Genomic DNA, 56,771 nt, shown 5'->3' on the forward strand with positions numbered 1-56,771 from the left:
TTGAGACAGCCTCTTTTTTTATTCTATAATTGTTATTTCTTCAACTCCAAGAAAGCATCAAAACCTTTTTCAAATTCTTCTAATGTCACTAAATGTGTCATATCAGCATCAAAAATTTGCTCGATATTTCCGTTTTGTTTTTGAAGATTTTCTACAAATTCAATCTGAAATTTTGGTTCGATCACATCATCTTTTAAACCTGTGAAAATTAAATTTGATTTTGTTGGAACTCCCTTTAATAATTGTTCTGGCAAAAATGGTTTTAAACGTTCTACTGCAATTACAGCAGGATTAAACATCAAAACTGGAACATTTAATAGTAATCCCAAATAATAACTTATCATTCCGCCTAAACTTGTTCCTGCAATAAATTCGATTGGTTCTTTTGTAAAATATTCTACCAAATCTTGAATCAAAGTTGGTGCATTATCGTAATCAATTGTTGGTGCGTAACATTCTCCCAAAGAATCTAAATATTCTCTCTTTTCATCTGTTACAAAACCTTGGTAGCCGTGTAAGTATGCAAATTTCATTTGTTTAAAATTTTAATAATTTGATACTGAAAACTTTCAGTAGTTAATGTAAAAATACTAAAAAACCCTTTCCGAAAATTTCAGAAAGGGTTAAAGTTATATAAAAAATCTTTTTAGTTTACTGATTCAGTTTCCTCTACAGATTCTTCTTTTTGAGTATTTGGTAATTCTCCTTTGAACAAGAACGAAATAATTTCTTTGTTCACTGTGTCTAACATTCTTTGGAAGATATGGAAAGATTCTTGTTTGTAAACAACCAACGGATCTTTTTGTTCATAAACCGCATTTTGAGACGTTTTACGTAAATCATCAACATCACGTAAGTGCTCTTTCCAGTTATCATCAATCAAGCTTAATACAACTGATTTTTCGAAATCTTTGATTAAAGTTTTTCCTTGAGATTCGTATGCTTCTTTCAAATCACAAACAACTGTCATTTGACGAATTCCGTCTGTAAATGGCACTTGAATACGAGAGAACATATGTCCTTGATTTTCGAAAACATTCGAAATTACAGGGAAAGCTGTTTCTGCAACATATTTCATACGTGCTTTGTAATCTTCAATTGCTGCGTCGTACGTAATATTTGTTAAATCTTTGATTGATTTAGATCTAAATTCGTCTTCTGTAACAGGAGTTCCCATTGTAAAGAATTTAATTAAATCTAATTCATATTGACCAAAATCTTCGAAATCTTTGTTAGATTTTACAACAGAAGCTGCAACATCATAAATCATGTTTGCAATATCAACTTCCAAACGATCTCCGAACAATGCATTGTGACGACGTTTATAAATTACTTCACGTTGTTTGTTCATTACATCATCATACTCTAACAAACGTTTACGAATACCGAAGTTGTTTTCCTCCACTTTTTTCTGTGCACGCTCGATAGATTTTGTAATCATAGAATGTTCAATCACATCACCATCTTTATGTCCCATACGGTCCATTAATTTTGCAATCCTTTCTGAACCGAATAAACGCATTAATGAATCTTCTAATGAAACGAAGAATTGAGATGATCCTGGATCTCCTTGACGACCAGCACGACCACGTAACTGACGGTCTACACGACGAGAATCGTGACGTTCTGTACCAATAATTGCTAAACCTCCAGATTCTTTTACTTCTTTCGTCAATTTAATATCGGTACCACGACCAGCCATATTGGTTGCAATAGTTACAGCTCCTGGTTTACCAGCTTCTGTTACAATATCAGCCTCGCTTTTATGTAATTTCGCATTTAATACGTTGTGATTAATTCCACGTAATTTTAAAGCTTTTGATAATAATTCAGAAATCTCGACATTGGTTGTACCAACTAAAACTGGACGTTTGTCGTCTTGAGATAAACGAACAATTTCCTCGATTACTGCTTTATATTTTTCACGATTTGTTTTGAAAACAATATCGTTTTTATCGTTACGTAAAATTGGGCGGTTTGTTGGAATAGAAACAACATCTAATTTATAAATTTCCCAGAACTCACCTGCCTCAGTTTCCGCTGTACCAGTCATACCTCCTAACTTGTTGTACATACGGAAATAGTTTTGTAATGTAATCGTCGCAAACGTTTGTGTCGCTGCTTCAATTTTTACATTCTCTTTCGCTTCAATTGCTTGGTGCAATCCATCAGAATAACGACGACCATCCATAATACGACCTGTCGATTCGTCAACGATTTTTACTTCACCTTCCACCACAACATACTCGATATCTTTTTCGAATAATGTATATGCTTTTAACAATTGGCTTAATGTATGAATACGCTCAGATTTGATTGAGAAGTCTCGGAAAAATTCTTCTTTCATTTGAAGAATTTCTTCTTTCGTTTTTCCTGAATTTTCAATCGCTCCAATATTTGTCGAAACATCTGGTAAAATGAAGAAATTTTCATCTTCCATACCTTTAGACAAATACTCAATTCCTTTATCTGTTAAATCTGATTGATTTTGTTTTTCATCAATAACAAAGTATAAATGCTCATCAACTTTTGGCATTTCACGGTTATTATCCTGAATAAAATGCGCTTCTGTTTTTTGTAATTGAGCACGAATACCATCTTGAGATAAGAATTTGATTAATGGTTTGTATTTTGGTAAACCACGGTAAACTTGGTATAATTTGAAACCACCTTCTTTTAAATCTCCTTGTTTGAATAATGTTTTTGCTTCGTTCAATGTTTTTCCTAACATCTCACGTTGCATTTGATATAAACGATCAATTTTTGGTCTTAATACATCAAATTCGTGACGATCTCCTTGTGGAACTGGACCAGAAATAATCAATGGTGTACGAGCATCATCAATTAAAACTGAATCGACCTCATCGACAATCGCAAAATTTAATTCACGTTGTACCAAAGCATCTGGAGTGTTTGCCATATTGTCACGTAAATAATCGAAACCAAATTCATTATTTGTTCCATAAACAATATCAGATGCATACGCATTGCGACGACCTGGAGAGTTTGGTTGGTGATTATCGATACAATCTACTGATAAACCATGGAAAGAGAAAATTGGACGCATCCACGCCATATCACGTTTTGCCAAGTAATCATTCACCGTTACTAAGTGAACTCCACGACCAGTTAATGCATTTAAGTAAATTGGTAAAGTTGCAACCAACGTTTTACCTTCTCCTGTTTGCATCTCCGCAATACGACCTAAGTGTAAAGCCGTACCACCAATAAACTGAACATCGTAATGAGACATATCCCATGTTACTTGACGACCAGCTGCATCCCAAGAGTTTTTCCAGATTGCAGTGTTATCATCTTTAAGAGAAACGAAATCGTGTCCACGATTTACCAAAACTTTATCAAACTCAGAAGCTGTCACTTCTAACGTTTCGTTTTCAGTAAAACGTTTTCCTGTTTCGCGCATTACAGCAAAAGCATCTGGCAAGATTTCTAATAAAATCTTCTCTTCGACTTCGTATGCTTCTTTATTGATTTTATCTATTTTAGCGTATAAATCTTCTTTTACACCAAAATCTTCTGTTTCCTCAACTTGTTTTTTTAACTCTTCAATTTGAGTTTTAAGATCTTTTGTAGCTTCAACTAATTGAGCTTTAAATCCATCTGTTTTTTCTCTTAATTCATCAATTGTTAATGAACTAAGCTTTTGACCAGCTTCATTCGCTAAGTCAACATATTTTCGTAATTCTTTTACATCTTTAGCATTCTTATCACCTAAGAAACCTTGTAAAATTTTGTTTAAAATATTCATATTTTTCTGCGTTCTTCGTCAAAATTAGCCACAATATATTTGAGACTAATTAAGATGCAAATATACGTTAACTATGTTAGTTATAGATTATAGAATCGAAAAAAGCCCCAATTTGGGCTTTTTTATTTTTAATATTCGTCCTCGTTCCAAAGGAAATCGTCGTCCGTTGGATAGTCAGCCCAAATTTCCTCAATGCTTTCGTAAGAATCTCCTTCATCCTCAATAGATTGTAAGTTTTCTACAACTTCCAAAGGTGCACCAGTACGAATTGCGTAATCAATTAATTCATCTTTTGTTGCTGGCCAAGGTGCATCACTTAAATAAGATGCTAATTCTAAAGTCCAATACATAGCTTATATTTTTTATTATTAGTAGAGACAATTAAACTCTAATTTATTTTCTAAAATTTGATTTTTTGCAAATCAAATAATCTGCCAAAGTCAAACTGTCAGTATTTATGTTAAAATTAAATTTTTTCGTTCTCTATATTTATTTAATTTTATGCCTAAATATAACGAAAATGGACACGAATATAACAAAATTATTTGCAATAAAATATCCAATTATTCAAGGTGGTATGATTTGGAATAGTGGTTGGCGATTAGCGTCAGCTGTAAGTAATGCTGGAGGACTAGGTTTAATAGGTGCTGGAAGCATGTATCCTGATGTTTTACGCGAGCATATAAAGAAGTGTAAAGCTGCTACAAATCATCCTTTTGGCGTTAATGTTCCAATGCTTTATCCGAATATTGAAGAAATTATGCAGATTATTGTGGAGGAAGATGTAAAAGTTGTTTTTACTTCTGCTGGAAATCCAAAAACGTGGACAGAAACTTTAAAAAAAGAAGGAATAACTGTTGCGCATGTTGTCAGTAGTGCCAAATTTGCACAAAAATCACAAGATGCAGGTGTCGATGCTGTCGTGGCAGAAGGTTTTGAAGCTGGTGGACATAATGGCAGAGAAGAAACGACTACACTTTGTCTTATTCCGAATGTGAAACGTCAAATCAATATTCCGTTAATTGCTGCTGGAGGAATTGGAACAGGTTCTCAAATTTTAGCTGCATTTGCGTTAGGTGCAGATGGAGTACAAATTGGTTCTCGTTTTGCCGCAACGCAAGAATCGTCTGCGAATCAAGCTTTCAAAGATGTGATTGTAAATGCACAAGAAGGCGATACGCAACTTACATTGAAAGAATTAGCGCCTGTTCGATTGATTAAAAATGATTTTTATAATCAAGTTCAAGAAAAATATCAACAAGGTACAACCGCAGAAGAATTGAAAGAGCTTTTAGGTAGAGGTCGTTCTAAGAAAGGAATGTTTGAAGGTGATTTGGTGAATGGAGAATTAGAAATTGGTCAAGTTTCATCATTAATCGATTCTATTCCGACAGTTGCAGAAGTTTTTGACGATTTATTAGTAGATTATCAAACTGCAAAAGATAAATTAATTCGATTATAATCATCACAATTTTATATTTTTACAAGGATGCAAAAGCATCCTTTTTTAATTAGCATAAATGATGAAACAACTTTTAAATATTGTATTTTTCTCTTTTTCGATTATTAGTTTTGGTCAACAATCTGATCAAGAAAAGTCAGAAAATGGAGCAACCATAAAATGGCAGAAATATGAAATTAACAACAATAAATGGGGCGAACACAAAATAAAAAAAGGTGTATATTCACAAAGAATTTTCACAACCGACACAGCGGCTGGTTGGAAATGGCAAACACCTGGCAAGAAATATGGCGTGGTGGGTTATCCTGAAATTTGGTTTGGGGAAAGTGCTTGGTTTAATTTAGCTGACATCAAAACTGATAATTATTTCAAGAATATAAATGAGGTAAAAACTTTTGAAGTTGAGTATAAAACGAAGTTAAAAGTTAATGACAAAAAATATAATTTAGCTTTTGATTTTTGGTTACACAATTCGCCAAAAGTCGCTCTACAAACCATCGGAATTGAAGTGATGGTTTGGGAAGATTATAATAAATTCAAGCCATTTGGTAAAAAAGTTGGAAATATTTTTACAACATTTGGACAATATGATATTTACAGAGATCATATCATCAAAAAAGATTTGAATACAAGCTGGGATTATATTGCTTTTGTTCGAAAAGAAAAACGAACTTCGGGAAAAGTAAATGTGATGGAGTTGATAAATGAGATGAATAAACGAAATTATATTGGGCAAAACGTCTATTTATCTTCGTTTGAATTCGGAACTGAAATTCTAAATTCTACGGGAAATATTTTGGTTGAACAATATGAATTAAAAATAGAATAAAAAAAGCTGTCAAAATTTGACAGCATTTCATTTATAATCTTCCTTGTTCTTTTAATTTCCAATAACGCATTAGTCCATTAACAGACATCCAGCATGGATTGGCATATTCATACACCTGAATTTGATCTTCTGTCAAACCTAAATCTTTATAGTTTTTTGTGACATAATCGATAAAAACAGGCACAATTTCTTCTGTCGGAATTTGATCATCATACATCGGTTTGATATAATTAGACCAATCATCCAACGATTTTTCTAATTGATCAAAATGATTTTCTAAATCTTCGTGATAGCCATAATGCGTCGGATAAATTCCTTTTGCATTAATTTTTCTCAATTTAGCAATCGATTCTTTCCACAATTCGATATTAATATCTGGTGGCGGACAAGGCGGTACAACAGGTCCGTTTTCGATCTTCACTCCTGCTACATCTCCTGTAAAAATAACATCATCCAACACATAAGCATTGTGATGAACAGCGTGTCCAGGCGTATAAACAGTCTGAAAAAACGCATCACCAAACTCCACACTTTGTCCATCTGCCAAACCAACCAAATATTCTTCGTCAATTGGTTTCATTTCTCCCCACAAACGATCCATATCATCGCCATAAATCATTTTTGCAGATTCCCACAATTTTTCAGGATTTTTCAGATGTGGCAAACCAATCGGATTTAAGAAAATTGTTGCGCCATGTTCTGTAAATTTCCATGCAGCACCAGCGTGATCAAAATGAATATGTGTAATTAAGATATTTTCGATATCGATTACTCGCCAACCTAACGCTTCAATACCAGCTTTCAAATTCTCAAAAGTTGAATATGGTCCTGGATCAACCAAAATTGGTCCTTGATCTGTTTCGATTAAATAAGTTGCGATTGCTTCGTTTTCATTCTGAAAATTAAGATCGATTGTATGTATTTTTGGCATGTTATAATATTTCTTCTATGGTATAATTGATTCCGTTAAATTCTAATTTATCTCCAGCTCGTTTTCCAACTAAAGCATCAAAAATAGGCGCTTGTGTACTAATTCCCACAAACTTTTTATTTTCCCATTCAAAATCTTTGAAAGATAAACCAATTACAAAATTCACTTTATCTGTAAACACAACATTTCCTTCTGTAATTTCGTCAATCAATTCAGGTTTTAATGCTTTAAAATTTTCTAAATCTTCAGTTGCTTGATTGATACGAACTCGTAAACTTCTCGCCGCATCTGTCGATTGACTTTGTTGTGCAAAATCATCTAACTCTAAACTTGATTCTTCGTCTAAATCTGCACCTTCTGCATAAATTTGTTCCGATTCTTTTAACGCATCAATTTCATTTTGTTTCAATTGAATTAAATGTTGAATAACATCTTTTCTAATATGTTTTTTATTCATTTTTGTAGTTTTATGTTAGTATAAACTTACAAAAAATAAAAAACTCCTAAAAGTATTTTTAGGAGTTTTATCGTTTAATTAAGATATTCGGTAATGTAATCTTCTAATTCAAATTTTGTCATAGCTTGATCATGGAAAACCTTTTTCTCGCCTTTATTATAAATGATTGTTACAGGAATATTTCCTGCCCATTTCGGATCAAATGACGGAATCCATTCATTCATTCGTTTGGTATCATCCAACAAAACAACTTCTGCATTTATCTTATATTCAAACATAAACTTCTTCACTTTATCGATAATTTTTGGTCGATCCAACGAAACCAACAACATCTTAAAATTTGGATTGTCTTTGTATTTTTCATTAATTTCCATAAACGCTGGAATCTCCTCCACACAAGGCGCACACCACGTTGCCCAAAAATTAACCACCACAACTTGATCTTTATAATTTGCTATTTTATCGTGCAAAGCTTCATATTTTACCGTTTCTACAGATTGTGCATTTACAGTAGAAAAAGCCAAAATTCCCATTAAACCTAGGAAAGAAAATAGTTTCATATTTATTTTTTAAAAATATTTATTCAAATGTAATAGAACAAGAATCAATCCAAGCTATTTTTCTCTAAATTTTGTTGAATAGAATATTAAACCGATTTTTGTAAAAAAATAATCAATTTGTTTTCAAAAGAAGATGCTTATCGCATAAAAAAGGATTTTTGGATTTCGTATGGAACGTATATGAAATTGCAGATGAATGCCGAAGGAACGCGTATTAATTGGATAAATTACAAAACGGATGTAAAAGGTGTTTATTTCAGAACGGATGTCGAACGCAAGTTTGCAGAGGTTTCTATTGAAATTTCGCATCCAGATCCGTCCGTTCAACTGATGATTTATGAACAGTTTGAGGAATATGAAAATGTTTTGGAAAGTTATCTTGGCGAAAAATGGATTTGGACAAAAGAAGATTATGATGAAGATGGAAAAATGATTTCAACGATAAAAATGCGTCTAGAAAACATTAGTATTTTTAGAGAAACCGATTGGCCGCAGATTATTCCGTTCCTAAAAGATCGAATGATTAATTTGGACGAATTTTGGTGCGATCACAAAGATAGTTTTGAAATTTTCAAAGAATTATAAAGCAAAAGAAGCTCAATATTGAGCTTCTTTTTTATTTCAATTTAAGCAATCTCGCAGGTGAAATTCTCGATTTCTAATAATTCATTCGTTTCTTCCAAAACTTCGTTTCGTTGTTCATTGGATAAGTTTAATGAATCTAAAAACTTATTATTTTGTTGTAAATCTTTCACCAAAATACATTCTTTCGACAAAAGAACTTTTTCTTGCTCTGGTGTCAAAGTCGTTAAACATGTAATTGGATACAAAGCCGCATTATCAACCAAATATTTGATACTATTTGTTTCAGGATAATCCCAAGAAATCAATCCAATTCCATAATAATTTGCAAAATCTATACTATCCGTCGTTAAATACGCATTCGTTACCAAGAAACCTTTTGTTGGTTTCATATCTCGTCCAAAAAAATGATACGTATGGCTTTCTACATCTTTCATTCGTGATAAAAAATACATAGGCGTTGTCACCGAAATTTTGGCATCTTCGTCATTTCTAAATTTACATTCACAGAAAAGCAATTGATCTCCTTTAGAAGCCACCACATCAATTTCGTGCGTCACCGCATTTCCTTGTACAATTTCCGAATGCAACGATTGATATCCTGCTGCTTGCATCACTCTTCCAATCCATTTTTCGAAATAATATCCTTCTGGTCCCAAATCTCTCAAAGCTCGTTTTAGGCTATAACGCGCCGCATACGAATTTCTATAATTTTTAAGATGAGCAAAAGCTATACGATACAATTCTCTGGTCGGAATTCCGTCGTAAAGATCTTTCGAAACTAATTCGAAAACTTCTTCAACTTCCTCTTTTTTTGCACCAGATTTCGTTAACGAACGTTTTAAAGCTTTTGGATCATATGGGATTAACTCGCCCGAGTTTTTCTTTACTAACATATTTTAAGGTTGAATTTTATTCTTAACGAATTTAAATAATTCTGATTAAAATACCTTAAAAGTTTAAATTCTAAATAAAGGTTATCTTTGCAAAAGTTTTAAAATCAATACATGAAATTAGATACATTTTTACAAGAAAGAAGTGGTAACCAATGCGAATTGACGGGAGTTACAGAAAATTTGGCTATTTATGAAGTGAATCCTGATGCGAGTAGTAATCCTGATCGAAATGTCTACATTACACAAAAATGTATTAACCAAATTGAAAAGAAAGAGGAATTAGATGTTTCATTTTGGGAATCATTTTTACTTTCTTCTATGTGGAGCGAAGTTCCTGCCGTACAAGTGCTTTCTTGGCGAATGCTAAATCGTTTTAGAAACGAATCTTGGGCTGCTGATGCTTTGGATATGATGTATTTGGATGACGAAAACATGGAGTGGGCAAAAGCTTCTGGAGATCATGAAGGTGACGGAAGTGTGGATTTGCACAAGGATAGCAACGGAAATATTTTGGTGAATGGAGATACCGTAACATTGATTAAAGATTTGGATGTAAAAGGTTCTTCTATCAATGCAAAAATTGGAACTGCTGTACGAAATATTCGTTTGGTTCATGATAATACCGAACAAATTGAAGGAAAAGTAGACGGACAATTAATCGTTATTTTAACGAAGTTCGTGAAAAAACAAGCATAAAAAATCCACTCAGTTGAGTGGATTTTTTTGTTTTATTAAAATTCAATTTACTTTTCTATTTCTTTCAAGTTTTCCATTTTCTTTGTTACTAAGAAACCTTTGATATCTTCAAAATGTTCTTTGACACGTTTATTTCCAAACTCAAAAACTTTTTCTGCCAATCCATCTAAGAAATCACGATCGTGGGAAACTAAAATTACTGTTCCTTCAAATTCTTTCAACGCATCTTTGATAATATCCTTTGTTTTCATGTCCAAGTGATTTGTTGGCTCATCTAAAATCAAGACATTATAAGGTTCTAACAATAACTTCACCATTGCCAAACGTGTTTTTTCTCCACCAGAAAGCACTTTTACTTTCTTGTCGACATCATCACCTTTGAACATAAACGCACCCAAAATACTTTTGATTTGTGTTCTGATATCACCTTCTGCAATGCGGTCTACAGTTTCGAAAATGGTTAAATCTTCATCTAACAAAGCAGCTTGATTTTGAGCAAAATATCCGATTTGCGCATTATGTCCGATTTCTAATTTTCCATCGAAATCAATTTCATTCATGATAGCTTTAATCATTGTCGATTTACCTTCACCATTTTTTCCTACCAAAGCCACTTTTTGACCACGTTCAATCACCATATTTGCATCTTTAAACACAATATGATCACCATACGTTTTATCTAAATTTTCGACTACAACAGGATATTGTCCCGAACGAGCTGCTGCTGGAAATTTCAATTTCAAAGCTGAAGTATCAACCTCATCAACTTCGATAATATCTAGCTTTTCTAACATACGAACGCGCGATTGCACTTGTTCTGTTTTAGAGAAAGTTCCACGAAAACGTTCAATAAATAATTTATTTTCAGCAATGAATTTTTGTTGTTCATCATAAGCTTTTTGCTGATGAATTCTACGATCTTGACGCAACACTAAATAGTCAGAATATTTGGCTTTGTAATCATAAATTCGTCCCATTGTCACTTCGATTGTACGATTCGTAATATTATCGACAAATGTGCGATCGTGCGAAATCACCATAACAGCTTTGGCTTGATTTTTCAAGAAATCCTCTAACCATTGAATAGATTCGATATCCAAGTGGTTTGTAGGCTCATCTAATAAAATCAAATCTGGTTTACACAAAAGAATTTTAGCCAATTCGATTCGCATACGCCAACCTCCCGAAAACTCAGAAGTTGATCGATCCAAATCTTCTTGCGCAAATCCCATTCCTTTCAAAACCTTTTCCACTTCGGCTTCGTAATTTACTTCTTCTATCGAATAAAATTTTTCACTGACTTCCGAAACGCGTTCGATTAACTTCATATAATCATCACTTTCATAATCAGTTCGTACAGTTAACTGCTCATTTAATTCATCAATTTCATTTTTCATTGATAAATATTCAGCAAAAGCTTTCGACGTTTCTTCGCGAACAGTACATTTATCTTCGGTCAACAAATGTTGTGGTAAATAAGCAATTACCGCATCTTTTGGCGCTGAAATATTTCCCAAAGAAGGTTTATTGATTCCTGCAACAATCTTAAGTAAAGTAGATTTTCCTGCTCCATTTTTACCCATTAAGGCAATTTTGTCATTTTCGTTTATCACAAAACTAACTCCACTAAACAACGTTGAAGAACCGAATTGAACGGCAATATCATTAACTGTAATCATAAATTTTATCGAATAATTGCGACAAAGATAATTGAATGAGAAAGATTTTACTAAACTTTCATATTTTTACAATAATTTCGACTCTAAACATTTAAAAAATGATAAAATCTATATTTTTTTCAATTATTCTACTAATAAGTTGTTCTGTAAAAGAAGAGTCAATTGACAAAGGTACTTTTAGAATAAAAAATGATACAATAAATTCCTTTACGAGTGTTACTATTGATGATTCAACTTTTCTTGAAAGAGGTTATAATAAAAATGGATTTGTAATGACTATAGACACCGTTAGATTAAGAGGAAAAGATAGAAATATAGGAAGTTTAATAGGCTGGAGTAATGATATGTATTATGAAAAAAATATTCTTAAGAATGTAATGCTTACTGAAAATTTACGAGTGAATAATAAAATAATTAAGAATCAATTAATACTCTTGAAAAAAACACCTAATTCAAAAAAAGGTACTATAAATAATGTATTTAGTTTTTATTACAAACCTACCAAAGATTCTATCATTGTAAATATTCCAAAAGATATGTTAGCAAGCTTTGAAAAATTAGAAACATATGTTTGTATTTTATGTTCTGATGAATTAACTAATAACTTTTCAAATAAAGAGACTATTAAAAAATATGATACAATATTTATTGACAAAAGAGTAAATTCCAGCTCCACAAGCAAATATTTATTCTTTGATTCTAAAAATATAAAACAAAATCAAAATTGTTATTTCCAAGTAATACAGAAAGAAAAGGATAATTCAATTACAGAAACTAATATGTATTTAAAAAAATAAAAAAAGCTCGAGATAATCTCGAGCTTTTATATGTTGTAAAGAATTTCTTAAACTGTTAAATCTTCACCAATTTCTAATAAAATCAATTGAATATGACGCGAAAAGAAAATAGATTTTGCTTCTGCTTTATCAATTTTAATTGGTGGAAATGTATCGTAATGATAACCCAAAACCTTAGTTGCTTGCACATATTCAGCAGCAATAGAAGCACTTTTTGCACCCATCGTAAAGTTGTCTCCGATTGGTAAAATTGCTAAATCAAGTTGTCCAATTGTGTCTGGAATCAACTTCATTTCGTACGTCAAAGCTGTATCACCAGCGATGTAAACACGCTTTCCTTCACTTTCGATAATGTAACCATTCGGATCCCCTCCATACGTTCCATCAGCAAATGAACTCGAATGAAATGCAATCGTCGATTGAATCGAACCAAAATCAAAACTAAATTTACCACCCGTATTCATTCCGTGTGCTTTCAAACCTCTTTCCGAATAATAAGAAGCAATTTCTGCATTCGAAATAATCAAAGCTCCTGTACGTTTTGCCAATTCTTCCACATCATACACATGATCTTGATGCGCATGTGTAATAACAATATAATCTGCTTTTAAACTTTCGAAATCGATGTTTTTTGCTAATTCATTTGGTGTAATAAATGGATCAACAACAATGTGTTTACCGTTTGCTTCAATCGCAAGCGAGGCATGTCCTAAGTATTGAATTTTCATTATATATTTTTTTGTAATTAACGAATTAAAGTATCAATAAAATCAAAACCGATTAAGCTATATCCCAACAATACAGCGAAAAATAAAGCTAACATTGCTACTTGTTTCAAAAATGGATCGAAATCTTTTGGATCTTTTACTGCAAAAATTTGACGACGAATAGCATTTGCAAAAAAGATTAAAATTAAAAATACAAAACCAGATAATTTACCTGCTTTTAGAGGTGACATCGTTACATATAATGCACTTAATGCGAACGGAATCGTCATTAAAGCCATTTGGTAATATTTACTTTTTTGAAAACCTAATTTTGATGCAACGGTAATTTTACTGTTTTTGACATCATTTTTCACATCACGCATATTGTTCAAATTTAGCACTGCTACACTCCAACATCCCATCGAAGCTGCAGGTAATAAAATTTGCCATTGAAAAACTTTAGAATATAAAAATTCTCCACCTGCAACAGCTAAAATCCCAAAGAATAAGAACACAAAAACATCACCTAAACCAATATATCCGTATGGTTTTTTACCCATTGTATAAGCCATTGCTGCAAAAATAGACGCAACTCCCAGTCCAAGAAAAATGTAAATATATTTCATATCATTTGGATAAAAAGATACATACAACAATGCTGCAACGCAAGCTAAAGAAATTACAACCATAATTCCAATAGCTATTTTAATTTGGTTTTGAGTTATCAATCCAGATGCTACAGCACGCTGCTCTCCTACTCTATTTGCGTCCGTTCCTTTTACCGCATCGCCATAATCATTCGCGAAATTTGATAAAATTTGGAAAGCCAAAGTTGTTAAAAGTGATAAGAAAAATATATCATTTCGAAAGATTCCTTCTGATTTTGCAATAAATCCAGCCAATAATAATCCACTCAAAGAAAGTGGTAATGTGCGAAGCCTTGCGGCTAATATCCATTTTTTCATACTGAACAAAGATAATGAAGATTTTACTTTTTTTATCATCTAAAATTGAAGTAATATTGCATAGAATTTATCTATTTCAACTACTAAAATGCCTCGTAAAAAGAAAACACAACAATCTATTTTTAATACATTAAAAAAAATCAAACTTTCGACTTATGTGATTAGTTTACTGATTTTGTGCGTTGTTTATTTTACGTATCGTTATCGTCATGGTATTCATTACTATTTTTCGGTTGTAGAAAAATCATTGAAAGGCGAAAAATTGGTTGATGGTAAAGTTACAAAATTTGATATCCGAAATATTGAGGTGATGGATAAGTATTATCTCAAAGCTTTTGGTGTTGATGTTTCGCATTATCAAGGAAAAATTGATTGGACGAAAATGCATACGATTTACAATTTGTATCCGATAAATTTTGCTTTTATCCGTTCTACAATGGGAACTTCGTCTATTGATGAGACTTTTGAGGATAATTGGGAAGGTGCGAAAAAGAATAATATTTTGCGTGGCGCTTATCATTTTTATCGTCCAGACGAAAATTCGACTTTACAAGCACAGAATTTTATTGCAAAAGTAAAATTAGAAAATGGTGATTTGCCTCCAGTTTTGGATATTGAAACCTTACCGAGAACACAATCTATGGATCGTTTGGTGGAAGGAATCAAGAATTGGTGCAAAATTGTTGAAGAGCATTACGATATCAAACCGATTATTTATACGTCGGACAAATATTTCGAAGATTATTTACAAAACCATTTTGATGGTTATATTATCTGGATTGCCAATTACAATTTTTGGGTGCAAGAAATGAAAGGTCATTGGGATTTCTGGCAATTTACCGAAAAAGCAACCATAGATGGTGTAAAACGTTATAAAGTTGATGTGAATATCTACAACGGAACCATTGATGATTTGGAAGGATTGACGCTTTAGTTCTCTGAATAAAACTTCTTGTAATCCTCGTGATAAGCACTATCCCAATTTATTTTAGAAAAAAAATCTTCGGAAGTATTTTTAAACTTAGCATCAGCTACCAAACGCTCGCGCGTTGAAAGTGGACGGTAAATATAACGTAATTTAGTATTTATCAAATAATTTCTTAATTTTTGAAGCTCTTTACTTTTAATTGAATCTTTATTTACGCCTAAAACATTTGTTACTCTTTTATCAGATTTTACAATCTCATTTTCTAAATTCTTTACCAAATCTAATATTGATTTATCATTTAATTTTACCAAATCTTTCTTAGTCACTTTAAATAACTCCGTTATTTTTTTATCATTAGAATTTTGTAACGCTTCAGTTCCACACATGTTATCTTAAGGAAACTTATTATCATAAAAATATCTAACAGAATCGTTGTAAAAAATAAATTGATAATCAGAAAAAGGGATAAAAATCAAATCAGGTTTTACAGAATGCTCTTCAAAACTTTTTTCTAAATCCTTCTCATACTTTCTATAAGAAAACGAAGAATCTGCATTCATTCCCATTGCCAACATCTCTTGATGAATAGAATCTTGATGTAATTTATCGCGTTCTTCTTGCGATAATCCTCGCTCACAACTCAACAAACCAAATCCTAAAAGTAAAAAGTAAACAATAGATTTCATTGCTAATTATTTTCTTAAAGATAACAAAAAAGCGAATCAATTGATTCGCTTTCCTTTATTTTAAAACCTTTACTTCTTTCAATCTTAATATTTTATTCTAAGGTTACTTTTCGAATAGGTTTGATGAAAAATGCAATTAAAATTACGATTAAAATTGTCATTGTTCCGCCAAAAATAATTCCAGGAACTAATCCTAAAAATGTTGCAGCAATCCCACTTTCTAAAGCTCCTAATTCGTTTGAAGAACTCACAAATATTGAATTGACAGATGAAACACGACCTTTCAAATTTTCGGGCGTTTTAATTTGTAAAATACTTTGACGAATCACCATCGAAATTGCATCAAAAGCACCTCCAAACATCAAAATCACAAAACATAAATACAGATTTTGACTAAATCCGAAAGATATAATGCAAATACCAAACATTGCGACTGCTCCCAATAATTTTGGTCCAACATTTCCTTTTAATAAACTTGGAATCATCGACAAGAAAAACATCATTATAATCGATCCAATTCCATGCGCTGAACGTAATAAACCAAAAGCTTCAGAACCTTGATTCAATACTTTTTCAACGAAAGCTGGTAACAACGATTCTGCTCCACCAAAGAAAACCGCAAACATATCCAAACTCAAAACAGCTAATATAATTGGCGTTCCCCAAATAAATCTCAAACCTTCTTTGATACGTGTCATTGGCGATTCTGTCGATTCTGATTCTGATATTTCTGCTGGTTTTTTAGAAATTAATAATATCATCACCATCGAAATACACATAATTGTAAAAGCGGTTATCAAAGCGGCTTCAATACTAAATTTTGCTAAAATAACTCCTCCTGCCAAAGGCCCTAAAACTGATCCAATCATAAATGCAGAAGACGAAAGCGGAATTGCTTTTGTGTAGTTTTCTTTACGGACAACTAAGGCTAAAAGAGCAAATAAAGCTGGTCCGCTAAAGGATCTTGTCAATCCTAAAATGAAAAATGCAAAATAACAGATTCCCAAATAAACAGGAATTCCGATTGCTTCTCTAACAGACGGAAAGTTAACAATCATCAACACAAAAGAAGCGGTCATAAAACAACCAATACTTCGTACCAAGATCATCCGTTTATCCAATTTATCGACCAATTGTCCCGCATAAAAAGCAGTTAAAAGAATTGGTAAAAACTCGGCTAAACCAATTAATCCAAGAAAAATTTCTTTCTGAGTGACTTTAAAAATTTCGTACGCAACAGACGTACTCTGAATGAATAAAGCAAAGATTAAAGAAAACCTTAAAAATATGAATGGAATAAATTCTTTATTTTTCCAAACGGATGGAATTTTCTCCTCTGATGTCATTTTGTAATTTGAATTTTAAGTTTTTAAATGTACATTGATTTTATTCAAAACTACCTTGATTTTGGATAATAAATTTGTATAAAATCAAAAAAATCTTCGTGTATTTCTACCCGAAGATTTTTGAAAGTTTATGATGTATTTTATTGTTTAATTTAAGCGAATTGTAATTGTTTTTTCTCCTCTAATTGAAGACGATATTCGTAAATGTCCTCAATTGTCAAAACTGTCATTTCATGTTTTTCGGCAAAATCTATAATTTGAGGAACTTTCGCCATTGTACCATCAACATTTGTCAATTCGCATAAAACTGCTTCATTTCCCAAATCTGCCAATTTCAAAATATCAATGCTTCCTTCCGTATGTCCTCGTCGCTCCATAACGCCTTTTGGACGAGCAATTAAAGGAAAAACATGTCCAGGACGATTAAGATCAGTCGGTTTTGCTTGAGGATGAATTGCCGTTTTTATCGTTTGTACACGATCCGCAGCAGAAACACCAGTTGTTACACCTTCTTTTGCCTCAATCGTAACTGTAAATGCTGTATGAAAACGCGAATTGTTATTCTCAACCATCGGATTTAACTCCAACTCATTTGCTTTATCTTTCGAAATACACAGACAAACAATTCCGCTACATTCGCGAATCAATAAAGCCATATCTGGTGCTGTAATGGTGGAAGCAGGAAAAATGATATCACCTTCGTTTTCGCGGTTTTCATCATCAATTAATAAAATTCCTTTTCCGTTTTGTAGATCTTTAATTGCATTTGCAATTCTTTCATTGGCTGTTGAGCCAAATTGTGTGATTGTTTTCATTTGATTTTTGTTTTATCATGAAACATCACTTCAGGGCGAAACACATTGTTAAGTAATAAGTTCAAAGATGTGCGTCATGAGTTTTTTACTCAGAACTTAACTCTTATCACTCATGACTTTCTGTTGTGTTCAATTTTCTTCTCTCATCCAGACTATACTGTCGGTTTTGGAGTTTCACCAAATCAGTCCCATAACAAAGTTAAAGGAGTCGCGGACTATAACCGCCGGTAAGGAATTTCGCCTTGCCCCGAAGAAAATTTCGTTTGTTAATACTAATTTTTTATTTGAAAAATTACCATAAACTTTCGTGGACAAAGTTACAAAACCAAAATGAGTTATTTATAATGAATAAAGATTATTTTGTTTACTATCAATAAAAACCATATCTTTATTAAAACACTAATCAAATGAAAAACAAAGCATTAAAAATAGTTCTGAAAGTTGGTTATTACGCTTTATGCGGATATTTAGTTGGATTATTAATTTCTTATATCTCACCAACTGGAACAAGCCAAAACGCACCCTTTAAGTGTATAGCTGGATCAATGACTTTTTTATTTTTTAAAGATTATATCATTCCATATTACAGAAGTCAAATTCAACAAAAATAGACTTTACAAATATTTCTCAACAATCGGTTTTATTTGATTTGCGATAAATTGATATCCTTTTTCATTTGGATGAATACCATCTTTTGAAAGAAATTCTTCTTTAGTTGAATTAAAACGTGAGAAAATATCAATAAATTCTATTTGATTTTGAAGTGCTAATTCTTTTAGCTTTTGATTGTATAATTCAATTTTTTGAGTCGTACGAAATTTACGATCTGGAATTTTTATTCCATCTACTTTTTTAGAAATTGGTAAAATACTTATCACATAAATGTTAGGTGTAAATTCTTTTGCTTGAGAAATTACTTCAAAAAGATTTGATTCAAAATTAGCGAATGAAACCAATTCTAAATCATTTCTTTCAGCTAAATCATTTGCGCCATAAAAAAAGAAAACTAAATTTTCGTCAGGAGAAAGACGTGCTTTTGTCTCAACTTCAAATCGGTTCATTAAACCTTCCGTTGTCTCACCTCCTATTCCGAGATTAAAACAATTGACTTCATTTGCATTGTTGTTATAAAATTCTGTATGACAATAACGTTTCAAAATTTCTACATAACCTCCCAAAACTCCGTCATATTCTCCGTAGAATACTATCACCAAAAAATAAGCAGTTTGTCATCATCATCTAAAACAACACTTTATCCTCTTTTCTTAATTCCTCCAAATAAGCAGCTTTTTCGTCTCGATAAAATAAATTCATTGTTTCGAATGGAATTAATTTCAACTCTTTGTTGACGATATGTACGCAAGATTTTTTTACGGCGCGAACATCAAAATCATGTGCATCCATAAAATTCATAATGATTATTCGGAACAAATTATCGTAATCTAAATCCAATTCGGGCGCACAAACTTCTGGCAAACAACAAAGTAATTGATTCACTTTTGGTTGCACTTTATCAACAGAAATTCCTGTACTAAAAATGTCTAATAATTGTACTTTCAATTGTTCATCTTGTTCGTAGACAATTGTATTTTTAGATTCGTTATTCAACAAATCCGCAGGATTTATATAACGTGTAAGCGGAATTACCTCATCATTCAATTTCAGCATATAACCCATCGCCAAAGCATCTGGATTACACGGAACCGGAATAATATCATCTGAATTAAAAAGTGGATATTGATCAATAATTTCTTGACGAACTTCTGTCAATGTAATTTTTTCGTGAGAAGAATCTTCTCTATTTCTTCCCGCAATTTCGACAGGTTGAAACGTCACGCCACGCACACATTTTTGTTTGAGCGCAAAATCAATAATCTTCCCAATTTCATCAATATTTTTATCTTTTTGAAGAACAACAACCAAAGTTGTAGAAAGATTTAATTCATTCAATTTTTCTAAAGCTTTCATTCGAACATCTGTCAAATCTTTTCCTCGAAAATCTTCTAAAACTTCTTTTTTAAATGAATCAAATTGTAAATAAACTTCAAATTCGGGTGCATAAGTCGCTAATTTTTCGGCAAAACCTGAATCATTAGCAATTCTAATTCCGTTTGTATTCAACATCAAGTGTTTAATCGGTTTTGATTTTGCAATTTCCATAATCTCAAAAAATTGTGGATGAATTGTTGGCTCTCCGCCACTAATTTGCACCACATCTGGCTCGCCTTCATTTTTTACAATTGTATCAAACATCGCTTCAATCTGCTCCAAACTACGATGAGAACCGTAATGTGGCGATGACATGGCATAACAAGTTGGACAAGTTAAATTGCATCGATCCGTCACCTCAACAATTGATAAACACGAATGTTGCTCGTGATCGACACACAAACCACAATCGTACGGACAACCATATTCGACATCCGTCCCAAAATGCAAAGGCATTTCCGAAGCTTTGTTATAATTTCTTATGTTTTTATAATAATCGACATCCGTTGCTATTTTTGTTTTGAAGAAACCATGATCTGGACAACATTTTGTCATAATAACATTCTCGTCCTCGATAATAATTTTTGCACCAACACGTTTTAAACATTCTGGACAAAGTGAAATTGTATAATCGTAATACGTATAATTTCTAACTGGCATAGTATGAGTTTTAAGTACTTAATATCCATCAAAAATAAGATAGATTAAAACTATAAATAATAAAAACAATCCTATAAGTGATCCAAAAAATAATATCACTAATCGTTGTATATTTATTTTTTTCTGAATTGATTGATAAATTAAACTAATAAGAGAAATAAGACCTGCACCAATAAATGCTACAAGTAATAAAAACAGAACAATATCATCTGTATGAATAAATTGTTGCACAAAAATAACTGCTAACATTGGCTAGGTTTTACATTCCACCACAAACCATTCCCGAAATAACTAGCGTAATCAACGCACATACTCCAAAAACCATGAGATAGTGTTTTGATTCTTTTTTATGTCCAGAAATTGAGTTAATAATTAGTGAAATTAATGTACCAACAGCACCACCAATAATTGCTATCACTAACAAAATCGCAATGATAATATAAATAAAATCACTTCCAAGACCGCCTTCTGCAAAAATAACTGCGTAGATCATTTTATGTATTTAGGTTGAGTTTGTAATAACTGAAAGATATAATAAAAAATAACACCAACACAAGTAATTTGAATAGAACTTAAACCTAAAAAAATTGGATGAATTGGCTTGATAAAATCTAAACAAAGACGAAATAAAAAATAAACCAGCATAAAGACTTGAAAGAGATAACCAGATGGATAAATATATTTTTTCTGAATAATCTTCAAAACTATCCAAAGCAAAAGAAGGTAAACAATTTCGTACAACGCAACGGGATGACGCAACAATCCATCGCCCAAATCCATTCCGAAAATAGATGTTGTTTCTATTCCATATGTTTGTTCATAAATGCCTGTTAAAAAGCAACCAATTCGTCCAATTATCATCGCTAAAATCAAAGGAAAAGTAATCAAATCTCCTGTACTTTCTTTGTGACCAATTATCTTTTTTGTGAGTTCTACACCAATTAAACCAAAGGTTAAACCACCTATGATTGTGTTACTTGTCCAGAAAACGAGAAAAGGATTTTTTGCATCCAAAAGAGCTTGCGGATTTTCTAATGTTCCAATTATTTTAGATCCCAAAAGTGCACCAATTAAAGCGCCTATAATTATACTAAACGATTGTATTGTCGATAAACTTGATTTATTTCGTTTTCGTAGAAATTCATAATAACGCATCGCAATAAAAATTCCGACCGATTCGAGAATAGGATGAACTAAGACTGAGTGTCCAAAAATTTCAATGGATACAGGAAAATCTATTATCACAAATTAATTAGGTTTTGAGTAAAAGTAATTGATTTTATAGAAATAAAAAAAGCGATGTTAAACATCGCTTTTCGTTTATATTTTGAAAATTTTCTTATCTAAATTTTGAAAAATCTCTTGGACGTTTTTCTAAGAATGCATTACGACCTTCTACAGCCTCTTCTGTACCATATGCAAAACGTGTGGTTTCACCAGCAAAAATTTGTTGTCCAACTAAACCATCATCTACCAAATTGAATGCATATTTCAACATTTTAATTGCTGTTGGCGATTTTGTTAAAATCTCTTGTGCCCAATCAAAAGCAACTTGTTCTAACTCGTCATGCGGAACAACTAAATTCACCATTCCCATGTCGTAAGCCTCTTGTGCAGAATAATTCAATCCTAAGAAAAAGATTTCACGCGCACGTTTTTGACCAACTTGTTTCGCCAAATAAGCCGAACCATAACCACCATCAAATGAAGCTACATCAGCATCTGTTTGTTTGAAAATTGCGTGCTCTTTAGAAGCCAATGTCATATCACAAACCACGTGCAAAGAATGTCCTCCACCTACTGCCCAACCGTTTACTACAGCCACAACAACTTTAGTCGAAAAACGAATCAAACGCTGAACTTCTAAAATATTCAAACGTCCAACACCATCTTGTCCTTCATAACCTTTTGCACCACGAACACGTTGATCTCCTCCAGAACAGAAAGCCCAACCACCGTCTTTTGCAGATGGTCCTTCTCCTGTCAATAAAATTACACCAACTTCACGGTCTTCTTCTGCTAATTGAAAAGCATCTAATAATTCGAAAACAGTTTTTGGACGAAATGCATTACGAACTTCAGGACGATTAAACGCAATACGCATTACACCATCACATTTCTTGAACGTGATATCTTCGTACTCCTTTACCGTTTGCCAATTGATTGTTGCCATTATATATTTTGTTTTTTGATTAAAAATTTAACTTTTCGAAATTAAGGCTTTTCTATTAATTAAGAATAAAGTTAATAAAACTATAAGTTATTTTTTAATTTGATTTCACTAACAAGTCTCCTATTGTTTTTGATTTCAGCTCTGTTTCTCGCCATTCATTTTCCGGAATAGAATCGGGCATTATACCTCCTCCTACATATAAATTGACTTTATTCGAAAAGATTTTCGCGCAGCGAAGATTAACGAAATATTCTGATTCTGTTTTATTTTGATAGCCCATAAAACCTGCATAAAAAGTACGATCATATCCTTCATTTTTTAGGATGAAATCTTTTGACAAATCTTTTGGCATTCCTCCTACAGCAGGCGTTGGATGCAAGGCTTTCAACAAGTCATACAGCTGAGATTTGTCTTTTAATTGAGCTGAAATAAATGATTTCAAATGTTCAAAAAATCCTGCATTTACCGAAAATGGTCCGTCCACCTCAATGTAAGAAGTATAAGGTTCTAAAGTAGATGAAATATAATCAGTTACTACTTGTTGTTCGTGATATTCTTTCTCTGTCCATTCATCTTCTTTTGCTTTTGTTCCAGCTAAAGAAACAGTTTGTATAAATTGATTATTTTCTTTCAATAAAAGCTCTGGCGAAGCTCCAATCCAACAACCTTCTTCTGTATCAAATCGCAAATACACATAGGCATTTGGATAATGTTGATGTAAATTTTTAAAAGTTTCAACTAAATTAATATTCGTTTCTGGAAGTGAATTGATTCGACTAATTACAATTTTTTTAGTTGGTGAATCACTTTGTAATTCTTCAACTGTTTTTTGAATTAAATCAATATAATTTTCATACGAAATTGCTTCATTTTTGTTTGATTCTGGTAAAGAAAGTTCAAAATTTGGTAATTCATTTATTCCAATATCTATAACCTCATTATCATTAAATTCAACCAATTTTGTATTATCGAAACTATTACAAATAAACTTGTTATCCGATTCAAAATCTTTATTTTCCCACAACTCCACTTGTGTAGAATTTGGTTTTCTAAAAAGAAGAAAAGGTTCTTGATTCTGAATTAATCTTTCAAGTTTATCTTGAAATTTTTTAAACATGTTTTTTAGAAATAATAGCGTTTGTTAAATGTGTATAACAGATTAATTTATCGTTTTCATCTTTGATTTCAATCTTAATCAAATGCGAAGTAAGACCTTGTTTTACGACTGTTGCATGCCCAAAAATTGTTCCTTCCTTTTTTGGACGAAGATGATTTGCGTCAACATGTTGACCAACCGCCACAAAATCATCCGAATTTAGAATAACATTAGACAAAGTACTTCCCAACGTTTCTGCCAAAACGATAGAAGCGCCGCCGTGCAACAAACCAAAAGGCTGATGAACTTTAGGCGTTACAGGCATTTTTCCTGATAAAAAATCTTCTCCAACTGCCGTAAATTCTATATCTAAAGTTTCAAGTAATGTATTTTTCGACATTTCGTTGAACTTCTGTAAAATATCTTGTTCGTTCATGATTTAATGTATTTTTGGGTTATAAAGTGCTGGATGTTTCGCCGTAACATCTTTGTAAAAATCTTGAATTTCATCCATCACATCTTCTAAAGTTCTGTTTTCTGTATCCACAATTTTTGAAATTCCAGCTCGTTTTTTCTTGAAATCACAATAAGCCAAAACAATCGGAACATCTGCTTTTTGTGCGATATAGAAAAATCCATTTTTCCATTTTTCTGCACGAGAACGTGTTCCTTCTGGTGTATTGATTAAATATAATTTATCTGATTTTTTCAAAATATCCGAAGCAAAATCAACCATATTATGTCGTTGAGAACGATCAATTCCGATTCCGCCCATTTTCTTGATAAAATATCCATACCAAGGCTTTGTCCAAGCATCTTTGATAAACATTTTCATTGGAATTCCCATTTGCCAAAAAGCCAAAATAGTGTAGTAAAAATCCCAATTAGAAGTGTGTGGAGCGCAAACCAAAACGCATTTATCTACTTTCGATAAATCAAGATGATTATCTAATTTCCAACTTCCTAATGAGTACAAAAGTTTACCTAAAAATTTTTTCATAAAATGATGCTTTATGCATTTGCAAACATACAAAACTCGAAACGGATATTAGTCAATGTAACCAAAAATAAAAAGAGACATCCCGAAATGAAATGTCTCTTTTTGAATATTATTAATTAAAATACTTCTTAAGTCTACGCAAAGAAATCAACGATTATTTGAATGATTTCTGTAGTTAATGTTAATAGAATCTGTATCATCTTTATAGTGTATTTCTTGGTTTGATTTTTCTTTTTTGTTTTCAGTTCTTGGTAAATTTAGTCCTACTGAACCGTCTTTACTTTCGACACGAATACCATTTTTATCAATTCTAACTCTCGCCGAATCGTTTCCGTCATTCAAATTTATGTTTACATCCTCTGAATCAAGATTAATATCGTCCTCAGAATCTGAATCTTTTTGACAATTCAAACATACGAATTTTTTTCCATTATACCCAATAAATTTATTCTTCAAATCATATAAATAATCTCGATCATTATCATTATTAATAATTGTCATTCGATCAGTGTTATTCGTGTGAATTAATTTATTCTTAGGAACATACAATTTGATATCAACCGTTTGATTTCTAAATTTACCATCTTTAGGAATTTTAATAAACTCATCTAAATAAAGTTTATTTCTATTTAATTCGTAATTATATCTAATTGCTTCTAAATTACGTTTTGCTTCTTCTTTACTTCCTCCTTTAGAAGAATAAGTTACTTGAACATGAAGTTTATCGTCTGTACTTTCTTCGATCTCAAAAATATCATCAATTGGTATAATTAAGTTTCCATTAGCATCAATTAATTGATCTAAATCGTTAAAAGTTTTGAACTTTAAATTGCCTTCATTATTTTCTCTAAAATAAACTTGTAACGTATCAGAAGGAATAACATAACTTTTTTCTTGAGTCATTTCAACTGAGTTTCTAAATTTACTTGCTGTACTTACCGAAATTCCGATGATTGCAAATAATGCAACAAACCAAAGAGCGATTGATCCAAAGATAACTGCTTTGCTTACTTTAACTTTACTCCAGAAACATTTTACACCTAAAATTGTCAATAAAACACCTGGAATTACCATTAATATTCCTCCAAATATTTTGGCTGCCATACTCATCCATTCTTCTTCTACAAGATAACCGAATAATTCTGTTGGCATTTCTGTCCAAGTTGTAAAGAAGAAAAAGAATCCTCCAATGATTAATCCAATTCCTGAACTTAGAATGATAAATCCGATGAACCAAAGTAAAATTCGACCAAAAACCCCAAAGGCTCCGCCTAATTTATTACTTAATTCTTTGCTTCCACTTACAACAGCTTCACTAGCTTGTTCTACGTTTTTTTTTAATGTATCAATGTTTGCTGGTTGTCCGTACATCTGTAACTTTTCTGATGTTGTTTTTGCTTTTGGAACAAAAATTAACAAGATAAAATAACAGAACACCACTAAGAAAAATGATACACCTGCTGTGAAAATTCCTAAAACTCCTAGAACTAACCAAATAGAACGTACAAACCAAGGATCAACGCCCATATAATGCGCCAAACCAGCAGATAATCCTGTTACAATTGTATCATCTGGATCGCGGTACAAACGTTTCGCACTTGTTTGTTGTCCTCCATACGATTGATTATTTGACGAATAATTGTATGATGAATTTGTAGACGTTCTTTCGTTCTCTTCATCTTCTTCAACTTTGTATTGATCTGGATGTCCCATCGTAGCAATTACAAAATTGATATCATCTTCGTTTACGACTTCTCTAAATTTTAATCGTTCACGAAATAATTCAGAAATACGGATTTCTACATCTTCAATAATATCTTCTACACCTTCCGTACCTCTCAAAGAAGTTTTTACATCTTGTAAATAGGTCTTTAATTTATTATAGGCGATTTCGTCTAACACGAAAGAAAATCCTCCTATACTTATTGATACTGTTTTATCCATTTTTGTGCGTTTCTGTGGTTACTTTATTCACGGCTTCAATTAACTGTTCCCAAGTTTCAGCTAATTCTTTTATAAAATTTTCACCTAACTCTGTAAGTGCATAATATTTGCGAGGTGGTCCTGACGTTGATTCTTCCCAGCGATACTGTAAAAGGTCATCATTTTTAAGTCTTGTCAAAAGCGGATATAATGTTCCTTCAACAACAATCATCTCTGCTTTTTTCAATTCGTCTATGATATCAGATGCATACGCATCTCCTTTTTTGATAATGCTGAGAATACAATATTCCAGTACACCTTTTCGCATCTGAACTTTTGTTTTCTCTATATTCATAAGAACGGCTTGTTTTATTTTGTTATACAAATATATATAAAAGTTTTAGTATTATGCAAAACAAAGTACTGAATTATTTTTAGTATTATAAATAAAAAAGACAACAATCGGTCTGTTTATCAAGATTTGTTGAATTAATATTTTTTTAAAGTTTTTTTTAGAAAATTTCTAAATCTCCAAAAAAAAGAACTTTTAAAGATGATTTTTACTAAATTTAGAGAATAATTAAAGCTAATTATGGATCAATTCTCTTGGATAAAAGATTATAAAAGCAACGAAAATATAGAAACGTTAACTGATATTATTCCAGATTTATTTAAACAATATTATATGATTCATTGGAAAATTGGAATTATAGATGATTTTCCTTTCGAAAAATATCCATCAAATAACTCGACCATAGAAGAAATCAACCAAAGAATATAGATTGAAAGAGGATTTGGATTATTTCTTAATCCTCAAAAAAGTAATCTTTACAGAGAAATTAATCTTGATGAACTTTCTCAAAAATTTAAACTTGAAAAAAATATAAATATTTTAAATGATTTTAAAGACAATCCGGCAATTGAGTTTTTAGATAATCAAAAAATTGATTGTATAGATAAAGGATTAAATAAAATTATAAACTATCAAAACTTACATTTATATGTCAACAATATCGAGGAATTTTATTGGGAAGAAAATTATAAGCAAAGGAATAGTAATGTTTTAATTTCAGAATATCTTGATTTTCAAAGAAATTCAGATTTCAACTCTAATTTTTTTTTCCCCCCGATGATTTAAGTTGGTGCTTGATTACTTACGAAGATTTACCTCTTATATTTTGTACAAATACTAATAATCCTTTTGATTTAGAATTATTCCCATTAATATATAATCAAACATTATTTTAATAGTATTAATCATAATTCATCAATAATTAACTTTCCTTACCTTTGTCAAAAATCGAGCTCACACAATGAAAAAAATTATAGGAAGTGCAATGCTTTTAGGTGCATTTTTGGCATCAGAAAGTGCTTTAGCTTGGGGATTAACAGGTCACCGAGTGGTTTCTCAGATTGCAGAACAACACATTAGCAAGAAAACTCGTAAAGAAATTACAAAAATTATTGGTCCACAAAAGTTAGCTTATTGGGCAAACTGGCCAGATTTTATCAAGTCTGATGATTCTTGGAAACATGCAGATTCTTATCACTATGTTAACATTCCTGGAGATTTAAATCGTCAACAATTTGATGCTGCTTTAGAGCAAACTTCAGATGAAAACATGTACAAAAAAGGTTTGTTTTTAATGAATGAATTAAAAAACAATAAAAACCTTACAATCGAGCAAAAACAACACGATTTATATTTCTTGATTCACATTCTTGGTGATGCACATCAACCACTTCACGTTGGTCGCCCAGATGATTTGGGAGGAAATCGTATCAAAGTTGAATGGTTCCGTGATAAAGTAAATATCCACACCGTTTGGGATTCTAAATTGGTAGATTACGAAAACTATTCTTACACAGAATATTCTAATTTATTGGATATTGCGTCAAAAGAACGTCAAAAAGCAATGAAAGAAGGTACTTATGCTGATTGGATTTATGGTTCGTACATTCTTGCAAACAATATCTATGCAGGAGTAAAAATGGACGATAAATTAGGTTACCGTTACCATTTTGATAATAAATTTATCATTGAAGATCAATTGTTAAAAGGAGGAATTCGTTTAGCAAAAGTTTTAGACGATGTATTCAAATAAAATATATTTTTAGATCATTCTAAAATAAATTCAAATCCTGAAAAGTCAATTTTTCAGGATTTTTTATGCGTTAAATTTATTATTCGGACTTTTTGACATTAAACAAATTGCAAAACAAGTCATTTTGTCCGATAAAATCATTTTGCATGTAATTTGAAAAGAAGTAAGCATGAACAATGAAATCAAAAATTTAAACATACAAGACATGAATACAGTTAGAAAAAACAGAGCAAATTATTTTCCTTTTGGATTTGAAAATGAAATGCGTCCAAAATTTGAAACTTTTGTAAATTCTCAAAATCAATTTCCTGCAGTAAATATCAAAGAAAACGAAGATAGTTTCGAGATTTTATTAGCTGCACCAGGTTTAAACAAAGAAGACTTCTCAATTGAAATTGATGAAAATATTTTGAAAATTTCATCAGAATTTAAACAAAATGAAGAAGTAAAAGATGAAAAATTTTCGAGAAGAGAATTTAATTTTTCAAGTTTCAAAAGAGCTTTTACATTGCCAGAAACCATAAACGAAGACAAAATAGAAGCATCTTATGTAAACGGAATTTTACAATTAGTTTTACCTAAAAAAGAAGAAGCTTTACCAAAAGAAAAACGTAGCATACAAATTTCATAGATATAGTTAATTTTAGTTGGTTATTAAATCCTCAATTCTTCGGAGTTGAGGATTTTTGTTTAAATAAAATTTATAATTTTATCATTTCCTCAAAAACAATGTTCAAAAAAGTAACTATTTTATCGAAAGCGGAATGAAAAAGTTTTTACCAAAAACACTTAATAATTTTTAGAAAAAAGTGCTTTTTAGTTAAAATTATTAAAAACTAATCTTTTACATTTACAAAAGACTAAAACTTAACTATGCACAAAAACATTTTATCTACAATAACTTATGTTGTAAAAACACGTTTTTGCACAAGCTCAAAAGAATTTCAAATCACTGAATTTAATTCGGATAATGGATTAAAAAACAGGTTGGATGCTTTTAGTTTTCTTAAAATTACATCGAAATTATTTCAAATGAAGGTTTGCTACAAATTGAAAGCAATTTCATTCAACCAAAAACAATTTATCGAATAAATACTGAAAATCAATTTTCCTAACGGAAATAATTACAAATGCTTAAAACTAATTAATCAAGAAGCTATTTTTATCACTCCAAATGAAACTATTTTTCCTTACGGAATTAGTTTGTCTTTTGTTTTAAATGAAGATTTCGATACTTTAAAAAAAGACAACGAATATGAAATTTATTCTTTAAAAAACTCTGAACAAATTAATTATTCTGAACAACTTAATCATTTAATAATCGAATATAAATTACTGAAAAACTTAGGTTTTGAAGAATAAATAGATGCAATAAAATTAAATAAAAATCTATTCTCAAATTTTGATATTAATGTTGATCATTTTGAAATTTTAGACACACCTTTTTTGTAGAATAACCCAACAAGACAATTTTTTATAAATAATATTTCGAACCGCGAATTTATTTTAGATTGTCTTTACGACCATCTTTTTCATTATCAAGATTTTGATTATGTTCAGTTTTTAGAAAAGAATTGTTCTAAAGAAATTGAAAAAAATATTTATGCAATGTTGCATGATCAAGGTGGTTTATTATTTATTGGTTATCATCCAGAAAATTTAACCGAAAGTATTATGAGCAATATCGAATTAATTATTACAATTTACTTGATGCAAATTTTTCTCAGGACGAATATTTGTATAAAAATATTAATTTACAAATATTTGGTTTCAATAATTTTTCTGTTTTAGCAATTACGGTTTTTCCATTAAATGAAGAATCAAAAAAGAGTCATGCATATAACCCTGATAAAATATTTGTACTGCAAAATAATCGATTCATTAAGATGAAAGATAATTAAAAAACAATATTATATTTTCAAAAAGACATAAATACATGAAAGACATCTACAGATGTTTTTTTTATTTCACAAAATATTCTATTTTAGACCTAATTTGTAAAATTTATCACACGAAATTACTTTAATTATGAAATTGATTAACACATTAACCTACTCTACAATCGCATTATCGTCTATTGCAGTGCATGCACAAGCACAAGAGAAATTAGATCCAACTGTACAAAGTTTTGTAACCGAAATTCAAAATAATTCGCAGTTAAAGAAAATTTCGCACGAATTATTAGATGGAATCGGACCTCGTTTAGTAGGAACTCCACAAATGGATCAAGCAGGAGAATGGGCAATTAAAACGTTGAAATCTTGGGGGATTGATGCACGCCGTGAAGATTATGGGACATGGAAAGCATGGGAGCGCGGAATAACGCATGTTGATATGACGTATCCAAGAGCAAAATCTATCGAAGCTACTCAATTAGCATGGTCACCAGCAACTAAAAAAGCTGTGAATGCGGATGCTATTGCAATGCCAGTTTTCAAAACAAAAGCTGAGTTTGATGCTTGGTTACCTTCTGTAAAAGGAAAAGTTGTTTTGATGTCACAAAACCAATCATATGGACGTTCTGATTATCAATACAAAGATTTTGGTTTAGAGGATTTGTATAAAAAAGTTACTGAAACAAGAAAAGCTGAAGCTGAAGCTTGGGCAAATTCTATCAAAGTGACAGGTTACAACAACAATACACTTCCAGAAGTTTTTGAGAAAAATGGAGCTGCAGCAGTTGCAATTTCTTATTGGACAGGAATTATGGGTGCGAATAGAATTTTTGGTGCAAAAACGAAAACTATTCCAATGTTGGATATTTCTAATGAAGATTACGGAATGTTATATCGTTTAGCCGAAAATGGAACTGCTCCAAAATTGACTGTTAATGCTCAATCTAAACACAACGGAGTTGCGAAAACATTCAATATTATTGGAGAAATTAAAGGTAAAGAAAAACCAAACGAGTACATTATTCTTTCTGCTCACTTCGATTCTTGGGATGGTGCTCAAGGGGCGACAGACAACGGAACTGGTACTATCACAATGATGGAAACGATTCGTACGATCAAAAAATTATATCCAAATAACAAACGTACAATTTTGATTTGTTTATGGGGAAGTGAAGAACAAGGATTGAATGGTTCTCGTGCTTTTGTAGAAGATCATCCAGAAATTATTAAAAACACGCAGGCTGTATTTAACCAAGATAACGGAACAGGGCGTGTAGTAAATATCAATGGATCTGGTTTCGAAAAATCATACGAATACATGACGCGTTGGTTACAAGCTGTTCCTAATTTTATTACAAAAGAAATCAAGACAGATTTTCCTGGAATGCCAAGTGGCGGAGGTTCTGATCATGCTTCTTTTATCGCTGCAGGAGCGCCAGCTTTCGGACTTACTTCGTTAAATTGGGGTTACGGTACGTATACTTGGCACACAAACAAAGATACGTATGATAAAATCGTTTTTGAAGAAGTACAAACGAATGCAATTTTGAGTGCAACTTTAACGATGATGGCAGATCAAGAAAAAGATTTAGTAAGTCGTGAGCGTCGTGTATTACCTACTGGTAGAGATGGAAAACAGCAAGAATGGCCAGAGGTTAAAAGCCCTGCAAGAAATTCTGATACTTATTTAAAATAAGATATTCTCAAATAAAAAGTCCACTTTTCAGTGGACTTTTTGATTTTACTCTAAATTTATTCTTTTGTTTTAAACTCAATTTTATATTCTTCTTCTATAAAAGAAGTCATGGATATTATGGAATTACGAAATAGGTTTTAAATTTTATTAAGTATAAAAAAATCCGTTCGATAGTCGAACGGATTTTATATTTTTCCTAAAAAAGCAGTTTTTAGTAAGCAGCGTCTTTGATACGAGCTTTTTTACCACGTAATGCTCTGAAGTAGAAGATACGAGCTCTACGAACTTTACCTTTTTTGTTTACTTCAATTTTTTGTAACGCTGGCATGTTAACTGGGAAGATACGCTCTACACCAACATCTCCAGACATTTTACGGATTGTGAAAGTTTCTGTAGTCCCTTGTCCTCTTCTTTGGATAACAACCCCTTTAAAGAACTGAACACGAGTTTTTCCACCCTCTGTAATTTCTTGATAAACTGTAATAGTATCACCTGCTGCAAAAGCTGGGAACTCTTTTTTAGCTACGTATTTCTCTTGTACGTATTTTACTAAATTTTCCATTATTATAATTTCAATTTATTTAAATTGAGCAACTTAAACGTCTTTCGTCAGAGGTTGAACAATGTGGGTGCAAAATTAATCAAAAATATTGATTATACAAATGATTCTCTTTCTTTTACGAATAAATTTTCACTAATTCATCTTCAAAAGATTGATTTGTTAATTGTGCTACGACTAATTTCATCGCTAAAAGTCGAGCAGTTTTTTTATCATCTGTCACAATTTCTAGCCAAGATGAACTTTCTGTTCCTGTTTGTTGAAACATTTTGTCAATGTAATTGGTATAAACATCCCATAACTCTTGTGCCTTTTGATCCAATGCTCCTAATTTCCATTGTTTCAATTCGTCGTCTTTTCGGTCTTGCAAACGTTCCGCTTGTTCTTCTTTCGAAATCGAAAGGAAAATTTTAACCAAAATAATTCCATCATCTTGCAAAAGCTTTTCTATTTCTACTACTTGTTTCATAAACTTTGTATGTTGTTCTTCCGTACAAAATCCGAAAACAGGCTCTACAACAGCACGATTATACCAAGAACGATCAAAGAATACAATTTCACCTGCATTTGGTAATTCTTTAAAATATCGCTGAAAATACCATTGTCCTTGTTCTATTTCAGTCGGCTTTGGTAATGCTTCAACACGATATTTTTTAGGGTTTAGAAATTCACTTATTCTCGAAATTGTTCCTCCTTTTCCAGCTGCGTCACGACCTTCAAAAATAATTAACACACGTTTATTCTCTTGAATAATTTTAGATTGTATTTCTAACAATTTTTCTTGAAGTTCTTTTAATTCTTTCTCATAAGCGAGTTGTTCTTTGAACTTCTTTTCTTTTATAATATAATGTCTAACCAAAAAATCAATGATTTCTTGCTTATTATTTATTTTTTCTAAATCATTTAAATCAAATTCAGCCATAGTTTTAGGTTTGATAATTAATTTTCTTCTTCTAAGTTTTGATGTTTCAAAATACGTTTATTTTTATCATCATAAGGTATTTTAGACAAAATATATTCCATCGCCTCTACTCTAGCCTTGTACTTTTTGTTGGCGTCAATGATTTTCCAAGGAGCAAAATCTGTATTTGTTTTCGTAAACATTACATCTTTATAAGCTGAATAAACATCAAACAAATCTTGCGCTTTTTGATCTACAGAGCTATACTTCCATCGTTTGGTTGGTGAATTTACAATATCTGCAAAACGTTTTGCTTGTTGTTCTTTTGTAATCGAAAAATAAATTTTAATCAAATATATTCTCGAATTAATCCACATTTTCTCGACATCATTTACCTCGTTCATAAAAGTTTCATATTCCTCTTGTGTACAAAACCCATTTACAGGCTCTACAACAGCTCTATTGTACCAACTTCTATCAAAAAAAACAATTTCTCCTGCACGTGGTAACTGGCGAACATAACGTTGAAAATACCATTGTCCACGTTCTACTTCATTAGGCTTTGGCAGTGCTATAATTCTATGTTCGCGAGGATTTAGATGTTCTACAATTCGACGAATTGCACCTCCTTTCCCAGCTGCATCTCGACCTTCAAAGACAATCACAACTTTCCGTTTATTTTCGGCTACCCAAGTTTGTAATTTTATCAATTCTTCTTGTAATTGCTCTATCCTATTTTCATATTTTACAGTACGCAAGGCTTTCGCAAAATTCAATTTTCCATGATCAGATTGTAAAAGTCCAACAAGACCTTTTTTAGTTTCGATTAATTTTAAATCTTTCGGTTTTAGCTTCATTTTCTTACTATTTAAAATTAATGATTTAGTTCTTTTACCATTCGATAATAACGTTCAATCACATTTGGATCCACCATTAAATTTACTTCAGCATCCTCTTTTCCTTTATAATTAAACAAAGAAAGCACATAACGAATAGATTCTAACCTTGCAGCATTTTTATCATTTGCGTTGACAATAATCCAAGGCGAAAAAGAGTTGTGTGTACGCGTAAACATTTGATTGATATAATGCGAAAATTCGTCCCAAAGCTCCTGCCCTTTTGCATCAACTGGACTATATTTCCATTTTTTAAGCGGATTATTTAACCTCGAATCAAAACGTGCTTGCTGCTCCTCTTTCGTCACAGAAAACCACAATTTGATAATATATGTCCCTGATTCGTACAACATATGTTCAAATTCAGAAACTTGCACCATAAATTGCTCATATTGTTGCTCTGTGCAAAATTCCATAACCGGTTCTACAACTGCTCTGTTGTACCAACTTCTATCAAAAAAAACAATTTCCCCAGCATTTGGTAATTCTTTGATATAACGATTGAAGTACCACTGATTTTTCTCGACTTCTGTAGGTTTATTCAATGCAACAACTCGCATAGAGCGCGGATTAAGATGTTCGCGAAAACGGCGAATCGTGCCTCCTTTCCCTGAAGCATCTCGTCCTTCGAAAATAATTGCAACTTTTTTCTTTTCTGTCGAAATCCAATTTTGAAGATTTACTAATTCTGATTGCAGTTTTAATAACTCGTTTTCGTATTCGAACTTCTTTATCACATTTTTATAGAGAGGATTTTCTTCTTGATTTTCAACTAAAAAATGCATTAGTTCTTCCGTTGTTGTAAAATCTAAAATCTTACTTTTTTTCATAAATATTTATAGATTGTAAAATCTTTTTTAAGGTAAAAATTTTACAGAACATAAAAGTGAAGATTATGGTAAATCTTTCTTTTAAAATCATAAATTTTATCATATTCAACCTCAATCAATTTGGTTAAATTTGTCAATAAATTAGTTTTTTGCGCATACTATTTTTCATATCAATCATATTTTCTATCGCATTTCGTCCTTTAATGCCGATGATAGATTATGTTTTGAATTATGAAGAAATCGCAAATGAACTTTGTGAAAATCGAGAAAAACCCGAATTACTTTGTAATGGTTTTTGCTATTTGAAAGAAGAAATTTCGAAAAGCAAAAAGAATCAGCCAGAAAATCATTTTGTCAAAAATTCGGTCAAAATTTTAGATGCTATTGTTCCTCAAAAACAAATTATTTCTCCAAAAAAATATTTTACACAAAAAAATAAATCTTCAACTGATTATTATCAAGATATTAATTCTAACTATATTATTCGCTTAGTTTTTCATCCGCCAATTGTTTAATTTTTCTTTTATAAATCTGAATTACAGAATCAGATAACAATTAATTAAAAACAAATAAACAATTTAAAATGAAAAACTTAAAAAATATATTCGCTTTAATCGTGGTAGGATTTACATTATTTTCTTGTAACAAAGAGCAGCCAAAACAAGAGAATTTTGAAGTAAAACATGTTTCTCACGAAGAAATGAAAGCTGTAACTAAATTGGATGTTGCGGTTGTGAACGAAGTTGATCCAATTTGCGGAATGAAAACTGCTGATCATTTAAGTGATACAGCTAATTACCAAGGAAAAACGTATGGTTTTTGTTCGACAATGTGCAAAGAAGAGTTTCTAAAAAATCCAGAAAAACATATTCATGAATAAACAATTAATAGCTGTTATTGTTATTATTTTAGGCGTTATAGGAACTGTTTTTTGGTTAAAAAATAAGCCTAAAAATGAACTTTACACTGTAATGAAAGTTCCGGAATTTTCGATGACGGATCAACATAATCAAACTATTACAAATCGTGATATGTTAGGAAAAGTGTACGTTGTAGAATTTTTCTTTACAAGTTGTCCAACGATCTGTCCTGTGATGAGCCATAATTTACGTTCGATAGAAGATGAAATAAATAATGCAAATCTTGGTTTTATTTCGGTTACAATTGATCCAAAACGTGATAATCCTGCTCGTTTGTTAGAATATGCGAAACAAATTGGTGTAAAATCGCCTAATTGGCATTATTTAACTTCGGATCGAAAAAATATCGAGCAACTTTCGGATAAATTCAATATTTATGTTGGAAAAGACGAAACAACTGCCGAAGGTCTGAATCACAGCGGAAAACTTGCGTTGGTTGATAAACAAGGAAATATCAGAAGTCGATATGATAAAATGGGCGTTCCAATGTTGTTTTATTCGGGATTGAATTACAAAGATCCTGAAGGAAAAGAACCTTCATTGGGCGGAAAATATCATCCTGAAATAGAATTTTTAAAAGAAGATATTAAAAAACTTCTTGCAGAATAAAATCTTAAACCCTCCTAAAATGGAGGGTTTTGTTTTAATTATAGTTTTCTAAATCAAAACCAATTCCTGCTCTATTTCAGTTTTCAAGAATGATTTGTATTCATTTTGATAGGCTTCTATCCGTTCTGGAGTTGCATTTTTTTCAATATCATGAAAGTGGAAACTATTCAATCTTGTCATTCCTATAAATTCATTCATTTTATGAAATCCAAATAAAACACCTTCATCAACAGATTTCTGTTCAAAAAATTCACCTTCTAACGTAAAAGCTTCTTCTGGCGCGTTCCAAGTACTTGTTACCAAATATTTTTTTCCGTGCATCAAACCTCCTTTTCCGTAATTAATTGCAGGATTTTTTCGCGAACGACCATCACTTGCGTACAATCCATTGTCGTGTCCTGCTGTAAAAACATCATCAATATAGAGTTTTAAACGAGACGGAACTTGAAACCACCAAATTGGCACATGATAAATAATTAAATCTGCCCATTTAAAATTCTCAACTTCTTCTTTTGAATCAAATTCATCATTAATATCTGTTATTCGAATATTTAATCCTAAATCTTTTAAAATTTCTTTTGACCAATTTGTAATCGAATGATTTAGCTTTCCGCCTGAATGTGCGTATTTAAGACCTCCATTTATGATAAAAACATTTTTCATTGTAATTTTCTTTTTATGAGACAAAATTCCGATAAGTTTTTCTATTATTAAAATAACTTAAATTATATATTTGTATCATAATTATTATACAATGAAAAACAATATCATTTCAGAAATATTGATAACAAAATATATGTATGGGATGTAGACAATCTAATTTCTCTAACAAACGAATTAGAAATCGAAAATATTCATTTGACTAAAATAAAAGAGTTTGAAGAAACCTATTGGTATAATGAAGAAGGAGATTCACCGACATGCCGTTCTATAACACAACATATAAAATTGGTTAATGATTCAGACTTAGATTATCCAATAATTATTTGTCCTGATGGAAAATTGATGGACGGAATGCATCGTGTTGTAAAAGCAAATTTATTGGAGTTGAAAACGATAAAGGCGTATCGACTTTCGACCTTACCAAAACCCGATTATATTGATATAGATCCTAACGATTTACCTTATGACGAAAATTAAAATTTAGAAATTATGCAATCAAATTTTGAATGGTTCAGAACCTTTAAAGCAATTTACGAAACGGGAACTTTATCTGCTGCTGCGCAACAATTATTTATTTCACAACCTGGTGTTAGCTTACATCTCAATTCGTTAGAAGCCTATACGGGCTACAAATTATTTGATCGATCAGCCCGAAAAATGGTTCCGACTGAAAAAGGAAAAATTTTGTATAATTTTATTTTAGAACCAATTCAAAAATTAGAAGCTACGGAGCAACATTTTCATAAACGAGCTGATAAAGATCGTGCAACAATCAGCATCGGAATGTGTTTTGAAACTTTTCAATATACATTAGAAGAGCATGTTTCTGATTTAGATTTTAACCTAATCATCAAATTTGGAGATTATAAATTGATGCATCAAGATTTGGATAATGGTTTATTAGATTTGGTTATCACACCTCAAAAAAGTACCCACAAAAATCTTTGTTATCATCCTTTTTCCAAAGAAAAAATCATTTTGATTGCTGGAAACAATACAGATTTAACTTCAATCGAAAAAAGTTTAAACCATAAAGATTATAAAGCTCTAAAAAATGACTTAAAAAACAATCTTTGGTACAGTACTGCTGCTGATATGGAACATTTAAAACATTTTTGGATGGAAAATTTTAAAGAGCATCCAGATTTCAAACCTAATTATATCGTTCCAAATATCAGTTCTATTATTCGTTGTTTGAGTGATGGAAATGGCTTTTCTATTGTTCCTGACTTTTTATGTCAAGAAGCACTAAATTCTGGTAAAATAAAATTGGTTTGGCAAGGTGAAAAACCGTTGGAAAATACACTCTATTTTGGTTCCCGAAAAAATACGATTTACGAAAAAGAAATTGAGCAATTGCAACAGATTTTTGTAGATAAATGGTGTAAAGATTTGGGTTAAATACTTCCCAAATCTTTAAAAAATGCAACCAATTGATGATTACTTGAAATTTGTAGTGACTCTTTTAATGAGCCCAATCTCTTTTCTACACTGCTTTGACTTGCTGGCTTGATATTATTTTGTTTTAAGTGATTTGGAATATCTTTTAATAAAATTCCATTCGAAAGCAAAGAAACCAATGTGACATCATATGAAGTAATTTCATACGTATTTTTTTGTTTTATACTACGTTTAATGTCTAATTCCAAATGCATTCCGCCCACAAAAACAGTTTGTATTGCTTTTTTCAATTCTTTCGAATCTTCTCTTCCTTTAGCCACAAACCCATCTATATGGTATTCTTTGAAAAGATTATCCACCATATCCGCTTTCTTTTCTACCGAAAAAACAATCACTTTCAAATTTGGCTGAATCGCTTTTACTGCTTCAATTAATTCTCTTCCTTCTTTCAAGTTTTGCTCGCGATGATCTTCTTCAAAAGACAAATCAGAAATCAATAAATCATAAGGTTGATTGTCGTGTAATGCTTTTTTTACTTTCAAGAATGCATCATCACAATAAAAAGCATAATCAGGATTTTCTACATGTAAATCTTTTAAAACTTTCTGAACCGAAATATTAAAACTCTCAAAATCTTCTGCAATTAATACTTTTTTAAACATACTTTTTATTTAGGTTATTGAATTGGAAATTTGATCTTAATTTTTAGACCATTCACATTTTCAGTTTCAAAAATAACATCTCCGTTTAGATTAGAAATACGTGAAACCGTATTTTGAAAACCGTTTTTAGGTTTTAAATCCGAAATTCCAATTCCGTCATCTGAATAATTGATGATAATTTGCTGATTTTCTTCTTTAAAATTTAATATAACTCGTGAAGCTTCGCTATGTTTTTTCATGTTCGTCAACAATTCTTGGATCACTAAGAAAACCTCTGTTTTAGCATAATCTTTTACGTTTCTCCAAAGTTCTTTTTCATTTCCAATCAAATATATTTTGACTTGTTCCGAATCATAAGAACTTATCAATTGTGCTAATTTTTCTGCAAAATTTTCTTGTTGATTTTCATCAATCCTATCATAGGAAATATCGCGCGAAATTTCATAAACCACTTCCAATTTATCTAAAATTTGATCACGATTAAATTCTGATTTATTCTCAATATCAGACATCACATGATAAATTCCGTTCGCCACTTTATCGTGTACTTTTTTAGAATATTTCAGTTCTGTTTTTTTGACTTCCAAAACCTTTTCTTGTTGCAACAAAACTTTCTCTTGCTCTAGTTTTTGCTTTCTTTTTCTGTACAAAAAATATCCAAAAACAAACAAAACGATCAATAAACCGATTAGAATATAAAGTTTTAAAATATCATTTTTCTTCTTTTCGTTTTCTGCTTCAGCTTTCAAAAAATCTGCACGATTTTTCTCCGAATCATAACGCACCAACGCAAATTGATTTTTCGCTCTGTTACGTTCTAACTGAATGCTATCGTTTAGCTTTTGATAAGCTTCAAAATATTGTTTTGCATTTGTAGGATTTTCTAATAAAATAAGTTGTTGATAAACTTCTAATTTATCGCCCACACTCTTATTTTCGAAAGCAATTTGTTTTCTTTTATAAGCATAATCCAAGGCTTTTTTATGATCTAAATTTGAAAAATAATCTGTTAAATGCGCATAACTTGCATTTTGTCCCCACAAATCATTTTCCTTTAATCTAATATTTAACGCTTTATTTAATTCATTTATAACATTGGACTTATTGTCTTTTAACCATTTGATATATGCTAAATTATCAGTAATTCGCGCATATTCTTTTGGATTTTCAATTGTATTCTTATCTTTTAGTAATTCTTGGTAAATCTTTATAGCTTCATCATACTGCTTATCATAACGATAACTATTTGCAATGTTATTTTGATTGATAATATAAACATCTTTTTCTTTAGAAAAATCAATTGCTTTTTGATAATAATCTATAGCATCATTAAAATTTCCTAAATCATGAGAAGTTTGCCCTAAAATATTATATGCACTAGAAAGTGTTTCTTTTTCTTCACTTATTTTAGGGTTTAATAATTTTACCGAAGAAATAATTAATTCTTGGCTTCCAAACCAATCTCCTTGATCTTTAGAAATAAAAGCCATATTTATCAAACATTTTGATGCTTGATGTTTATTATTCTGTTTAATAAATTCTGAATATGCTTTATTAAAATAAACATAAGCACTGTCAAACACCTCTTTTTCATAAAAATCCCATGCAATATCGTAAGCTTTATTATCTAAATTATCCTGCTCAATCTCTTTGTTTTTAGACTGTTGACATGAAATAATAAAAAGTATAAAATAAAAAAATAAAATTTTTCTCAAATCTCCATATTTACAACCTAAAGCTAAACAAAAAACGGATAGATTACTCTATCCGTTGATGATTTATTTTTCACAGGAACATCCCCTTTTTCTCCATTTGTATCACCGTCTATACTATCTGATGAAGTTTGTACAACTGGATGTTGATCTTGTGAAATTGTGTTTGCATTTTGATTTGGTAAAAAGAATCCCAATAAAGCGAATAATAATTCTAACATAGCTTAAATTTTTAATTTTTTGATATAGGTGCTCTTCCTCACAAAACAGATTGCGAGTAGTGTACACTAGAAAAAAGAAGCGCTTCTTTAGTAGGAAGTTTTTTGTAGTCTTGAGAACAATTCAGGAAAAATGCTTCCCTTCAAATCACCTCAACTATTTTCGAAACTACGTTTTCAGAAATCAAGTTTTTTGTTTTTGTTTTGATTTCTATTGCAAAGTAAATACAGAACACAAAGTCGCTGTTAAACAAACAATAGACAAGTTTTGGACAATTATTGGACAGCTTGTTTTACGGTAAACCGTAATTTATTTTGTCCAAAATTTGTCTACTTTGTAAAAGAATTAAAAATGAAATGTCTACGAAAAAATATCTATTCGAAAAAGCTTTTGAGAAAGCAAAAAATGAATGTGGGAGTTGAAGTAAAAATGGAATGTCTGTGCATTTAGAAAAAGTAATTTCAGATGATTATAATTATCCTATAACAAGCAAATCTTTTTCAAGATATTTTGATGATTTCGTGAAAGAAAATAATTTAAAGAAGGAAATAAGTCCTGATTTATTAAATATTCTTGCTCATTATATCGGTTATGAAAGTTTTGGAGATTTTAATCAAAAAAATCAGCTGACAAAAAATGAAGAAAAAGAAGTTAATGTAGAAGAAATCGCATCCGTAGAACCAATAATAGATAATAATATTTCTGAAGAAGAATCAATAATTAATCTTCCATCAAAAAAGAATAATTTCTTTGAGAAAATAAAACTTCAACGAAATAAAGTAATTGCTGGAAGTGGTATTGCAACGATTTTGGCTAACGAAGGATTATTTCTTAATTCCATCAATCAAAATTCGTCTTGTATGATTTGGAAAGAAAATCATTATGAAGAAATAGAATGCGAAGAAACTTCGCCTCAAATAAATGCTGTTCCATATAACGAAATTGTTTTTCAATTGAAGAAAATCACAAAACCTGATACTTTAAATTTTAAAAATGCACTTGATAAAGTTTGGTATACAAAGAAAAATGGTGAAGTAGAATTTTTTACCAATTATGGATTACATCCCGAAAATGGTAAAACATTGAAACCTGTCATAAAATATATTTTAACTAAATATGTCTTAAATAATGAACAATAAAAAACACTCAACATGCGAGATGAAGAGTGTTATGATTGTTAGAAATGATATATAAAATTTAGAAAATTTTAAAAAGAATTCGAATACTAAATGTGATCACTAAAAAAGCTACAGCCAAAATAGCAGCTTTCTGAGGTATTTTACCTGCTAATTTCGCTGCAATTGGTGCTGCTAAAGCTCCTCCAATTATTAAACCTGCAATGATAAAACCATGACTTACACCCAAAGCTGCAAAAAAAGTCAACGATGCAGAAAGTGTCACAAAAAACTCGGCTAAACTAACTGTTCCTACTACTAAGTTTGATTTTTTTCCTTTTGCTAATAAAGTTGATGTCACGACAGGTCCCCAACCTCCACCACCAAAAGCATCTAAAAAACCTCCAGCAAATCCTAAAAACCCAACTCTTTTTACTTTTTTTCGTTCGATTTTTTTTCTGAATGCTAAAATAATTAATCGAATTCCGATGATTAAGGTGTACGAAGCCAATATTCCGTAAGTAATGGTCTCATATTTGTTTCCCAAATAAACCAATAATAATGATCCCGAAACTGCTCCAATAACACCTGGAATAGCCAATGCTAATAATAATTTTTTGTTTACATTTCCAAATCTATAATGCGAAAAACCACTAATTCCGCTCGAAAACATTTCGGCAGAATGAATACTACCACTTATTGAAGGCAGATTAACGCCAAATAACATCATGCTTGTGGAACACGTTACACCATATCCCAAACCAACGGCTCCGTCGACCATTTGAGCGAAAAAACCAACCGCCAACATAATATAAAAAACATTTGGAATGTGAATCACAAAATCTTTCGCTTCCGAAAAACTTACGATTGATGACAAAGCATATCCTAAGAATAATGTAAAAAATATCAATGTAATTTCGGTTACTAAACGTTTGTATTTTTTAGTCGATTTTTTTCCTTCAAATGAAGAAGTTAAATGATTCAAATCGGTTAGTTTTTGATTAAAATCTCCTTTGTGATTATTTCTTATTTTATTTAAACTTTCAATGTTTTCATCAATTGAATCTGGAATAACATCAGAAAAATATTCTCTCAAACGTTTTGCCATAACAGGAGATTGTCCATTTGTAGAAATTGCAATTTTAAGATGACCTTTATTCACAATTGAACCTAAATAGAAATCGCACAAATCTGGCTGATCAGCTGCATTAACCAAAATTCCTTTTGCATTTGCTTTTTGCTTCACTTCTCTCGAAGTTTCTTTATTATCGGTTGCGACAATCACTAAATCTACATCTTCCAAATCACTCGATTCGAACGCATGAGTTTCATGTTGAATTGATGGATATTGCAAAAAAACATCTTTCAATTCTTGTTTAAAATCCTTTGCTACAACTTTCAAATTGATCGAAGGATTTTGTTTGATTAGCGTCGAAACCTTTTCTAATCCTACATTTCCTCCGCCAACAATCAGGAAGCGCAAATGTTCTGTTTTTAAAAATATCGGGAATAAATTATTTTTCATTGTTCTTAAAGCGATTTAACTAATTAAACGAAAAATATTTTCGATAGGTAAAATCTCCGAATGTTTCATTGTCTATTTTTTCTTTTGTATAACTTTCGAAAACTTGATCTAGCTCATTCAAAATCTCAGTCTCATTGACTTTTTCTTTATAAATTTTATTCAAACAAACACCATATCGATCTCCACCCAACATCAAATTATAATGTCCAGCAGAAGTCCCTACAAAACCAATTTCCGAAACATACGAACGACCGCAACCATTTGGACAGCCCGTCATACGAATAGAAATATCATCATTTTGAAGTTGATGTTTTTCTAGCAAAGGCTCTATTTTAGTCACCAATTCTGGCAAATAACGTTGCGCTTCTGCTAAAACCAATGGACAAGTTGGTAAAGCCACGCATGCCATCGAATTTTTTCGAAGTTCACTAATATCTTTGTGAATAGAATATTTTTCTAAAAGCTGTTCAACTTTAGCTTTATTTTCAGTCGAAATTTTACCTAATAATAATTTTTGATTCGCTGTAAAAATAAAATTATTGATATTTAATAAAGCCAATTCATGTAAAAATGCTTTCTGATTAGGCTGTACAACTCCATTCTCCACAAATAAAGTGTAATACCACGTTCTGTTATTCACTTGTCGCCAATTATAAATATCAGAACACTCCGTAAATTGATAAGGCTGAGAAGGCTCTAATTTAAAACTAACACGTTTTTCTAATTCAGACTTGAAACCATCAACCGTTAATTTATCAACTGTATACTTTAGTCTCGCTAATTTTCGATCGCCTCGATTCCCAAAATCACACTGAATTGTCAATACTTCATAAGCAACTTTCAACACTTTTTCTTCAGAATCTACAAAACCAATTTCGGTAGGTAGACGCGAATATGTATTTGGATTTCCGTGAGTTGTAGACAAACCTACACCAACAGCGATATTGAAACCTTTCAATTCATTATTTTCGATAATCGCAATCAGTCCCAAATCATTTGCAAAAACATCTATATCATTAGTTGGCGGAATAGCGATTGCAATTTTAAATTTTAGAGGTAAATAGCGGTCATCATACAAATTATCTTTCTCTGTTTCGCGTTCGTAAATCTTTTTATTATCCACAAAAATCTCATAATAAGCTCGTGTTTTAGGCAACAAATGTTTTGATAATTTATCTGCATATGCATGAATTTGAGCATGAATTGGCGAAAGCAACGGATGAGAACTCGCAATTACATTTCGGTTTACATCGCCACAAGCTACGATAGAATCTAACGTTGCTTGGTCAAACGATTGTAAAGTTGGACGCAATTGATGTTTCAAAATTCTGTGCAATTGAATGGTTTGACGCGTTGTAATTTTCAAAACGCCTGTTCCATATTGTTCAGAAGTTTCATGAATTGCCAACCACTTATCAGCGTCTATAATTCCACCCGGAATACGCAAACGAATCATAAACGAATACAATTTGTCTAACTTTTTTTCTGCGCATTCTTCTCGTCTATCGCGATCATCTTGCACATACATTCCGTGAAATTTTACCAAAGCTTCGTCATCTGCACGTACATTTCCAGTGTGATTATCCAGCTCTATACTTTCTTTTAACGTACCGCGAAGTCCGTCACTTTTTATTTTAATTCCTTCTATAGGACATTGTTTTTCTGTACTCATTTTGTTAGTTGTTGGTTGATCAGTAAACATCTTTTTAGTAGCGACCTTTTTCTTCTAATTGTTCCAGAAAATTTTTCGCTGAAACCTCCTCTTGATTTGATTCTTATGCTATTAACTCGATCAAAGCACTTTCTACATCTGTACTCATTCCATCTTTTTGACCACAGACATACAAATACGCACTTTCGTTTAACCTATTGTAAAGTTCTTTTCCTCGTTCTTTCACTCGATCTTGCACATAAATTTTATGTTTTTGATCTCTCAAAAAAGCTGTATCTAATTTGCTTAAAACTCCTGTTGAAAGCCATTCCTGAATTTCAGTTTGATAATAGAAATCCGAAACAAAATGTTGTTCACCAAAAAACAACCAGTTTTTACCTTCTGCGCCAATTGCATCACGATGTGTCAAAAAACTACGAAAAGGTGCAATTCCTGTTCCCGGACCAATCATAATTACCGATTGATTTTCATCTGGAAGTTTGAAATTTTTATTTTTATGAATGTAAAATTCTATGGATTTATCATGCTCAAAATCTGCTAAAAACTGAGAACATAATCCAGTTTTTTGTTGATCAGAAACTGAAAAAGTATTCAGACTAACCGTTAAATGAATTTCGTTATCATGTGCTTCATTCGATGATGAAATCGAATATAAACGTGGTGCAATTGGATGCAAAAGATTTAAAATATCATCAAATTTTATTGTAGATTCTGACGAATAATATTTTATCAACAAATCAATTAAATCAATCTTAGTTTCAAGAATTTCTACATTCAAAATCGTTGCAAATTGATCGATTGATTTTTTAGAAAGTGCTCTAATATTTTTTTTCTTCAAGTTCTTTTGCGCGATTTTCTTCATTGAAAAATTTTGCAATCGTTAAAATTTCGGTTTGATTATTTTTTGGATAAACACCCAAAGCATCGCCAGGTTCGTAATCGACTTGCTCATCATCTGCAATTTCGATATGATATGTTTCTTTATTCGAACCTTTATCGTTCAAAACAATTTTATGCTTTACAATTCCTTCGTACGATTTTTTCTGCGTAGAAGAACTTTGTAATTTTTGAGGTTGAACATTTGTTGAACTTCTTTCTGATTGAATAATTTTTAAGATTTCAGCAAACGAATTTTCGGCAATTTCTTGATAATCTATATCTACTTTTACCAAATCAAAAACGCGTTGCGCACCAAGTTTTCCAAATAATTCATCAATTTCTTCTCCTGATTTACAGAAAAACGGATAAGAAGTATCGCCCAAACCAAAAACAGCAAACTTAGTTTGATTTAATCTTAGGTCAGAATTGCTCCAATTATCAAAAAATTTTTGTGCATTTTGAGGTAAATCTCCATCTCCTTGCGTACTAAAAATTAGAATTAAGAATTCTTCCTTTTCAATTTTTTCGAGTGGATATTGAAACGCTTCAATCGCTTTGGCTTGAATTTTATTCATCTTAAAAATTCCAAGCAATTGATTAGCTAATTTCTTCGCATTTCTTGTTTCAGTTCCATAGATTATTGTAGGTTTGATTGAGGTTAAAACTTTTTGTTCTTGAGGTACTTCTTGTGTTTGATTTGCAACTAATCCAGCCAAATAACCATTTGTCCAAATAATTTCGTCACGTGATAATTCTTTGACTAAACTTTTTACTAAGTTCAATTTTTCGTTAGCTAGCATAAGAACTTGTTGTTTTATGGTTATCAAAATATGAGTTGGAAGTTGGTTGTTCATCTAACCAAGCGAATGATTGATGCAAATTAACAACATGACCAACGATAATTAAAGTTGGTACAAAATCAAAGGTTGGTAAATGTTTTTCTACAATATTTTCAAAAATAAAAACTTGCGTTTTCTGATCTGGAGTTGTCGCTTGTTGAATAACTGCTAAACCTTTTTCGGTATCAATTCCATTCAAAATCAACTGATCAGCTAAAGTTTGCAAACGCTGTACACTCATATAAAAAACCAATGTATCAGACGTATTTGCCCAATCTTTCCATTGTTTGTGTTCAATAGATTTCAAATCGCACAACGTCAACATGCGAACTCCTTTCGAATGATTTCGCGCTGTCAATGGAATTCCCGTGTAAGCTGCAGCACCAAAAGCAGCCGAAATACCTGGAATTATTTCGTACGGAACATGATTTTTTTTCAAGGTTTCTAATTCGTCCAAAATATTAGAGAAAAGTGAAGCATCACCTCCTTTCAATCGAACCACTAATTTTCCTTGCATTACAAACTCAATCATCATATCGTTAATATCTTTTTGAGGCGTATGAATGCCTTTCGAACATTATTTTCCGACATAAATAACCAACGCATCTTTCGACGCATATTCGTCTATTAACACTGGAGAAACCAAGCGATCTGTCAAAATAACATCTGCTTTTTTTGATATAATTTAATGTTTTGAGCGTCACCAATTCTGGATCTCCAGGACCAGCGCCAGCCAAAATTACTTTTCCTATTGTTGTTTGCATGTTTGTAATAAATAAGTTGATTGATAAAATTTAATTGATGTTTTAATCAATAAACATCAAAGCAGCGACTGTATTTTTCGTTGTTTCGTCAATCAAAATGGCATTTCCTGTATGAATATTTTCTTTGAAAGAATCAAAAAATAAAGGTTGATTTGTTTTTAAAACAACTTGTCCAATATCATTTAACTTGATTTCTTCAGATGGAATAAATTCCCAATTATTAATATCCCATTGTTGATCGATTGTTTTGATTTTTGCACGAACCGAATGAAAACGATGTTGCAACACATACGTTTTTCCTTGTTGTAATGCATTATTGTCTAACCAACAAATCCACGCTTTTAGCACATTTGTCGTTTGCGGTTCTTCGGAAGTTTTTACAATTGTGTCTCCTCTACTGATATCTATATTATTTTCGAGATGAATCACAACATTTTCTCCTGCTTCAGCATGTTGTACTTCTTCCAAATGACGTTCTATTTTAACAATTTTTGATTCGATATTTGATGGATAAACTTTAATAGAATCCCCAACTTTGTAGGCTCCACTCAAAATTTGCCCTGCATAACCTCTATAATCGTGATGCTCTTCATCTTTTGGACGAATTACCCATTGAACCTGAAAACGAGCTGCTAAACTTTTATCTGTTTCAATCGAAACTGTTTCCAATTGATGCAATAATGTTTCACCATTATACCAAGGCGTTTTCGCAGATTTTTCGACAATATTATCGCCAACCAAAGCAGAAACTGGAATAAAAGTTACTTCATCATAATTCAATTGATCTTGAATTTGTTGAAAATTATTTTTTATCTTTTCGAAAATATCTTGTGAATAATCAACCAAATCAATTTTATTAATGGCGATAATTGCTTTTTTAATTCCCATTAACGATCCAATACTTGCATGACGTTTTGTTTGAGAAGTGATTCCTTTACGTGCATCAACCAAAATAATAATCAACTCTGAATTTGAAGCTCCTGTAATCATATTTCGCGTGTATTGCTCATGTCCAGGCGCATCTGCAATAATAAATTTTCGTTTTGCAGTCGAAAAATATTTGTACGCTACGTCTATTGTAATTCCTTGTTCGCGCTCGGCACGTAAACCATCTGTAATCAAAGACAAATCAATTTCGTCGTCTTCATTTGATTTACGTTTTTCTAAAACACCCAATTGATCGGTGTGAATACTATTCGAATCGTAAAGTAAACGCCCTATTAAAGTACTTTTACCATCGTCTACGTTTCCTGCTGTTATAAATTTTAATGCATTCATTTTACTTAATTCCTATAGATATTATAGAGTTTTGTTTAAAAAAATTTTGACTTAAAAATAACCTTGTTTTTTACGGTCTTCCATCGCCGATTCTGACAATTGATCATCCAAACGAGTTTGCCCTCTTTCACTAATTCTTGTATTGATAATATCAGTAATAATATCTTCAATCGTAGAAGAATCTGAAGGTACAGCCGCTGTACACGTCATATCACCAACCGTTCTGTAACGTACTTTTTCTACCACAACCTCATCGTCTGCATTTGGCTGAATAAAATCTGAAGTCGCAATTAACTTATCATTGTAAACAATACATTCACGCTCGTGAGCAAAGTATAGATTTGGCAATTCGATGTTATTTTGTTTGATGTAATTCCAAACATCTAACTCTGTCCAATTGCTAATCGGAAAAACACGTACATTATGTCCTTTTTCAATTCTTCCGTTCAAAATATTCCACAATTCAGGACGTTGAAGTTTCGGGTCCCATTGACCAAAATCATCACGAACTGAGAAAATACGCTCTTTTGCACGTGCTTTTTCTTCATCGCGACGAGCTCCTCCAATACATGCATCAAATTCATTTTCTTCAATCACATCTAATAACGCATACGTTTGTAAGGCATTACGAGAAGGAAAACGGCCAGAAGTTTCTTTCAGATTATATTTTTTTATAGCATTTTCTACAGAGGCTACAATCAATTTTTCACCGATTTTATCAACCAAATAATCTCTAAATTTTATCGCTTCAGGAAAATTGTGTCCTGTATCTACATGTACTAAAGGAAAAGGAAATTTTCCTGGACGAAAGGCTTTCAAAGCTAAATGAATCAAAACAATCGAATCTTTTCCTCCTGAAAATAACAATGCTGGACGCTCAAATTGAGCAGCTGTTTCTCTCAGAATGTAGATTGCTTCGTCTTCTAATTGATTTAAATAATTTTTTTCTTGACTTGACATTCTTTCTAACTTTCTAACTTATTTTTTGACAATAAAAAACTCCTCAAAATTTTAGAGGAGTTCATGAACTATTATTTTCGTAATTAATACATCACAACATATTCCTCCTCTTCTAAAGAGCGACACATATACATTGACATATTAAATACTATTTTTTTCATTTTTCATGTTACATTTCTGATTTCAAAATTATATTATTTTTCTAAATAAATATAATTAATAGAATAGTTTAAATAACAAACCTATTTTTCAAACAATTTAAAGAAAATTATCCTAAATAAGTTTATTCAATAAAATAATAATCTATAATACCGATAGATTTTATGTTGTAAAAGTAAAAATTTTATTTAAAATACAAAGATTGATTCCAAAAAAAGATAAAAAATTGAATATTTCGGGGACTTGCTTACCTTTGCAAAATGTCAAGAAAAGCGAAACAAAAAATCATATTAAATAATATAGAAGTTTTACGTGCTGGTGCAAAAGGTGTATCGGTTGGTAAAACAGAGGAAGGAAAAACGGTTCTGATAAAAGGCGCAATTCCAGGAGACGTTGTAGATGTACACGTTTTGAAGAAAAAAAGCAGCTATTTAGAAGGACAAGCAATCGAAATTCACACAAAATCTCCTTATCGCGTTCAGCCAGAATGTGAGCATTTTGGTGTTTGCGGTGGTTGTAAATGGCAAGATATGAGCTATGATGCGCAATTAAAATTTAAGCATGACGAAGTGGTTAACAATTTGGTTCGTATCGGAGGTTTCAAAGATTTAGATGCTGAAATTGTTCCAATTTTAGGTTCTAAAGAACAATATTTTTACCGTAATAAATTAGAGTTTACTTTTTCTAATGCACGTTGGTTAACATTAGAAGAAATTCAGTCTGGGAAAGAATTTGACGACCGTGACGTAGTTGGATTCCATATTCCTGGTGCTTGGTCTAAAGTTTTGGATGTTACAAAATGTCACTTGCAACGTGATCCTTCTAATGCGATTCGTGTCGAAGCAAAACGTTTTGCATTAGAGCATCATTTAGATTTCTTCGATTTAAAAAATCAAGAAGGTTTATTGAGAACATTAATGATTCGTACTTCTCAGAATGGACAAGTAATGGTTTTAGTTCAATTTTTCCGTGAAGAGAAAGAAAATCGTGAAGCTTTCTTACAAAACCTAAAAGATAAATTCCCTGAAATCACATCTTTATTGTATGCAATCAATCCAAAACAAAACGATTCTGTTTATGATTTAGATATCGAAGTTTTTGCTGGAGATGATCATATTATGGAAAAGATGGAAGATTTGAACTTCAAAATTGGTCCAAAATCTTTCTATCAAACAAATCCAGAACAAGCTTACGAATTATATAAATTAACACGTGATTTTGCAGGTTTAACTGGAGATGAATTAGTATACGATTTATATACTGGAACTGGAACAATTGCGCAATTCGTTTCGAAAAAAGCGAAAAAAGTAGTTGGTGTAGAATCTGTTCAAGAAGCAATTGATGCAGCAAAAGCGGCAGCAAAATTTAATGGAATTGACAATTGTGATTTCTATTGTGGTGACATGAAAGACGTATTAAATCAAGATTTCATTAACGAACACGGAATTCCAGATGTAATTATTACTGATCCTCCACGTGATGGAATGCATAAAAAAGTGGTTGAAAATATTTTGTTTATGAATCCTAAACGTGTTGTTTATGTTTCGTGTAACTCTGCTACACAAGCGCGCGATTTAGAATTGATGAAAGATCAATATAAAATTGTTAAAGTTCAACCAGTTGATATGTTTCCACAAACACATCATGTAGAAAATATTGTACTTTTAGAGCGAATTTAAAATTCAATCAAAAAAAAATGAAAAATATTCAACGTTTTCTAGCCTACTCAATTTTTGCTTCTATAATTTCTTTAGCATTTTATAGTTGCGAAGATGATGATATTTGTACCGACGAAGGTGATGTTCCACGCATGGTTGCTGATATGTATTATGATGGAACTAATGTTCCTTTGGAAGATTCTATTTATTATTGGGCGTATGTTTATAATGATTCGATTACGAAAGGAATTAGAGAAGCTACAGGAACGAGTAAAGATACTGTCTTAATCGAAAAAAATTCTGCTTTAGGAAAAACGAGTTTCGGAATTGCTTTGCGTCAAAATAGTAAAAAAGAGATTTACTATACTATAGCGCAAGGTCCAGATATAGATGTAAAAGATTCTATAACGGGTAAAGTCATCAGAACAATTCCTGCAAAACGTGATCGATTGATTTTAAAATACGATACGCTTGGAAATGGCTATACTTCTAAAGCTTGTGGTTTTGGATTAACTTTTAAAGGAGTTGATGTAAAATTGGTAACAAAAACTGGAAATGGAGCTGGAAATTGGATAAAAAAAATAGAAACTGTAAATACTGAAATTAAAGATGGTTCGACAACTATTATTAAGCTTTTTGCTGACGAGCGCAATTAATTTTGCATTTGGTCAAGAAAATAAAACTGATTCAACAAAAGTTTCGGTTACAGATTCTATTCCCCAAAAAAAATACCACGATATTTTTATCGGTGTAGATATTTTCAATCCAATTGTTTCTGCTTTCAACGATAAAAAAGGAGTTAGCGCTTATGCTTCTTATCAAATCAATAATAAGTGGCATGCCGCTGTAGAAGCTGGTTTCGAGAAAAATAATTTCAATGAAATCAATTGGAATGTTGATGTTGACGGCGTTTTTGCAAAACTTGGTGCAAACTGGTTTATAACGCAAGATATAGAAAATCAATCGAACGGAATTTACATTGGTGGACGAATTGCGTATTCTAAATATTCGCAAACCATCAATAGTTATCCGATTAGAGATTTACAATCGAATGAGATTACAGGAACAGGAAGTTTGCCAAAAGCGAATGTAAGCAGTTATTGGATAGAAGCTGTGGTTGGTGGACGTGTAGAGATTTTCAAGAATTTTTATGGTGAGTTAGCCTTGCATCCTGCAGCTTATATTGGAGGTAAAAAAGATCAAGGAATTGATCCTTTGGTTATTCCTGGTTACGGAAAATACAGTGGTCCTTTCAATATGCCAGTTTTTTGGGGAATTGCTTATAAGATAAACTAAGACTAAAAACTTGTTATGAATCAAATTAGATTAACAAAAGATAATATTTCTCTTTTTCCGAAATATAATAAATTACTTCAAAATGGAAAAATAAAATTCGATTCTTTAGGTCGATTAAGATATTTACATGGAGCACCAATAGGAGATTTGATTCAAATCAAAATAGATAAAAATGGAAAAACAATTTATAAAGAAATAAGTGATGAATGGTTTGATCCAGAAAGTGAAAAAGCTAAAAAATTTGTTTGGTTATAGATTTATATACAAACTAAAAAAGGAACTCTAATTGAGTTCCTTTTTTCTTGATGCGAAGCTGAAATAAATTCAGCTTGACATTTTTTCTCTACATTATCATTAATAATCCTTAAATTAGTTCATCTAACTAAGTCATTCTGAATTCGTTTCAGGAACATATCATATAAGGAATTCTGAAAATATATTATGTTTATATACTTACAAACAAATATCGAACTGTTTTTTATATTGGAGTTACCAACAATTTAATTAAAAGAATAGAAGCTCATAAAGAAGGAATTGGTTCAGCTTTCACTCAAAAATACAATGTAAAATCATTAATTTATTTTGAAGATTTTACTTCAATTAGTCAAGATATGTTAAGAGAAAAGCAATTGAAAAATTGGAAATGGGAATGGAAAATTAATTTAATTAAATCTAAAAATCCAAATTTAGAAGATATTAGTATTCTATAATAAACAAAAAAGGAACTCTAAATTGAGTTCCTTTTTATATGTTCTAAAAAGATTTATAGATTAATCCAAAACCTTTGCTCCTTTTACTTTTTGATTCGTTAAAGCAATATCCAAAACTTCTTTCATTTCTTTTACAAAATGAAAAGTCATTCCTTTTACGTATTCTGCTTTAATTTCTTCAATATCTTTTCGGTTATCTTCGCACAAAATAATTTCTTTGATATTTGCACGTTTTGCCGCTAAAATTTTCTCTTTAATTCCGCCAACTGGCAACACTTTTCCACGAAGCGTGATCTCACCTGTCATTGCTAATTTTGCTTTTACTTTTCGTTGTGTAAAAGACGAAACCAAAGACGTCAACATTGTAATTCCGGCAGATGGTCCATCTTTTGGCGTTGCTCCTTCCGGAACGTGAATATGAACTTTATAATTCTCGAAAACTTCTGGTTTAATTCCCAATTCATCCGCATGCGATTTGATGTATTCTAATGCAATTGTTGCAGATTCTTTCATCACAGTTCCTAAATTTCCTGTAATAGAAAGTCCACCATTTTTCGCTTTCGATAAAATAGATTCGATAAATAAAATATCTCCACCAACACTTGTCCAAGCTAAACCTACTACAACTCCAGGAACCTCATTATTCTCATATTGATCTGGTGTAATAGAAGGTCCTAAAATTTTAGAAATATCTTCGATTGAATATTTTGCATTAAATTCTTCTTCCAATGCAATATGTTTTGCAGCCGAACGAACTAATTTCGCAACTTTCTGATTCAATTTACGAACACCAGATTCACGCGTATAACCTGTTATTAAATATTCGATTTCTTTTTTTCCTAACACAACATCTTTCTCTTTCAAGCCATGTTCTGTTAGTTGTTTTGGTAAAAGGTGACGTTTTACGATTTCAGATTTTTCCTCGATTGTATAACCTGCAATATTAATCATCTCCATACGATCACGTAACGGACTTGGAATATCACCAATATTGTTTGCTGTCGCGATGAAAAATACTTTCGATAAATCGTAGCCAATTTCTAAGAAATTATCATAAAAAGTTGAGTTTTGCTCTGGATCTAAAACCTCTAACATTGCTGATGAAGGGTCTCCATGCGCACTAGCCGACATTTTATCAATTTCATCTAAAACAAAAACCGGATTCGACGATTCAGATTTTTTGATTGACTGTAAAATTCTTCCTGGCATCGCTCCAATATAGGTTTTACGATGACCACGAATCTCAGATTCATCGTGTAAACCACCCAACGACATACGTACATATTTGCGCCCAATCGCTTCTGAAATAGATTTCCCCAACGATGTTTTACCAACACCCGGAGGTCCATACAAACAAAGAATTGGCGAACGCATATCTCCTTTCAATTTCAACACAGCAAGATGCTCCAAAATGCGTTCTTTCACATCTTCTAAACCATAATGATCATGATCTAAAATTTTCTTTGCATTCTTGATATCAAAGTTATCTTTTGTCAAGGTATTCCAAGGTAAATCCAACATAAATTCAAGGTAATTACGCTGAATATTATGTTCTGGCATTTGTGGATTTAGACGAGAAAGACGGTTGATTTCTTTATCAAAATGATTGGCTACATCTTCGCTCCAACTTTTCGTTAAAGAACGTTTGCGCATTTCATTGATTTCTTCTTCTGTCGAATTCCCTCCTAACTCTTCTTGAATCGATTTGATTTGTTGATTTAAGAAATATTCTTTTTGTTGTTGATCTAATTCTTTGCGAACTTTATTCTGAATCGTATTCTTCAACTCCAATTTCTGAAGCTCAACATTCATAAAACGCATCACTTCCATTGCGCGAAGTTTCATATCAGAAATTTCTAATAACAACTGTTTTTCATCTAAACTCAACGTTAAGTTAGACGC

64 protein-coding genes and 1 riboswitch (1 of these 65 running past the window's edge) are annotated in these 56,771 nt (G+C 31.4%); of the genes, 23 read left to right on the plus strand and 41 right to left on the minus strand.

Annotated features, from left to right (window positions below):
- Positions 1 to 32 precede the first annotated feature (32 nt).
- From B4G36_RS10480 to B4G36_RS10490, 3 genes are all read right to left on the minus strand, one after another.
- Complete coding sequence (locus tag B4G36_RS10480) at positions 33 to 533, minus strand: YqiA/YcfP family alpha/beta fold hydrolase (protein WP_291063878.1); 501 nt, start codon at positions 531 to 533, stop codon at positions 33 to 35.
- 113 nt (positions 534 to 646) lie between these two features.
- Positions 647 to 3,769 carry a preprotein translocase subunit SecA gene (gene secA, locus B4G36_RS10485; protein ID WP_291063880.1) on the minus strand — a complete coding sequence of 1,041 codons (3,123 nt, stop codon included), beginning with the start codon at positions 3,767 to 3,769 and terminating at the stop codon, positions 647 to 649.
- Positions 3,770 to 3,897: 128 nt separating this feature from the next.
- On the minus strand, positions 3,898 to 4,119 hold the full coding sequence (locus tag B4G36_RS10490; RefSeq protein WP_019976296.1) for a DUF2795 domain-containing protein: 222 nt from the start codon (positions 4,117 to 4,119) through the stop codon (positions 3,898 to 3,900).
- A gap of 170 nt (positions 4,120 to 4,289) precedes the next feature.
- Between B4G36_RS10490 and B4G36_RS10495 the strand changes: the two genes are divergently transcribed.
- Positions 4,290 to 5,231, plus strand: coding sequence for an NAD(P)H-dependent flavin oxidoreductase (locus tag B4G36_RS10495; RefSeq protein ID WP_180904779.1), 942 nt, complete (start codon positions 4,290 to 4,292; stop codon positions 5,229 to 5,231).
- A 61-nt stretch (positions 5,232 to 5,292) separates the two neighbouring features.
- On the plus strand, positions 5,293 to 6,060 hold the full coding sequence (locus B4G36_RS10500; RefSeq protein ID WP_291063884.1) for a GH12 family glycosyl hydrolase domain-containing protein: 768 nt from the start codon (positions 5,293 to 5,295) through the stop codon (positions 6,058 to 6,060).
- A 31-nt stretch (positions 6,061 to 6,091) separates the two neighbouring features.
- Here the strand turns inward: B4G36_RS10500 and B4G36_RS10505 are convergent, their stop codons facing one another.
- The 3 genes from B4G36_RS10505 to B4G36_RS10515 form a co-directional block, all read right to left on the minus strand.
- Positions 6,092 to 6,991, minus strand: a complete 900-nt coding sequence (locus tag B4G36_RS10505) for an MBL fold metallo-hydrolase (RefSeq protein WP_291063886.1) — start codon at positions 6,989 to 6,991, stop codon at positions 6,092 to 6,094.
- Between the two features lies 1 nt (position 6,992).
- Positions 6,993 to 7,448, minus strand: a complete 456-nt coding sequence (locus B4G36_RS10510; protein WP_291063888.1) for a hypothetical protein — start codon at positions 7,446 to 7,448, stop codon at positions 6,993 to 6,995.
- Between the two features lie 74 nt (positions 7,449 to 7,522).
- Positions 7,523 to 8,008: a TlpA family protein disulfide reductase gene (locus B4G36_RS10515; protein ID WP_291063890.1), complete on the minus strand. Its 486-nt coding sequence runs from the start codon at positions 8,006 to 8,008 to the stop codon at positions 7,523 to 7,525.
- A gap of 117 nt (positions 8,009 to 8,125) precedes the next feature.
- On the opposite strand from B4G36_RS10515, the gene B4G36_RS10520 reads away from it, so the two are divergent.
- A complete protein-coding gene (locus B4G36_RS10520; RefSeq protein WP_052217563.1) occupies positions 8,126 to 8,593 on the plus strand; it encodes a DUF4268 domain-containing protein in 468 nt (155 codons plus the stop codon).
- Positions 8,594 to 8,634: 41 nt separating this feature from the next.
- Here the strand turns inward: B4G36_RS10520 and B4G36_RS10525 are convergent, their stop codons facing one another.
- Entirely contained in the window at positions 8,635 to 9,486 is an 852-nt protein-coding gene (locus B4G36_RS10525) for an ATP cone domain-containing protein (RefSeq protein WP_280045369.1), read from the minus strand.
- A gap of 111 nt (positions 9,487 to 9,597) precedes the next feature.
- On the opposite strand from B4G36_RS10525, the gene B4G36_RS10530 reads away from it, so the two are divergent.
- Positions 9,598 to 10,182 (plus strand): PhnA domain-containing protein, encoded by a 585-nt coding sequence (locus B4G36_RS10530; protein ID WP_291063894.1) that lies wholly within the window; start codon positions 9,598 to 9,600, stop codon positions 10,180 to 10,182.
- Between the two features lie 47 nt (positions 10,183 to 10,229).
- Here the strand turns inward: B4G36_RS10530 and B4G36_RS10535 are convergent, their stop codons facing one another.
- Positions 10,230 to 11,861, minus strand: coding sequence for an ABC-F family ATP-binding cassette domain-containing protein (locus tag B4G36_RS10535; protein WP_291063896.1), 1,632 nt, complete (start codon positions 11,859 to 11,861; stop codon positions 10,230 to 10,232).
- Between the two features lie 98 nt (positions 11,862 to 11,959).
- Between B4G36_RS10535 and B4G36_RS10540 the strand changes: the two genes are divergently transcribed.
- Positions 11,960 to 12,658 carry a hypothetical protein gene (locus tag B4G36_RS10540; RefSeq protein ID WP_291063898.1) on the plus strand — a complete coding sequence of 233 codons (699 nt, stop codon included), beginning with the start codon at positions 11,960 to 11,962 and terminating at the stop codon, positions 12,656 to 12,658.
- 47 nt (positions 12,659 to 12,705) lie between these two features.
- Here B4G36_RS10540 and B4G36_RS10545 read toward each other — a convergent pair whose 3' ends face one another.
- Together B4G36_RS10545 and menA are read right to left on the minus strand one after the other, a co-directional pair.
- Positions 12,706 to 13,386, minus strand: a complete 681-nt coding sequence (locus tag B4G36_RS10545; RefSeq protein WP_286500855.1) for a metal-dependent hydrolase — start codon at positions 13,384 to 13,386, stop codon at positions 12,706 to 12,708.
- A 17-nt stretch (positions 13,387 to 13,403) separates the two neighbouring features.
- On the minus strand, positions 13,404 to 14,330 hold the full coding sequence (gene menA, locus B4G36_RS10550) for a 1,4-dihydroxy-2-naphthoate octaprenyltransferase (RefSeq protein WP_291063901.1): 927 nt from the start codon (positions 14,328 to 14,330) through the stop codon (positions 13,404 to 13,406).
- A gap of 88 nt (positions 14,331 to 14,418) precedes the next feature.
- On the opposite strand from menA, the gene B4G36_RS10555 reads away from it, so the two are divergent.
- Positions 14,419 to 15,264, plus strand: a complete 846-nt coding sequence (locus B4G36_RS10555) for a glycoside hydrolase family 25 protein (RefSeq protein ID WP_291063903.1) — start codon at positions 14,419 to 14,421, stop codon at positions 15,262 to 15,264.
- Here B4G36_RS10555 and B4G36_RS10560 read toward each other — a convergent pair.
- From B4G36_RS10560 to ribB, 4 genes are all read right to left on the minus strand, one after another.
- Complete coding sequence (locus B4G36_RS10560) at positions 15,261 to 15,644, minus strand: hypothetical protein (RefSeq protein ID WP_291063905.1); 384 nt, start codon at positions 15,642 to 15,644, stop codon at positions 15,261 to 15,263. The genes B4G36_RS10555 and B4G36_RS10560 overlap by 4 nt on opposite strands.
- 6 nt (positions 15,645 to 15,650) lie before the next feature.
- Positions 15,651 to 15,944 (minus strand): hypothetical protein, encoded by a 294-nt coding sequence (locus B4G36_RS10565; RefSeq protein WP_291063907.1) that lies wholly within the window; start codon positions 15,942 to 15,944, stop codon positions 15,651 to 15,653.
- 92 nt (positions 15,945 to 16,036) lie between these two features.
- Positions 16,037 to 17,290: an MFS transporter gene (locus B4G36_RS10570; RefSeq protein WP_291063909.1), complete on the minus strand. Its 1,254-nt coding sequence runs from the start codon at positions 17,288 to 17,290 to the stop codon at positions 16,037 to 16,039.
- A gap of 152 nt (positions 17,291 to 17,442) precedes the next feature.
- A complete protein-coding gene (gene ribB, locus B4G36_RS10575) occupies positions 17,443 to 18,105 on the minus strand; it encodes a 3,4-dihydroxy-2-butanone-4-phosphate synthase (RefSeq protein WP_291063911.1) in 663 nt (220 codons plus the stop codon).
- 131 nt (positions 18,106 to 18,236) lie between these two features.
- Positions 18,237 to 18,364: riboswitch (FMN riboswitch) on the minus strand.
- A 148-nt stretch (positions 18,365 to 18,512) separates the two neighbouring features.
- Between ribB and B4G36_RS10580 the strand changes: the two genes are divergently transcribed.
- Positions 18,513 to 18,716 carry a hypothetical protein gene (locus B4G36_RS10580; RefSeq protein WP_291063913.1) on the plus strand — a complete coding sequence of 68 codons (204 nt, stop codon included), beginning with the start codon at positions 18,513 to 18,515 and terminating at the stop codon, positions 18,714 to 18,716.
- Positions 18,717 to 18,719: 3 nt separating this feature from the next.
- On the opposite strand, the gene B4G36_RS10585 is transcribed toward B4G36_RS10580, so the two are convergent.
- The 11 genes from B4G36_RS10585 to B4G36_RS10635 form a co-directional block, all read right to left on the minus strand.
- Positions 18,720 to 19,316 carry an SGNH/GDSL hydrolase family protein gene (locus B4G36_RS10585; RefSeq protein WP_225540724.1) on the minus strand — a complete coding sequence of 199 codons (597 nt, stop codon included), beginning with the start codon at positions 19,314 to 19,316 and terminating at the stop codon, positions 18,720 to 18,722.
- A 28-nt stretch (positions 19,317 to 19,344) separates the two neighbouring features.
- Positions 19,345 to 20,754, minus strand: coding sequence for a radical SAM protein (locus B4G36_RS10590; RefSeq protein ID WP_291063915.1), 1,410 nt, complete (start codon positions 20,752 to 20,754; stop codon positions 19,345 to 19,347).
- A gap of 18 nt (positions 20,755 to 20,772) precedes the next feature.
- The gene (locus B4G36_RS10595) at positions 20,773 to 21,003 is read right to left on the minus strand and encodes a hypothetical protein (RefSeq protein WP_221854865.1); all 231 of its coding nucleotides are present in this window, start codon (positions 21,001 to 21,003) and stop codon (positions 20,773 to 20,775) included.
- 10 nt (positions 21,004 to 21,013) lie between these two features.
- Positions 21,014 to 21,247, minus strand: a complete 234-nt coding sequence (locus B4G36_RS10600; RefSeq protein ID WP_221854863.1) for a hypothetical protein — start codon at positions 21,245 to 21,247, stop codon at positions 21,014 to 21,016.
- Positions 21,244 to 21,999: a prolipoprotein diacylglyceryl transferase gene (locus tag B4G36_RS10605; RefSeq protein ID WP_312192760.1), complete on the minus strand. Its 756-nt coding sequence runs from the start codon at positions 21,997 to 21,999 to the stop codon at positions 21,244 to 21,246. The genes B4G36_RS10600 and B4G36_RS10605 overlap by 4 nt, the downstream gene beginning before the upstream one ends.
- Positions 22,000 to 22,093: 94 nt before the next feature.
- On the minus strand, positions 22,094 to 22,927 hold the full coding sequence (locus B4G36_RS10610) for a 1,4-dihydroxy-2-naphthoyl-CoA synthase (protein ID WP_114999699.1): 834 nt from the start codon (positions 22,925 to 22,927) through the stop codon (positions 22,094 to 22,096).
- A gap of 94 nt (positions 22,928 to 23,021) precedes the next feature.
- Positions 23,022 to 24,044, minus strand: a complete 1,023-nt coding sequence (locus B4G36_RS10615; RefSeq protein ID WP_291063919.1) for an isochorismate synthase — start codon at positions 24,042 to 24,044, stop codon at positions 23,022 to 23,024.
- Positions 24,037 to 24,459 carry a PaaI family thioesterase gene (locus B4G36_RS10620; RefSeq protein WP_291063921.1) on the minus strand — a complete coding sequence of 141 codons (423 nt, stop codon included), beginning with the start codon at positions 24,457 to 24,459 and terminating at the stop codon, positions 24,037 to 24,039. Before B4G36_RS10620 ends, B4G36_RS10615 begins: the two co-directional genes overlap by 8 nt.
- A gap of 3 nt (positions 24,460 to 24,462) precedes the next feature.
- Positions 24,463 to 25,023: a 1-acyl-sn-glycerol-3-phosphate acyltransferase gene (locus tag B4G36_RS10625; RefSeq protein WP_291063923.1), complete on the minus strand. Its 561-nt coding sequence runs from the start codon at positions 25,021 to 25,023 to the stop codon at positions 24,463 to 24,465.
- Between the two features lie 147 nt (positions 25,024 to 25,170).
- Positions 25,171 to 26,967 carry a PspC domain-containing protein gene (locus B4G36_RS10630; RefSeq protein WP_291063925.1) on the minus strand — a complete coding sequence of 599 codons (1,797 nt, stop codon included), beginning with the start codon at positions 26,965 to 26,967 and terminating at the stop codon, positions 25,171 to 25,173.
- Complete coding sequence (locus B4G36_RS10635; protein WP_291063927.1) at positions 26,960 to 27,301, minus strand: PadR family transcriptional regulator; 342 nt, start codon at positions 27,299 to 27,301, stop codon at positions 26,960 to 26,962. The genes B4G36_RS10630 and B4G36_RS10635 overlap by 8 nt, the downstream gene beginning before the upstream one ends.
- 237 nt (positions 27,302 to 27,538) lie before the next feature.
- On the opposite strand from B4G36_RS10635, the gene B4G36_RS10640 reads away from it, so the two are divergent.
- From B4G36_RS10640 to B4G36_RS10660, 5 genes are all read left to right on the plus strand, one after another.
- A complete protein-coding gene (locus B4G36_RS10640) occupies positions 27,539 to 27,727 on the plus strand; it encodes a hypothetical protein (RefSeq protein WP_286495623.1) in 189 nt (62 codons plus the stop codon).
- A 532-nt stretch (positions 27,728 to 28,259) separates the two neighbouring features.
- A complete protein-coding gene (locus B4G36_RS10645; protein WP_038332246.1) occupies positions 28,260 to 29,051 on the plus strand; it encodes a S1/P1 nuclease in 792 nt (263 codons plus the stop codon).
- A gap of 205 nt (positions 29,052 to 29,256) precedes the next feature.
- Positions 29,257 to 29,682, plus strand: coding sequence for an Hsp20/alpha crystallin family protein (locus B4G36_RS10650; RefSeq protein ID WP_286495625.1), 426 nt, complete (start codon positions 29,257 to 29,259; stop codon positions 29,680 to 29,682).
- A gap of 242 nt (positions 29,683 to 29,924) precedes the next feature.
- Positions 29,925 to 30,143, plus strand: a complete 219-nt coding sequence (locus B4G36_RS10655) for a hypothetical protein (RefSeq protein ID WP_291063929.1) — start codon at positions 29,925 to 29,927, stop codon at positions 30,141 to 30,143.
- 936 nt (positions 30,144 to 31,079) lie between these two features.
- On the plus strand, positions 31,080 to 32,642 hold the full coding sequence (locus B4G36_RS10660; RefSeq protein WP_291063930.1) for a M20/M25/M40 family metallo-hydrolase: 1,563 nt from the start codon (positions 31,080 to 31,082) through the stop codon (positions 32,640 to 32,642).
- Between the two features lie 211 nt (positions 32,643 to 32,853).
- Here B4G36_RS10660 and rplS read toward each other — a convergent pair whose 3' ends face one another.
- From rplS to ppk2 (B4G36_RS10680), 4 genes are all read right to left on the minus strand, one after another.
- Positions 32,854 to 33,204: a 50S ribosomal protein L19 gene (rplS, locus tag B4G36_RS10665; protein WP_019975296.1), complete on the minus strand. Its 351-nt coding sequence runs from the start codon at positions 33,202 to 33,204 to the stop codon at positions 32,854 to 32,856.
- 115 nt (positions 33,205 to 33,319) lie between these two features.
- A complete protein-coding gene (ppk2, locus tag B4G36_RS10670) occupies positions 33,320 to 34,123 on the minus strand; it encodes a polyphosphate kinase 2 (protein WP_291063932.1) in 804 nt (267 codons plus the stop codon).
- Between the two features lie 17 nt (positions 34,124 to 34,140).
- Entirely contained in the window at positions 34,141 to 34,959 is an 819-nt protein-coding gene (gene ppk2 / locus B4G36_RS10675) for a polyphosphate kinase 2 (protein ID WP_291063934.1), read from the minus strand.
- A 17-nt stretch (positions 34,960 to 34,976) separates the two neighbouring features.
- Positions 34,977 to 35,783 carry a polyphosphate kinase 2 gene (gene ppk2 / locus B4G36_RS10680; RefSeq protein WP_409410931.1) on the minus strand — a complete coding sequence of 269 codons (807 nt, stop codon included), beginning with the start codon at positions 35,781 to 35,783 and terminating at the stop codon, positions 34,977 to 34,979.
- Positions 35,784 to 36,037: 254 nt separating this feature from the next.
- Between ppk2 (B4G36_RS10680) and B4G36_RS10685 the strand changes: the two genes are divergently transcribed.
- The 3 genes from B4G36_RS10685 (at position 36,038) to B4G36_RS10695 (ending at position 37,357) form a co-directional block, all read left to right on the plus strand.
- Positions 36,038 to 36,343 carry a hypothetical protein gene (locus B4G36_RS10685; protein WP_291063938.1) on the plus strand — a complete coding sequence of 102 codons (306 nt, stop codon included), beginning with the start codon at positions 36,038 to 36,040 and terminating at the stop codon, positions 36,341 to 36,343.
- 68 nt (positions 36,344 to 36,411) lie between these two features.
- Positions 36,412 to 36,708, plus strand: coding sequence for a YHS domain-containing protein (locus B4G36_RS10690; RefSeq protein ID WP_291063940.1), 297 nt, complete (start codon positions 36,412 to 36,414; stop codon positions 36,706 to 36,708).
- Positions 36,701 to 37,357 carry an SCO family protein gene (locus B4G36_RS10695; protein WP_291063942.1) on the plus strand — a complete coding sequence of 219 codons (657 nt, stop codon included), beginning with the start codon at positions 36,701 to 36,703 and terminating at the stop codon, positions 37,355 to 37,357. The genes B4G36_RS10690 and B4G36_RS10695 overlap by 8 nt, the downstream gene beginning before the upstream one ends.
- A gap of 48 nt (positions 37,358 to 37,405) precedes the next feature.
- Here the strand turns inward: B4G36_RS10695 and B4G36_RS10700 are convergent, their stop codons facing one another.
- Positions 37,406 to 38,020, minus strand: a complete 615-nt coding sequence (locus B4G36_RS10700) for an NAD(P)H-dependent oxidoreductase (protein ID WP_291063944.1) — start codon at positions 38,018 to 38,020, stop codon at positions 37,406 to 37,408.
- 195 nt (positions 38,021 to 38,215) lie between these two features.
- On the opposite strand from B4G36_RS10700, the gene B4G36_RS10705 reads away from it, so the two are divergent.
- Together B4G36_RS10705 and B4G36_RS10710 are read left to right on the plus strand one after the other, a co-directional pair.
- On the plus strand, positions 38,216 to 38,497 hold the full coding sequence (locus B4G36_RS10705; RefSeq protein WP_291063946.1) for a hypothetical protein: 282 nt from the start codon (positions 38,216 to 38,218) through the stop codon (positions 38,495 to 38,497).
- Positions 38,498 to 38,509: 12 nt separating this feature from the next.
- The gene (locus B4G36_RS10710) at positions 38,510 to 39,421 is read left to right on the plus strand and encodes a LysR family transcriptional regulator (RefSeq protein ID WP_291063948.1); all 912 of its coding nucleotides are present in this window, start codon (positions 38,510 to 38,512) and stop codon (positions 39,419 to 39,421) included.
- Here B4G36_RS10710 and B4G36_RS10715 read toward each other — a convergent pair.
- Genes B4G36_RS10715 through B4G36_RS10725 form a run of 3 tightly spaced genes read right to left on the minus strand, consistent with a single transcriptional unit; the run spans position 39,418 to position 42,016 of the window.
- On the minus strand, positions 39,418 to 40,083 hold the full coding sequence (locus B4G36_RS10715) for a response regulator (RefSeq protein ID WP_291063950.1): 666 nt from the start codon (positions 40,081 to 40,083) through the stop codon (positions 39,418 to 39,420). The two genes, B4G36_RS10710 and B4G36_RS10715, sit on opposite strands and share 4 nt — an antisense overlap.
- 14 nt (positions 40,084 to 40,097) lie before the next feature.
- The gene (locus B4G36_RS10720; RefSeq protein ID WP_291063952.1) at positions 40,098 to 41,798 is read right to left on the minus strand and encodes a tetratricopeptide repeat-containing sensor histidine kinase; all 1,701 of its coding nucleotides are present in this window, start codon (positions 41,796 to 41,798) and stop codon (positions 40,098 to 40,100) included.
- Positions 41,799 to 41,821: 23 nt separating this feature from the next.
- Complete coding sequence (locus B4G36_RS10725) at positions 41,822 to 42,016, minus strand: hypothetical protein (protein WP_291063954.1); 195 nt, start codon at positions 42,014 to 42,016, stop codon at positions 41,822 to 41,824.
- Positions 42,017 to 42,448: 432 nt separating this feature from the next.
- Here B4G36_RS10725 and B4G36_RS10730 point away from each other — a divergent pair, with 432 nt between their 5' ends.
- Complete coding sequence (locus B4G36_RS10730) at positions 42,449 to 43,153, plus strand: hypothetical protein (protein WP_291063956.1); 705 nt, start codon at positions 42,449 to 42,451, stop codon at positions 43,151 to 43,153.
- Positions 43,154 to 43,211: 58 nt separating this feature from the next.
- Here the strand turns inward: B4G36_RS10730 and B4G36_RS10735 are convergent, their stop codons facing one another.
- The 7 genes from B4G36_RS10735 to cysD all read right to left on the minus strand — a co-directional run bounded on the left by B4G36_RS10735 (position 43,212) and on the right by cysD (position 51,046).
- Positions 43,212 to 44,654 (minus strand): TSUP family transporter, encoded by a 1,443-nt coding sequence (locus B4G36_RS10735; RefSeq protein WP_291063958.1) that lies wholly within the window; start codon positions 44,652 to 44,654, stop codon positions 43,212 to 43,214.
- 19 nt (positions 44,655 to 44,673) lie between these two features.
- Positions 44,674 to 46,326, minus strand: a complete 1,653-nt coding sequence (locus B4G36_RS10740; RefSeq protein WP_291063960.1) for an NADPH-dependent assimilatory sulfite reductase hemoprotein subunit — start codon at positions 46,324 to 46,326, stop codon at positions 44,674 to 44,676.
- Positions 46,327 to 46,429: 103 nt separating this feature from the next.
- Entirely contained in the window at positions 46,430 to 47,188 is a 759-nt protein-coding gene (locus B4G36_RS10745; protein WP_291063962.1) for a hypothetical protein, read from the minus strand.
- Complete coding sequence (locus B4G36_RS10750; RefSeq protein WP_291063964.1) at positions 47,145 to 48,005, minus strand: flavodoxin domain-containing protein; 861 nt, start codon at positions 48,003 to 48,005, stop codon at positions 47,145 to 47,147. Before B4G36_RS10750 ends, B4G36_RS10745 begins: the two co-directional genes overlap by 44 nt.
- Positions 47,995 to 48,579: a uroporphyrinogen-III C-methyltransferase gene (locus B4G36_RS10755; protein ID WP_291063966.1), complete on the minus strand. Its 585-nt coding sequence runs from the start codon at positions 48,577 to 48,579 to the stop codon at positions 47,995 to 47,997. The genes B4G36_RS10750 and B4G36_RS10755 overlap by 11 nt, the downstream gene beginning before the upstream one ends.
- Before the next feature lie 271 nt (positions 48,580 to 48,850).
- Entirely contained in the window at positions 48,851 to 50,086 is a 1,236-nt protein-coding gene (locus B4G36_RS10760; RefSeq protein WP_291063968.1) for a sulfate adenylyltransferase subunit 1, read from the minus strand.
- Between the two features lie 51 nt (positions 50,087 to 50,137).
- A complete protein-coding gene (gene cysD, locus B4G36_RS10765; RefSeq protein WP_291063970.1) occupies positions 50,138 to 51,046 on the minus strand; it encodes a sulfate adenylyltransferase subunit CysD in 909 nt (302 codons plus the stop codon).
- Between the two features lie 419 nt (positions 51,047 to 51,465).
- Here cysD and rlmD point away from each other — a divergent pair, with 419 nt between their 5' ends.
- The 5 genes from rlmD (at position 51,466) to B4G36_RS10790 (ending at position 54,869) form a co-directional block, all read left to right on the plus strand.
- Entirely contained in the window at positions 51,466 to 52,884 is a 1,419-nt protein-coding gene (rlmD, locus tag B4G36_RS10770; RefSeq protein ID WP_221856669.1) for a 23S rRNA (uracil(1939)-C(5))-methyltransferase RlmD, read from the plus strand.
- A gap of 17 nt (positions 52,885 to 52,901) precedes the next feature.
- Positions 52,902 to 53,519, plus strand: a complete 618-nt coding sequence (locus B4G36_RS10775) for a DUF6452 family protein (RefSeq protein WP_280035560.1) — start codon at positions 52,902 to 52,904, stop codon at positions 53,517 to 53,519.
- Positions 53,473 to 54,159: a DUF6048 family protein gene (locus B4G36_RS10780; protein WP_286496284.1), complete on the plus strand. Its 687-nt coding sequence runs from the start codon at positions 53,473 to 53,475 to the stop codon at positions 54,157 to 54,159. The genes B4G36_RS10775 and B4G36_RS10780 overlap by 47 nt, the downstream gene beginning before the upstream one ends.
- A gap of 15 nt (positions 54,160 to 54,174) precedes the next feature.
- Positions 54,175 to 54,414 (plus strand): hypothetical protein, encoded by a 240-nt coding sequence (locus tag B4G36_RS10785; RefSeq protein ID WP_286496285.1) that lies wholly within the window; start codon positions 54,175 to 54,177, stop codon positions 54,412 to 54,414.
- Positions 54,415 to 54,608: 194 nt separating this feature from the next.
- Positions 54,609 to 54,869: a GIY-YIG nuclease family protein gene (locus B4G36_RS10790; RefSeq protein ID WP_349676934.1), complete on the plus strand. Its 261-nt coding sequence runs from the start codon at positions 54,609 to 54,611 to the stop codon at positions 54,867 to 54,869.
- Positions 54,870 to 54,929: 60 nt separating this feature from the next.
- On the opposite strand, the gene lon is transcribed toward B4G36_RS10790, so the two are convergent.
- Positions 54,930 to 56,771, minus strand: the 3' portion of a protein-coding gene (gene lon, locus B4G36_RS10795) for an endopeptidase La (RefSeq protein ID WP_221855505.1). It continues 597 nt past the right edge of the window; the window shows 1,842 of its 2,439 coding nt (coding positions 598-2,439); its start codon lies off the right edge, out of view — the gene reads right to left on this strand; the stop codon is at positions 54,930 to 54,932.

It is taken from the genome of Empedobacter sp. UBA3239, assembly GCF_002362875.1.
Lineage (GTDB): Bacteria > Bacteroidota > Bacteroidia > Flavobacteriales > Weeksellaceae > Empedobacter > Empedobacter falsenii_B.

Excerpts from the sequence above, each read along its gene's own strand:
- B4G36_RS10480 (WP_291063878.1), bottom strand. The coding sequence starts at position 533 with ATGAAATTTGCATACTTACACGGCTACCAAGGTTTTGTAACAGATGAA.
- secA (WP_291063880.1), bottom strand. The coding sequence starts at position 3,769 with ATGAATATTTTAAACAAAATTTTACAAGGTTTCTTAGGTGATAAGAAT.
- B4G36_RS10490 (WP_019976296.1), bottom strand. The coding sequence starts at position 4,119 with ATGTATTGGACTTTAGAATTAGCATCTTATTTAAGTGATGCACCTTGG.
- B4G36_RS10495 (WP_180904779.1), top strand. The coding sequence starts at position 4,290 with ATGGACACGAATATAACAAAATTATTTGCAATAAAATATCCAATTATT.
- B4G36_RS10500 (WP_291063884.1), top strand. The coding sequence starts at position 5,293 with ATGAAACAACTTTTAAATATTGTATTTTTCTCTTTTTCGATTATTAGT.
- B4G36_RS10505 (WP_291063886.1), bottom strand. The coding sequence starts at position 6,991 with ATGCCAAAAATACATACAATCGATCTTAATTTTCAGAATGAAAACGAA.
- B4G36_RS10510 (WP_291063888.1), bottom strand. The coding sequence starts at position 7,448 with ATGAATAAAAAACATATTAGAAAAGATGTTATTCAACATTTAATTCAA.
- B4G36_RS10515 (WP_291063890.1), bottom strand. The coding sequence starts at position 8,008 with ATGAAACTATTTTCTTTCCTAGGTTTAATGGGAATTTTGGCTTTTTCT.
- B4G36_RS10525 (WP_280045369.1), bottom strand. The coding sequence starts at position 9,486 with ATGTTAGTAAAGAAAAACTCGGGCGAGTTAATCCCATATGATCCAAAA.
- B4G36_RS10530 (WP_291063894.1), top strand. The coding sequence starts at position 9,598 with ATGAAATTAGATACATTTTTACAAGAAAGAAGTGGTAACCAATGCGAA.
- B4G36_RS10535 (WP_291063896.1), bottom strand. The coding sequence starts at position 11,861 with ATGATTACAGTTAATGATATTGCCGTTCAATTCGGTTCTTCAACGTTG.
- B4G36_RS10540 (WP_291063898.1), top strand. The coding sequence starts at position 11,960 with ATGATAAAATCTATATTTTTTTCAATTATTCTACTAATAAGTTGTTCT.
- B4G36_RS10545 (WP_286500855.1), bottom strand. The coding sequence starts at position 13,386 with ATGAAAATTCAATACTTAGGACATGCCTCGCTTGCGATTGAAGCAAAC.
- menA (WP_291063901.1), bottom strand. The coding sequence starts at position 14,330 with ATGAAAAAATGGATATTAGCCGCAAGGCTTCGCACATTACCACTTTCT.
- B4G36_RS10555 (WP_291063903.1), top strand. The coding sequence starts at position 14,419 with ATGCCTCGTAAAAAGAAAACACAACAATCTATTTTTAATACATTAAAA.
- B4G36_RS10560 (WP_291063905.1), bottom strand. The coding sequence starts at position 15,644 with ATGTGTGGAACTGAAGCGTTACAAAATTCTAATGATAAAAAAATAACG.
- B4G36_RS10565 (WP_291063907.1), bottom strand. The coding sequence starts at position 15,944 with ATGAAATCTATTGTTTACTTTTTACTTTTAGGATTTGGTTTGTTGAGT.
- B4G36_RS10570 (WP_291063909.1), bottom strand. The coding sequence starts at position 17,290 with ATGACATCAGAGGAGAAAATTCCATCCGTTTGGAAAAATAAAGAATTT.
- ribB (WP_291063911.1), bottom strand. The coding sequence starts at position 18,105 with ATGAAAACAATCACACAATTTGGCTCAACAGCCAATGAAAGAATTGCA.
- B4G36_RS10580 (WP_291063913.1), top strand. The coding sequence starts at position 18,513 with ATGAAAAACAAAGCATTAAAAATAGTTCTGAAAGTTGGTTATTACGCT.
- B4G36_RS10590 (WP_291063915.1), bottom strand. The coding sequence starts at position 20,754 with ATGCCAGTTAGAAATTATACGTATTACGATTATACAATTTCACTTTGT.
- B4G36_RS10595 (WP_221854865.1), bottom strand. The coding sequence starts at position 21,003 with ATGTTAGCAGTTATTTTTGTGCAACAATTTATTCATACAGATGATATT.
- B4G36_RS10600 (WP_221854863.1), bottom strand. The coding sequence starts at position 21,247 with ATGATCTACGCAGTTATTTTTGCAGAAGGCGGTCTTGGAAGTGATTTT.
- B4G36_RS10610 (WP_114999699.1), bottom strand. The coding sequence starts at position 22,927 with ATGGCAACAATCAATTGGCAAACGGTAAAGGAGTACGAAGATATCACG.
- B4G36_RS10615 (WP_291063919.1), bottom strand. The coding sequence starts at position 24,044 with ATGTTTAAAAAATTTCAAGATAAACTTGAAAGATTAATTCAGAATCAA.
- B4G36_RS10620 (WP_291063921.1), bottom strand. The coding sequence starts at position 24,459 with ATGAACGAACAAGATATTTTACAGAAGTTCAACGAAATGTCGAAAAAT.
- B4G36_RS10625 (WP_291063923.1), bottom strand. The coding sequence starts at position 25,023 with ATGAAAAAATTTTTAGGTAAACTTTTGTACTCATTAGGAAGTTGGAAA.
- B4G36_RS10630 (WP_291063925.1), bottom strand. The coding sequence starts at position 26,967 with ATGGATAAAACAGTATCAATAAGTATAGGAGGATTTTCTTTCGTGTTA.
- B4G36_RS10635 (WP_291063927.1), bottom strand. The coding sequence starts at position 27,301 with ATGAATATAGAGAAAACAAAAGTTCAGATGCGAAAAGGTGTACTGGAA.
- B4G36_RS10640 (WP_286495623.1), top strand. The coding sequence starts at position 27,539 with ATGGATCAATTCTCTTGGATAAAAGATTATAAAAGCAACGAAAATATA.
- B4G36_RS10645 (WP_038332246.1), top strand. The coding sequence starts at position 28,260 with ATGAAAAAAATTATAGGAAGTGCAATGCTTTTAGGTGCATTTTTGGCA.
- B4G36_RS10650 (WP_286495625.1), top strand. The coding sequence starts at position 29,257 with ATGAATACAGTTAGAAAAAACAGAGCAAATTATTTTCCTTTTGGATTT.
- B4G36_RS10655 (WP_291063929.1), top strand. The coding sequence starts at position 29,925 with ATGCACAAAAACATTTTATCTACAATAACTTATGTTGTAAAAACACGT.
- B4G36_RS10660 (WP_291063930.1), top strand. The coding sequence starts at position 31,080 with ATGAAATTGATTAACACATTAACCTACTCTACAATCGCATTATCGTCT.
- rplS (WP_019975296.1), bottom strand. The coding sequence starts at position 33,204 with ATGGAAAATTTAGTAAAATACGTACAAGAGAAATACGTAGCTAAAAAA.
- ppk2 (WP_291063932.1), bottom strand. The coding sequence starts at position 34,123 with ATGGCTGAATTTGATTTAAATGATTTAGAAAAAATAAATAATAAGCAA.
- ppk2 (WP_291063934.1), bottom strand. The coding sequence starts at position 34,959 with ATGAAGCTAAAACCGAAAGATTTAAAATTAATCGAAACTAAAAAAGGT.
- ppk2 (WP_409410931.1), bottom strand. The coding sequence starts at position 35,783 with ATGCATTTTTTAGTTGAAAATCAAGAAGAAAATCCTCTCTATAAAAAT.
- B4G36_RS10685 (WP_291063938.1), top strand. The coding sequence starts at position 36,038 with ATGATAGATTATGTTTTGAATTATGAAGAAATCGCAAATGAACTTTGT.
- B4G36_RS10690 (WP_291063940.1), top strand. The coding sequence starts at position 36,412 with ATGAAAAACTTAAAAAATATATTCGCTTTAATCGTGGTAGGATTTACA.
- B4G36_RS10695 (WP_291063942.1), top strand. The coding sequence starts at position 36,701 with ATGAATAAACAATTAATAGCTGTTATTGTTATTATTTTAGGCGTTATA.
- B4G36_RS10700 (WP_291063944.1), bottom strand. The coding sequence starts at position 38,020 with ATGAAAAATGTTTTTATCATAAATGGAGGTCTTAAATACGCACATTCA.
- B4G36_RS10710 (WP_291063948.1), top strand. The coding sequence starts at position 38,510 with ATGCAATCAAATTTTGAATGGTTCAGAACCTTTAAAGCAATTTACGAA.
- B4G36_RS10715 (WP_291063950.1), bottom strand. The coding sequence starts at position 40,083 with ATGTTTAAAAAAGTATTAATTGCAGAAGATTTTGAGAGTTTTAATATT.
- B4G36_RS10725 (WP_291063954.1), bottom strand. The coding sequence starts at position 42,016 with ATGTTAGAATTATTATTCGCTTTATTGGGATTCTTTTTACCAAATCAA.
- B4G36_RS10730 (WP_291063956.1), top strand. The coding sequence starts at position 42,449 with ATGTCTGTGCATTTAGAAAAAGTAATTTCAGATGATTATAATTATCCT.
- B4G36_RS10735 (WP_291063958.1), bottom strand. The coding sequence starts at position 44,654 with ATGAAAAATAATTTATTCCCGATATTTTTAAAAACAGAACATTTGCGC.
- B4G36_RS10740 (WP_291063960.1), bottom strand. The coding sequence starts at position 46,326 with ATGAGTACAGAAAAACAATGTCCTATAGAAGGAATTAAAATAAAAAGT.
- B4G36_RS10745 (WP_291063962.1), bottom strand. The coding sequence starts at position 47,188 with ATGAAGAAAATCGCGCAAAAGAACTTGAAGAAAAAAAATATTAGAGCA.
- B4G36_RS10750 (WP_291063964.1), bottom strand. The coding sequence starts at position 48,005 with ATGCTAGCTAACGAAAAATTGAACTTAGTAAAAAGTTTAGTCAAAGAA.
- B4G36_RS10755 (WP_291063966.1), bottom strand. The coding sequence starts at position 48,579 with ATGATGATTGAGTTTGTAATGCAAGGAAAATTAGTGGTTCGATTGAAA.
- B4G36_RS10760 (WP_291063968.1), bottom strand. The coding sequence starts at position 50,086 with ATGAATGCATTAAAATTTATAACAGCAGGAAACGTAGACGATGGTAAA.
- cysD (WP_291063970.1), bottom strand. The coding sequence starts at position 51,046 with ATGTCAAGTCAAGAAAAAAATTATTTAAATCAATTAGAAGACGAAGCA.
- rlmD (WP_221856669.1), top strand. The coding sequence starts at position 51,466 with ATGTCAAGAAAAGCGAAACAAAAAATCATATTAAATAATATAGAAGTT.
- B4G36_RS10775 (WP_280035560.1), top strand. The coding sequence starts at position 52,902 with ATGAAAAATATTCAACGTTTTCTAGCCTACTCAATTTTTGCTTCTATA.
- B4G36_RS10780 (WP_286496284.1), top strand. The coding sequence starts at position 53,473 with ATGGTTCGACAACTATTATTAAGCTTTTTGCTGACGAGCGCAATTAAT.
- B4G36_RS10785 (WP_286496285.1), top strand. The coding sequence starts at position 54,175 with ATGAATCAAATTAGATTAACAAAAGATAATATTTCTCTTTTTCCGAAA.